General features: G+C 72.3%; 49 protein-coding genes and 1 pseudogene (1 of these 50 cut by a window edge). 17 read left to right on the top strand and 33 right to left on the bottom strand.

All coding sequences use genetic code 11. The features are described 5' to 3' along the window. The 6 genes from proC to ACFRFC_RS36395 all read right to left on the bottom strand — a co-directional run. Positions 1-232 carry the 5' portion of a pyrroline-5-carboxylate reductase gene (proC, locus tag ACFRFC_RS36420; RefSeq protein WP_382692708.1) on the bottom strand. It extends 578 nt beyond the left edge of the window, so the window shows 232 of its 810 coding nt (coding positions 1-232); the start codon lies at positions 230-232; the stop codon falls past the left edge of the window. 93 nt (positions 233-325) lie between these two features. After that, positions 326-1,183 carry an ABC transporter permease gene (locus tag ACFRFC_RS36415; protein WP_382692710.1) on the bottom strand — a complete coding sequence of 286 codons (858 nt, stop codon included), beginning with the start codon at positions 1,181-1,183 and terminating at the stop codon, positions 326-328. Continuing rightward, positions 1,180-2,037: an ABC transporter ATP-binding protein gene (locus ACFRFC_RS36410; protein WP_382692712.1), complete on the bottom strand. Its 858-nt coding sequence runs from the start codon at positions 2,035-2,037 to the stop codon at positions 1,180-1,182. Before ACFRFC_RS36410 ends, ACFRFC_RS36415 begins: the two co-directional genes overlap by 4 nt. Positions 2,038-2,191: 154 nt before the next feature. Beyond that, positions 2,192-2,989 carry a class I SAM-dependent methyltransferase gene (locus ACFRFC_RS36405; protein ID WP_382692714.1) on the bottom strand — a complete coding sequence of 266 codons (798 nt, stop codon included), beginning with the start codon at positions 2,987-2,989 and terminating at the stop codon, positions 2,192-2,194. Between the two features lie 37 nt (positions 2,990-3,026). Continuing rightward, a complete protein-coding gene (locus tag ACFRFC_RS36400; protein WP_382692716.1) occupies positions 3,027-3,557 on the bottom strand; it encodes an EamA/RhaT family transporter in 531 nt (176 codons plus the stop codon). Between the two features lie 244 nt (positions 3,558-3,801). Beyond that, on the bottom strand, positions 3,802-4,191 hold the full coding sequence (locus ACFRFC_RS36395; protein WP_382692718.1) for a peptidase: 390 nt from the start codon (positions 4,189-4,191) through the stop codon (positions 3,802-3,804). Between the two features lie 149 nt (positions 4,192-4,340). Between ACFRFC_RS36395 and ACFRFC_RS36390 the strand changes: the two genes are divergently transcribed. Further along, positions 4,341-6,575: a serine/threonine-protein kinase gene (locus ACFRFC_RS36390; RefSeq protein WP_382692720.1), complete on the top strand. Its 2,235-nt coding sequence runs from the start codon at positions 4,341-4,343 to the stop codon at positions 6,573-6,575. A gap of 289 nt (positions 6,576-6,864) precedes the next feature. Here the strand turns inward: ACFRFC_RS36390 and ilvD are convergent, their stop codons facing one another. The 4 genes from ilvD to ACFRFC_RS36370 all read right to left on the bottom strand — a co-directional run bounded on the left by ilvD (position 6,865) and on the right by ACFRFC_RS36370 (position 11,653). Then, a complete protein-coding gene (ilvD, locus tag ACFRFC_RS36385; protein ID WP_382692722.1) occupies positions 6,865-8,718 on the bottom strand; it encodes a dihydroxy-acid dehydratase in 1,854 nt (617 codons plus the stop codon). Between the two features lie 118 nt (positions 8,719-8,836). Then, positions 8,837-9,571 (bottom strand): TetR family transcriptional regulator, encoded by a 735-nt coding sequence (locus ACFRFC_RS36380; RefSeq protein WP_382692724.1) that lies wholly within the window; start codon positions 9,569-9,571, stop codon positions 8,837-8,839. Next, positions 9,568-10,389: a sugar phosphate isomerase/epimerase family protein gene (locus ACFRFC_RS36375; RefSeq protein ID WP_382692725.1), complete on the bottom strand. Its 822-nt coding sequence runs from the start codon at positions 10,387-10,389 to the stop codon at positions 9,568-9,570. The genes ACFRFC_RS36380 and ACFRFC_RS36375 overlap by 4 nt, the downstream gene beginning before the upstream one ends. Before the next feature lie 307 nt (positions 10,390-10,696). Beyond that, on the bottom strand, positions 10,697-11,653 hold the full coding sequence (locus ACFRFC_RS36370; RefSeq protein ID WP_382692727.1) for a Ppx/GppA family phosphatase: 957 nt from the start codon (positions 11,651-11,653) through the stop codon (positions 10,697-10,699). A gap of 224 nt (positions 11,654-11,877) precedes the next feature. Here ACFRFC_RS36370 and ACFRFC_RS36365 point away from each other — a divergent pair, with 224 nt between their 5' ends. Further along, positions 11,878-12,702, top strand: coding sequence for a hypothetical protein (locus ACFRFC_RS36365; RefSeq protein ID WP_382692795.1), 825 nt, complete (start codon positions 11,878-11,880; stop codon positions 12,700-12,702). Positions 12,703-12,927: 225 nt separating this feature from the next. On the opposite strand, the gene ACFRFC_RS36360 is transcribed toward ACFRFC_RS36365, so the two are convergent. Next, positions 12,928-14,742 (bottom strand): hypothetical protein, encoded by a 1,815-nt coding sequence (locus tag ACFRFC_RS36360; protein ID WP_382692729.1) that lies wholly within the window; start codon positions 14,740-14,742, stop codon positions 12,928-12,930. A 285-nt stretch (positions 14,743-15,027) separates the two neighbouring features. Between ACFRFC_RS36360 and radA the strand changes: the two genes are divergently transcribed. Then, positions 15,028-16,437, top strand: coding sequence for a DNA repair protein RadA (gene radA / locus ACFRFC_RS36355; protein ID WP_382692731.1), 1,410 nt, complete (start codon positions 15,028-15,030; stop codon positions 16,435-16,437). A 127-nt stretch (positions 16,438-16,564) separates the two neighbouring features. Then, on the top strand, positions 16,565-17,689 hold the full coding sequence (gene disA, locus ACFRFC_RS36350) for a DNA integrity scanning diadenylate cyclase DisA (RefSeq protein WP_382692732.1): 1,125 nt from the start codon (positions 16,565-16,567) through the stop codon (positions 17,687-17,689). Between the two features lie 73 nt (positions 17,690-17,762). Here disA and ACFRFC_RS36345 read toward each other — a convergent pair whose 3' ends face one another. Beyond that, positions 17,763-18,596, bottom strand: a complete 834-nt coding sequence (locus ACFRFC_RS36345) for a hypothetical protein (protein ID WP_382692734.1) — start codon at positions 18,594-18,596, stop codon at positions 17,763-17,765. Positions 18,597-18,855: 259 nt separating this feature from the next. Next, a pseudogene (locus ACFRFC_RS36340) lies at positions 18,856-19,065 on the bottom strand (response regulator transcription factor); the annotation flags it as partial. Positions 19,066-20,235: 1,170 nt separating this feature from the next. On the opposite strand from ACFRFC_RS36340, the gene ACFRFC_RS36335 reads away from it, so the two are divergent. The 5 genes from ACFRFC_RS36335 to cseC all read left to right on the top strand — a co-directional run bounded on the left by ACFRFC_RS36335 (position 20,236) and on the right by cseC (position 25,180). Further along, positions 20,236-21,249: an A/G-specific adenine glycosylase gene (locus tag ACFRFC_RS36335; protein WP_382692737.1), complete on the top strand. Its 1,014-nt coding sequence runs from the start codon at positions 20,236-20,238 to the stop codon at positions 21,247-21,249. A gap of 510 nt (positions 21,250-21,759) precedes the next feature. Further along, positions 21,760-22,299 (top strand): SigE family RNA polymerase sigma factor, encoded by a 540-nt coding sequence (locus ACFRFC_RS36330; protein ID WP_382692739.1) that lies wholly within the window; start codon positions 21,760-21,762, stop codon positions 22,297-22,299. After that, entirely contained in the window at positions 22,287-22,946 is a 660-nt protein-coding gene (locus tag ACFRFC_RS36325; RefSeq protein WP_382692741.1) for a hypothetical protein, read from the top strand. Before ACFRFC_RS36330 ends, ACFRFC_RS36325 begins: the two co-directional genes overlap by 13 nt. A gap of 135 nt (positions 22,947-23,081) precedes the next feature. Then, positions 23,082-23,789: a two-component system response regulator CseB gene (gene cseB, locus ACFRFC_RS36320; RefSeq protein ID WP_382692743.1), complete on the top strand. Its 708-nt coding sequence runs from the start codon at positions 23,082-23,084 to the stop codon at positions 23,787-23,789. A 38-nt stretch (positions 23,790-23,827) separates the two neighbouring features. Continuing rightward, positions 23,828-25,180 carry a two-component system sensor histidine kinase CseC gene (gene cseC / locus ACFRFC_RS36315; protein ID WP_382692745.1) on the top strand — a complete coding sequence of 451 codons (1,353 nt, stop codon included), beginning with the start codon at positions 23,828-23,830 and terminating at the stop codon, positions 25,178-25,180. Between the two features lie 15 nt (positions 25,181-25,195). On the opposite strand, the gene ACFRFC_RS36310 is transcribed toward cseC, so the two are convergent. From ACFRFC_RS36310 to ACFRFC_RS36300, 3 genes are all read right to left on the bottom strand, one after another. Continuing rightward, positions 25,196-25,627 (bottom strand): VOC family protein, encoded by a 432-nt coding sequence (locus ACFRFC_RS36310; protein WP_382692799.1) that lies wholly within the window; start codon positions 25,625-25,627, stop codon positions 25,196-25,198. 59 nt (positions 25,628-25,686) lie between these two features. Next, positions 25,687-26,184, bottom strand: coding sequence for a helix-turn-helix transcriptional regulator (locus tag ACFRFC_RS36305; RefSeq protein WP_382692747.1), 498 nt, complete (start codon positions 26,182-26,184; stop codon positions 25,687-25,689). 302 nt (positions 26,185-26,486) lie between these two features. Then, positions 26,487-28,121: an MDR family MFS transporter gene (locus ACFRFC_RS36300; RefSeq protein ID WP_382692749.1), complete on the bottom strand. Its 1,635-nt coding sequence runs from the start codon at positions 28,119-28,121 to the stop codon at positions 26,487-26,489. A 135-nt stretch (positions 28,122-28,256) separates the two neighbouring features. Here ACFRFC_RS36300 and ACFRFC_RS36295 point away from each other — a divergent pair, with 135 nt between their 5' ends. Further along, on the top strand, positions 28,257-28,841 hold the full coding sequence (locus ACFRFC_RS36295; RefSeq protein ID WP_382692751.1) for a TetR/AcrR family transcriptional regulator: 585 nt from the start codon (positions 28,257-28,259) through the stop codon (positions 28,839-28,841). 193 nt (positions 28,842-29,034) lie between these two features. On the opposite strand, the gene ACFRFC_RS36290 is transcribed toward ACFRFC_RS36295, so the two are convergent. Continuing rightward, on the bottom strand, positions 29,035-29,754 hold the full coding sequence (locus ACFRFC_RS36290) for a M23 family metallopeptidase (RefSeq protein WP_382692753.1): 720 nt from the start codon (positions 29,752-29,754) through the stop codon (positions 29,035-29,037). A gap of 458 nt (positions 29,755-30,212) precedes the next feature. Between ACFRFC_RS36290 and ACFRFC_RS36285 the strand changes: the two genes are divergently transcribed. Beyond that, positions 30,213-30,902, top strand: a complete 690-nt coding sequence (locus tag ACFRFC_RS36285; RefSeq protein ID WP_382692755.1) for an HAD family acid phosphatase — start codon at positions 30,213-30,215, stop codon at positions 30,900-30,902. Positions 30,903-31,255: 353 nt separating this feature from the next. On the opposite strand, the gene ACFRFC_RS36280 is transcribed toward ACFRFC_RS36285, so the two are convergent. Then, positions 31,256-33,781 carry an ATP-dependent Clp protease ATP-binding subunit gene (locus tag ACFRFC_RS36280; protein WP_382692757.1) on the bottom strand — a complete coding sequence of 842 codons (2,526 nt, stop codon included), beginning with the start codon at positions 33,779-33,781 and terminating at the stop codon, positions 31,256-31,258. 962 nt (positions 33,782-34,743) lie between these two features. On the opposite strand from ACFRFC_RS36280, the gene ACFRFC_RS36275 reads away from it, so the two are divergent. Next, the gene (locus ACFRFC_RS36275) at positions 34,744-35,412 is read left to right on the top strand and encodes a hypothetical protein (RefSeq protein ID WP_382692801.1); all 669 of its coding nucleotides are present in this window, start codon (positions 34,744-34,746) and stop codon (positions 35,410-35,412) included. Here ACFRFC_RS36275 and ACFRFC_RS36270 read toward each other — a convergent pair. From ACFRFC_RS36270 to ACFRFC_RS36225, 10 genes are all read right to left on the bottom strand, one after another. Continuing rightward, the gene (locus tag ACFRFC_RS36270; RefSeq protein ID WP_382692759.1) at positions 35,391-35,726 is read right to left on the bottom strand and encodes an Lsr2 family protein; all 336 of its coding nucleotides are present in this window, start codon (positions 35,724-35,726) and stop codon (positions 35,391-35,393) included. The two genes, ACFRFC_RS36275 and ACFRFC_RS36270, sit on opposite strands and share 22 nt — an antisense overlap. Positions 35,727-35,949: 223 nt before the next feature. Then, the gene (locus ACFRFC_RS36265; RefSeq protein WP_382692761.1) at positions 35,950-36,492 is read right to left on the bottom strand and encodes an amino-acid N-acetyltransferase; all 543 of its coding nucleotides are present in this window, start codon (positions 36,490-36,492) and stop codon (positions 35,950-35,952) included. 9 nt (positions 36,493-36,501) lie between these two features. After that, entirely contained in the window at positions 36,502-36,963 is a 462-nt protein-coding gene (locus ACFRFC_RS36260; protein WP_382692763.1) for a BlaI/MecI/CopY family transcriptional regulator, read from the bottom strand. 159 nt (positions 36,964-37,122) lie between these two features. After that, positions 37,123-37,308: a hypothetical protein gene (locus tag ACFRFC_RS36255; RefSeq protein WP_382692765.1), complete on the bottom strand. Its 186-nt coding sequence runs from the start codon at positions 37,306-37,308 to the stop codon at positions 37,123-37,125. Positions 37,309-37,355: 47 nt separating this feature from the next. Further along, positions 37,356-38,033: a hypothetical protein gene (locus ACFRFC_RS36250; RefSeq protein WP_382692803.1), complete on the bottom strand. Its 678-nt coding sequence runs from the start codon at positions 38,031-38,033 to the stop codon at positions 37,356-37,358. 816 nt (positions 38,034-38,849) lie between these two features. Further along, positions 38,850-39,647, bottom strand: coding sequence for a type III pantothenate kinase (locus tag ACFRFC_RS36245; RefSeq protein ID WP_382692767.1), 798 nt, complete (start codon positions 39,645-39,647; stop codon positions 38,850-38,852). A gap of 14 nt (positions 39,648-39,661) precedes the next feature. Next, entirely contained in the window at positions 39,662-40,633 is a 972-nt protein-coding gene (gene nadC / locus ACFRFC_RS36240; RefSeq protein ID WP_382692769.1) for a carboxylating nicotinate-nucleotide diphosphorylase, read from the bottom strand. Between the two features lie 5 nt (positions 40,634-40,638). Then, entirely contained in the window at positions 40,639-42,384 is a 1,746-nt protein-coding gene (locus ACFRFC_RS36235) for an L-aspartate oxidase (protein ID WP_382692771.1), read from the bottom strand. Continuing rightward, positions 42,381-43,373, bottom strand: coding sequence for a pantoate--beta-alanine ligase (gene panC / locus ACFRFC_RS36230; protein WP_382692773.1), 993 nt, complete (start codon positions 43,371-43,373; stop codon positions 42,381-42,383). Before panC ends, ACFRFC_RS36235 begins: the two co-directional genes overlap by 4 nt. Further along, the gene (locus ACFRFC_RS36225) at positions 43,370-44,335 is read right to left on the bottom strand and encodes a Rossmann-like and DUF2520 domain-containing protein (protein WP_382692775.1); all 966 of its coding nucleotides are present in this window, start codon (positions 44,333-44,335) and stop codon (positions 43,370-43,372) included. Before ACFRFC_RS36225 ends, panC begins: the two co-directional genes overlap by 4 nt. 171 nt (positions 44,336-44,506) lie before the next feature. On the opposite strand from ACFRFC_RS36225, the gene ACFRFC_RS36220 reads away from it, so the two are divergent. Beyond that, positions 44,507-45,796, top strand: coding sequence for a threonine aldolase family protein (locus ACFRFC_RS36220; protein ID WP_382692777.1), 1,290 nt, complete (start codon positions 44,507-44,509; stop codon positions 45,794-45,796). 46 nt (positions 45,797-45,842) lie between these two features. Here the strand turns inward: ACFRFC_RS36220 and ACFRFC_RS36215 are convergent, their stop codons facing one another. Next, entirely contained in the window at positions 45,843-46,091 is a 249-nt protein-coding gene (locus ACFRFC_RS36215) for a hypothetical protein (RefSeq protein ID WP_382692779.1), read from the bottom strand. Positions 46,092-46,412: 321 nt separating this feature from the next. Here ACFRFC_RS36215 and ACFRFC_RS36210 point away from each other — a divergent pair, with 321 nt between their 5' ends. Further along, entirely contained in the window at positions 46,413-47,516 is a 1,104-nt protein-coding gene (locus tag ACFRFC_RS36210) for a DUF5937 family protein (RefSeq protein WP_382692781.1), read from the top strand. A 156-nt stretch (positions 47,517-47,672) separates the two neighbouring features. Here ACFRFC_RS36210 and ACFRFC_RS36205 read toward each other — a convergent pair whose 3' ends face one another. The 3 genes from ACFRFC_RS36205 to ACFRFC_RS36195 all read right to left on the bottom strand — a co-directional run bounded on the left by ACFRFC_RS36205 (position 47,673) and on the right by ACFRFC_RS36195 (position 50,769). After that, positions 47,673-48,305 carry an AAA family ATPase gene (locus ACFRFC_RS36205; protein WP_382692783.1) on the bottom strand — a complete coding sequence of 211 codons (633 nt, stop codon included), beginning with the start codon at positions 48,303-48,305 and terminating at the stop codon, positions 47,673-47,675. Positions 48,306-48,756: 451 nt separating this feature from the next. Then, a complete protein-coding gene (locus tag ACFRFC_RS36200) occupies positions 48,757-49,428 on the bottom strand; it encodes a response regulator (protein ID WP_382692785.1) in 672 nt (223 codons plus the stop codon). A 138-nt stretch (positions 49,429-49,566) separates the two neighbouring features. After that, positions 49,567-50,769: a sensor histidine kinase gene (locus ACFRFC_RS36195; RefSeq protein ID WP_382692787.1), complete on the bottom strand. Its 1,203-nt coding sequence runs from the start codon at positions 50,767-50,769 to the stop codon at positions 49,567-49,569. A gap of 175 nt (positions 50,770-50,944) precedes the next feature. On the opposite strand from ACFRFC_RS36195, the gene ACFRFC_RS36190 reads away from it, so the two are divergent. After that, a complete protein-coding gene (locus tag ACFRFC_RS36190; protein ID WP_382692789.1) occupies positions 50,945-52,027 on the top strand; it encodes an SAM-dependent methyltransferase in 1,083 nt (360 codons plus the stop codon). Between the two features lie 67 nt (positions 52,028-52,094). On the opposite strand, the gene ACFRFC_RS36185 is transcribed toward ACFRFC_RS36190, so the two are convergent. Beyond that, complete coding sequence (locus ACFRFC_RS36185; protein ID WP_382692791.1) at positions 52,095-53,246, bottom strand: NADH-quinone oxidoreductase subunit D; 1,152 nt, start codon at positions 53,244-53,246, stop codon at positions 52,095-52,097. Between the two features lie 58 nt (positions 53,247-53,304). On the opposite strand from ACFRFC_RS36185, the gene ACFRFC_RS36180 reads away from it, so the two are divergent. Both ACFRFC_RS36180 and ACFRFC_RS36175 read left to right on the top strand, forming a co-directional pair. Then, the gene (locus ACFRFC_RS36180; RefSeq protein ID WP_382692793.1) at positions 53,305-53,808 is read left to right on the top strand and encodes a PH domain-containing protein; all 504 of its coding nucleotides are present in this window, start codon (positions 53,305-53,307) and stop codon (positions 53,806-53,808) included. A 683-nt stretch (positions 53,809-54,491) separates the two neighbouring features. Next, on the top strand, positions 54,492-55,904 hold the full coding sequence (locus tag ACFRFC_RS36175; RefSeq protein ID WP_382692805.1) for a PH domain-containing protein: 1,413 nt from the start codon (positions 54,492-54,494) through the stop codon (positions 55,902-55,904). Positions 55,905-56,011: the final 107 nt, after the last annotated feature.

Raw genomic sequence — 56,011 nt, 5'->3', positions numbered from 1 at the left:
GGAGGGTGCCCATGTCCTGCGGTTTGACCGTGAGGATCAGGGTGTCGGCGGTCTTGGCGGCTTCGGCGTTGGTGACGGGGGTGACTCCGTGGCGGGCGCGGAGTTCCTCGGCGCGCTCGGGGCGGCGGGTGGTGACCAGGAGATCATCGGGCGCCCAGCCTGCGCGGATCATGCCGCTGAGCAGGGCTTCGCCGATTTTGCCGGTGCCTAGGACTGCGACTTTCTGGGTCATGGTGCGGTGCCTTCCAGGGGTTGCGTCGTCCGCTTTCATCCTGGCACTCGGTCGCGTGGGGCGGATGGGGTGTCCGGTGGGCGGACGTCGGGGTCAGGTGGTGCGGCGGCGGAGGGTGGCCGCTCCCAGGCACAGGACGAGGAGGGCGCAGCCCGCGACGATCAGGACATCGCGGACGAAGTCGGCGGTCATGTCGGGGTGCTGGAGGACTTCGTTCATGCCGTCGACGGCGTAGGACATGGGGAGGACATCGGAGATGGCTTCGAGGGCGGGCTGCATCTGGTCTCGGGGGGCGAAGAGGCCGCAGAGGAGGAGCTGGGGGAAGATCACCGCCGGCATGAACTGGACCGCCTGGAATTCGGAGGCCGCGAAGGCCGAGACGAAGAGACCGAGGGCCGTGCCGAGGAGCGCGTCGAGCAGGGCCACCAGGAGGAGCAGCCAGGGGGAGCCCGTGACGTCGAGACCCAGGCCCCAGACGGCGAGGGCGGTGGCCAGGGCGGACTGGATGATCGCGAGGGTGCCGAAGGCGAGGGCGTAGCCGGCGATCAGGTCGCCTTTGCCCAGGGGCATGGCGAGCAGGCGTTCGAGGGTGCCCGAGGTGCGTTCGCGCAGGGTGGCGATGGAGGTGACCAGGAACATCGTGATCAGCGGGAAGATCCCGAGGAGGGAGGCGCCGATGTTGTCGAAGGTGCGTTCGTTGCCGTCGAAGACATAGCGCAGCAGGAAGAGCATCACGCAGGGGATCAGGATCAGCAGTGCGATCGTGCGCGGGTCGTGGTGGAGCTGGCGGAGCACGCGGGCGGCGGTGGCGAGAGTGCGGGAGGGGGTGAGGACGCCGGTCGGGGCGGTCGGGGTGGTGGGGACTACCGGGGTGGCGGGAGCGGCGAGCCCGGCCGAGGTGGCAGGGGTGGGCGTCGGGGGCGGTGGCGGGGTGGGGTCGGCGGTGGTCATACGGTGCGCTCCTTCGTACGGGCTGCTGCGGCGGCCTCGTCGACCAAGTGGAGGAAGGCTTGTTCGACGGTGTCGCTGCCGGTGCGGGTGCGCAGGGCGGCGGGGGTGTCGTCGGCGAGGATCTCGCCCTGGCGCATGAGGAGCAGGCGGTGGCAGCGCTCGGCCTCGTCCATGACGTGGGAGGAGATGAGGAGGGTGGCGCCACGGGTAGCGGCGATGGAGTGGAAGAGGTTCCACAGGTCGCGGCGGAGGACCGGGTCGAGGCCGACGGTGGGTTCGTCCAGGACGAGGAGTTCGGGGGTGCCGAGCAGGGCGACGGCCAGGGAGACGCGGCTGCGCTGGCCGCCGGAGAGATTGCCGGCGAGGGCGTCGGCATGGCTGGTCAGGTCGACGTCGGCGATGGCGCGGGTGACGTCGGCGCGGCGGTGGGCGGCGAAGGCGCGGCCGGGGGTGAGGACGGCGGCGAAGTAGGCGAGGTTCTGGCGGACAGTGAGGTCGTCGTAGACGGAGGGGGCCTGGGTGACGTAGCCGATGCGGCTGCGGAGGGTGGGGTGGCCGACGGGGTGGCCCAGGACGTCGAGGGTGCCGGTGACCTTGGCCTGGGTGCCGACGACGGCCCGCATGAGGGTGGATTTGCCGCAGCCGGAGGGGCCGAGCAGGCCGGTGATCTGGCCGGGCGGGACGGTGAAGCCGAGGTCGCGCAGGACGGTGTGGGGGCCTCGGATGACGGTGAGGTTCTGGGCTCGTACGGCCGGGGCTTTCGGGGTCGTCGGGGTGCTGGCGGGTGGTGGGTCGGGTGTGAGTGGGGGTGGAGGCGGGGGTGGGGGTGGAGGCGGGGGTGTTTTATTCACCATTCGATGAATAATGCTCCGGGGGGTGGGGCTCGTCAAGGGCTGGGTGGGTGGATGGGCGGTGGGGTGGGCGGTGGGGTGGGCGTGGGTCGGCATGGCGAACCCGGCGGCCCTGGGGTGGGGCGCCGGGTGCGGTGAGGGGGGTGGGGCGGGGGCGTCAGGGGTGGGTGGCCAGGAGGAGTTCCACGTCGTAGGTCTCCTCGATCTCGCCGTTCGGGAAATGGGTGAGGAGGTGGGCGCGCTCCTCGGTGAGGAAGGTGGTGCGGGTCTGTTCGTCGGCTACCAGGACGACCGAGTGGCTGCCGAGGTTGGCCAGATGGGTGTCGAGCGGGACCCGGCGGCTCCAGCGGACGCGGCGGCGGGTGAAGTCCGGGGTGGTGGGCGTGTTGGTGGTGTTGCCGATGATGCGGCGCAGTTCGGCGGCGGCGTCCCGGCCGAAGACGCGGTGGACGCGGGTGGACTGCTCGGCGATCCAGTCGATGTCGAGGGCGTCGGTGTTCCACCACAGGGCGAGGGCGCCGCCGGGACACAGCACGCGCAGGGCCTCCGGCAGGGAGCGGGCGGGGTCGGTCCAGTACCAGGACTGGGCGTAGGTGACCAGGTCGACGGAGGTGTCGAGAAGGGGCAGCTGGTCGCCGATGGCCCGGACGAGAGGGACGTCGGGGAGGGCTCGGCGGAACTCGGCGGCCATCCGTTCGCCGGGCTCGACGGCGATCACATCGGCGCCGCGCTCGCGCAGGAGTGCCGTCGCTATGCCGGTGCCGGCCCCGATGTCCGCTGCGCGGGCGCCGGTGAGGGGGCGGCCGGACAGTTCCTCGATGGCGTCGAGGAGGGCGGGCGGGTAGGAGGGGCGGTTGGCGGCGTACTGGGCGGCGGCGGAGTTGAAGGAGTGGGCGAGGGCGTCGGCGGGGGGAGGGGTGGGGGTGGGGGCGGACGCCGGTGAAGGAGTCGTCATACGGCCATGGTGGCCGAGGGTGCTCCGACAGCGGGGGCTATGAGCGGCGGCGCTTCTTCGAGGGGTTGCCGGTGCGGCGGTTCGTGCGCTTCTCGTGGCGGCGGCGGGACTCCTCGTACTCCTGGCGGCGGAGCTTCTCTCCAGGGGCCTCGATCAGGGAGCGGAAGAAATAGGCGACGAGGGAGCCGACGAAGCCGATGGTCAGGAGGCCGCGCAGGGAGGACTGGCGGTCCGGGTCGGGGCGCCGGGTGAAGCTCTCCCAGGTGCCGCGGAAGGCGAGCGCGCTGCACACCGCGAACATCACGACCACCAGGAGCGGGACGAAGCTGCCGGTGTCGGCGAGCTGAAGGCCCTGGTAGGCGAAGCGCAGGACCAGGCAGGCGGCGACGGCGGCGGCCAGGGAACCGGCGGCGGCGCCGAAGCGGCGCAGGACGTAGCGGTCGGTGTGGTCGACCCATGTGGTGCCGAAGAAACGGATCGGCTCGGGGCGGGGGCCCGTGGGGGTCTCCGTGGGGGCTTCCTTGGGGGGTGTCGGCTGGTCCGGGGTGCCGTTCGATTTCTCGCTCACCCGTCGATTATCACCGCCGGGTGGGGTTCCGTTCGGTCCCCGGTCGGTTCGGATGCGGCCGGTACGGTCCGGGCCGGTCGGGTTCGGCTCGATCAGGTCCCGGGCCGGTCGGGTTCGGGCCGGTCGGGTTCGGGCCGGTGCCCGGCGATCACGTGGTCGCCGGGCGCCGGGCACCCCGCCTAACCGATAGCGGGTGTCGAACTGGCCAGTGGCCAGTAGCGGAATCGGCCGTCGCCCCCTGACGTCAGGAGCAGCGTGGTGCCACGTAGCCGTCGCTGCCCGTGTTCACGTAGGCGTCGGAGACGTACTGGGCGTTGGCGATGCAGTCCCAGATGGACGAGGTGCCGTACGGGCCGGTGACGGAGTCGCCGGGGCGCTGGCAGTAGATCGGGACGGTGGCGCCCTCGGGGAGGACGCGGACGATGCTGTAGTAGACGCCGGGGCCGCTGCGGACGTTCAGCCGGACGCCCGGGGCGACCGGGTAGGCCCGCGCCAGTGCCGCGACCGATTCCGCCTCGGCCGGCACCTCAGCCGTGGCCGCGACCGGCGTCTCCGCGCTCTCGGCGGTCTCGGCGGTCTCAGTGTTCGCGATGTTCGCAGTGTTCGCGGTGTTCTCGATGTTCTCGGTGGCCATGTCGATCTCCCCCTGGATGAACGCTCATGAGGAACGCTTCACGCCAAATCATGTGGCGCACCGAGGCTAGCAAGGCCACAGAGGTTTCGTACGGGGCATCGACTAGGCTCAGCGCGTCGTGCGTGCGGAGGAGCATCCGGGGGTGAGCGATGCCGCCATGGCGCAGCACCGGTGCGGATCCGGAAGCGGAATCTCCGCGATACGCCGGACAGTATCTGCTGGAGGCCGAGTTGGGCTCCGGTGGGATGGGGATCGTGCATCTGGCGCGGTCGGCCTCCGGGTTGCGGCTCGCGGTGAAGGTCGTGCACGCGGAGCTGGCCCAGGACCCTGAGTTCAGGGGGCGGTTCCGGCAGGAGGTCGGGGCGGCGCGGAAGGTCAGCGGGGCGTTCACGGCGCCGGTCGTCGACGCCGATCCCGAGGCCGGACGGCCTTGGATGGCCACGCTGTTCATCCCCGGTCCGACCCTCGCCGAGCATGTGAAGCGGAACGGCGCGCTGCCCATCTCCCGGCTGCGCCAGCTGATGGCGGGGCTGGCCGAGGCGCTGCGGGACATCCACCGGGCCGGGGTCGTGCACCGCGATCTCAAACCCAGCAATGTGCTGCTCGCCGAGGATGGGCCGAAAGTCATCGACTTCGGGATCTCCCGGCCCTCGGACAGCGAACTGCGCACCGAGACCGGCAAACTGATCGGGACGCCGCCCTTCATGGCGCCGGAGCAGTTCCGCAGGCCCCGGGATGTGGGACCGGCCGCCGACGTCTTCGCGCTCGGGTCGGTCATCGTGCACGCGGCGACCGGCAGCGGGCCGTTCGATTCGGACAGTCCTTATCTGGTGGCCTATCAAGTCGTCCATGAAGAGCCGGACTTGACAGGGGTTCCGGACGATCTCGCGCCCCTGGTCGCCCGCTGTCTGGCCAAGGAGCCCGAGGACCGGCCGACGCCCGACGAGTTGATGACGAAGCTGCGGTCGGTGTCGGCGTCGTACGACACGCAGGCGTTCATACCGGAGCAGCGGGGGCGGCAGGACGATCCCTCCGAGGCGCCCACCCATCGGCGCGGGGTGCTCGCGGCGGACGGTTCCGTCCCCGGGCGGGGGCTGAGGGGCGTACGGCTGCGGTGGTCGCGGAGCGTACGGCGGCGGGGGCTGAAGGGCGTACGGCTGCGGTGGTGGATGGGGGTCGGGGCGGGGGCCGTCGTCGTCGCGCTCGGGGCCGGGGGGCTCGCGCTGACCGGGGACGAGCCCGCCCCGGCGGCGGCCGGGCCCGGGCAGCCGGGGCAGGACGAGGACTTCCGGCCCTGGGAGGCCGAGCTGAGCGCGGCGGGCGCCGAGGCCGCCGGGATGCCGCAGTGCGTGGACGCGCCCGACGCGCTGTACTGCACCCGGCCCGGACTGCTCGCCACCGCCGTCGATCCCGTCGACGGGTCGGTGCGCTGGTCGCGGGCCGACACACCGGCCGCGTCGGGGACGGACGCCGGGCAGAGCGGGGACGGGGTCGTCGAGCCTCCGGTCCTGTCGGGCGGGCTGCTGCATGTCGTCACCGACGGCGGGCGGCGGCTGGAGGCCCTGGACCCGGCCACCGGCGACACCGACTGGAGCCACGACCTGACCGGTTACGGCGGGCGGATCGCGCACGCGGGCGGGGTCGTGCTGCTCACCGCCGACGACTCCACGGTCACCGCGCTGGACGCGGCCACCGGGGAGCGGATGTGGGAGGGCCCGGTCGACGGGCTCACCCGGCCGGTGTTCCAGTCGTACGGGGACGGGAACGCGTACGCGGTCGGCATGGAAGGGGCGGACGGGGCGGACGGGGCGGACGAGACGCTGGTCACCGCCGTCGATCCGGAGACCGGGGTCACGCGCTGGCAGCAGGAGCTGACGGGCGCGCTCACCCTCGTCGGTGCGCGGGAGGGGGTGCTGTGGTTCACGTCGACGGCTGAGGCGTACTCCGACACCGACGCCGTCGTGCGCTACGATGTGGAGCTGCGGGCGATGCGGCGGATCCCGCTGCGCTATCCGGTCGCGGGCGCGCAGAGCGTCGTGGCGGACGCCGACCGGCTGTATCTGCTCGGTGCGGACGGGGCGCTGGTCGCGGTGGACGCGCGCGAGTCGGCGCAGGTGTGGCGGGTGGAGACGTCGGTGAGTTTTCCGTCGGCGCCGGTGGTGGACGGGACGCGGCTGTACTTCAGCGCCGGGGACGGGCGGGTCGTGGCCTTCGACACCGCGCGGGGCGAGTTGCTGGGGCAGACCGAGGCGCGGCCGGGCGCGGCACGCGAGTCCGTGGTGTCAGAGCTGCCGGAGCCGGTGGTGAGTGACGGCAAGGTGTTCGCGGCGGCCCCGGACGGGGTGCTGTTCGGGGTGGACGGGAGCGAGCCGGAGCGGTGGTGAGGCGGATCCGGGTCCACATGGTGGTGCCGGGCGGTGGTCCGCGTAGTGGTCCCGCGTAGTGGTCCCACGCGGCGGTCCCGGGCGGTCGTCCGCACAGTGGTCCCACGCGGCGGTCAGGGCAGTGGTGCAGGCAGAGGTCACCACAGATCCGGGGGGGTACGGGAGTGGCGAACCGACAGCCGCTGAGAGTGACGTACCGAAGGTCGCCGAACGGATGAGGAAGGGGCCGCACCCGTCACGTGCGGCCCCTTTTCACCGGCCGGCCCCCGGCCGGGCTCGGCTCACCGGCTCAGCCGAGCTTGCTGACGTCCCGGACCGCGCCCCGGTCGGCGCTGGTGGCCATCGCCGCGTAGGCGCGCAGGGCGGCGGAGACCTTGCGGGTGCGGTTCTCGGGGGCGTACACGCCGCCCAGGGCCTGTTCGCGGCGGGTCAGTTCGGTGTCGTCGACCAGCAGCTCGATCGAGCGGTTCGGGATGTCGATGCGGATGCGGTCGCCGTCCTCGACGAGGGCGATGGTGCCGCCGGAGGCCGCCTCCGGTGAGGCGTGGCCGATGGACAGACCGGAGGTGCCGCCGGAGAAGCGGCCGTCGGTGACCAGCGCGCACGCCTTGCCCAGGCCCCGGCCCTTCAGATACGACGTCGGGTACAGCATCTCCTGCATGCCCGGCCCGCCCTTGGGGCCCTCGTACCGGATGACGACGACATCGCCCTCCTTGATCTGCTTGCTCAGGATCTTCTCGACGGCCGCCTCCTGCGACTCGCAGACCACCGCAGGACCCTCGAAGGTCCAGATGGACGCGTCGACGCCCGCTGTCTTCACAACGCAGCCGTCGACCGCCAGGTTCCCCTTGAGCACGGCGAGGCCGCCGTCCTGGGAGTACGCGTGCTCGGCGGAGCGGATGCAGCCGCCCTCGCCGTCCTCGTCGAGCGCCGCCCAGCGCTCGGACTGGGAGAACGCCTCGGCGGAGCGGACGCAGCCCGGGGCCGCGTGCCACAGCTCGACGGCCTCGGGGGACGGGGAGCCGCCGCGCACGTCCCAGGTCTTGAGCCAGTCGGCGAGGGACGGGCTGTGCACGGCGTGCACGTCCTCGTTGAGCAGGCCCGCGCGGTGCAGTTCGCCGAGCAGCGCCGGAATGCCGCCCGCGCGGTGCACGTCCTCCATGTAGTACGTACGGTCCTTGGCGACGTTCGGCGCGACCTTCGCCAGGCACGGCACGCGCCGCGACACGGCGTCGATCTCCGCCAGGCCGAACGGCACCTCGGCCTCCTGGGCGGCGGCCAGCAGATGCAGGATCGTGTTGGTGGAGCCGCCCATGGCGATGTCCAGGGCCATGGCGTTCTCGAAGGCCGCGAAGGTGGCGACGCTGCGGGGCAGGACCGATTCGTCGTCCTGCTCGTAGTAGCGGCGGGTCACGTCCATGACCGTGCGGGCGGCGTCGACGTAGAGCTGCTTGCGGGCCGTGTGGGTGGCGAGGACCGAGCCGTTGCCGGGCAGGGACAGGCCGATGGCCTCGGTCAGGCAGTTCATCGAGTTGGCCGTGAACATGCCGGAGCAGGAGCCGCAGGTCGGACAGGCGTTCTCCTCGATACGGAGGATGTCCTCGTCCGAGATGTTCTCGTTCACGGCGTCGGACATCGCGTCGACCAGGTCGAGCGTGCGGACCGTGCCGTCCACGAGGGTGGCGCGGCCGGACTCCATGGGGCCGCCGGAGACGAAGACCGTCGGGATGTTCAGCCGCAGGGCGGCGTTCAGCATGCCCGGGGTGATCTTGTCGCAGTTGGAGATGCAGACCAGGGCGTCGGCGCAGTGCGCCTCGACCATGTACTCCACGCTGTCCGCGATCAGGTCGCGGGAGGGCAGGGAGTACAGCATGCCGCCGTGGCCCATCGCGATGCCGTCGTCCACGGCGATCGTGTTGAACTCGCGCGGGATGCCGCCGGCCGCGACGATCGCCTCGCTGACGATCCGGCCGACCGGCGCGAGGTGGGTGTGACCGGGCACGAACTCGGTGAAGCTGTTGGCGACCGCGATGATCGGCTTCCGGCCGATGTCCGCACCGGGTACACCGGAGGCGCGCATAAGGGCGCGGGCGCCCGCCATGTTGCGGCCGTGGGTGACTGTGCGGGACCTCAGCTCGGGCATCGTCGCTCGCTCCTTCGGAGAGTTCCGGCGGTGTCGAACCGCCGGATTTCTGGCTCCTATGAGCGTACGCCCGTGCTCCAAGGGATGGACTCCATGTCCGGAATGCGGGATGTATGTCTCACCACGGGTTGGTGAGGTGCCCCTGTACGACCGGGGCCACCCGTTCAATGATCCGTTCGACGTCCACCGAGGCCAGCGGCTCCACCTTGATCACGTACCGGATCATCGCGATGCCCACCAGTTGCGAGGCGGCCAGCTCGGCTCGGAGTTCCGGCTCGGGCAGGGCGACCTCGTCGGCGATCCGGCGCAGCACCTGACCGGCGATGAGCCTGCTGAAGACGGTCCGGGCGGCCTCGTTGTTGACGGCGGAGCGGACGACGGCCAGCAGCGGCTTGCGGGTGGCCGGGTTCTCCCAGACGCCGAAGAAGAAGCGGGTCAGACGCTCGCCGGCGCCGTCCAGCGGGCCCTGGAGGACCACGTCCGGGGCGCTGAGCGCCGGGGCGGCGACGATCTCGACGGCCGCCTCGAAAACCTGTTCCTTGGTGCCGAAGTAGTGGTGGACGAGGGCCGGGTCCACCCCGGCCGCCTTGGCGATCCCGCGCACCGATGTCTTGTCGTACCCGCGTTCGGAGAACTCCTCACGGGCCGCCGCCAGGATGCGGTCACGGGTGGCGGGGCCGTCGGCGGTGTCGGTACGGGAGGGGCGGCCCCGGCGACGGGAGGGCGGGGCGGGGGTGGCAGGAGTGGCAGGGGGGTCGGGGCGGGCGGGGGCGGGTCCGGATCGGGGGGCAGGTCCGGGGTCGTCGCGGCCGGCGTCGGGGCCGGGGACAGGGCTGGGGCCGGGGCCGGTCATCGGCGTGGCACCCGTAGCGACGAGGCCAGATGGAGGCGGGTGAAGGCCAGGGCCTCCGCCAGGTCGGCCTCGCGTTCGGCGCTGGACATGGCCCGGCGGGTGTTGACCTCGATCACCACATGGCCGTCGAAGCCGGTCAGGGCGAGGCGCTCCAGCAGTTCGGCGCAGGGCTGGGTGCCGCGGCCGGGGACCAGGTGCTCGTCCTTGGCGGAGCCACGGCCGTCGGCGAGGTGGACATGGCCGAGCCGGTCGCCCATGCGGTCGATCATGTCGAGGGCGTCCGCGCGGGCGGTCGCCGTGTGGCTGAGGTCGATCGTGTAGTGCCGATAGTCGTCCTTGGTGACGTCCCATTCGGGGGCGTACGCCAGCATCTCGCGGTCGCGGTAGCGCCAGGGGTACATGTTCTCGACGGCGAAGCGTACGTCGGTCTCGTCCGCCATCCGCCAGATCCCGGTGACGAAGTCACGCGCGTACTGGCGCTGCCAGCGGAACGGGGGGTGGACCACGACCGTGCTCGCGCCGAGCTTCTCCGCCGCCGCGCGGGCGCGCTGGAGCTTGGTCCAGGGGTCGGTGGACCAGACCCGCTGGGTGATGAGCAGGCAGGGGGCGTGCACGGCGAGGATCGGGACCTGGTGGTAGTCGCTGAGTCTGCGCAACGCCTCGATGTCCTGGCTGACCGGGTCGTTCCAGACCATGACCTCGACGCCGTCGTAGCCCAGGCGCGCGGCGATCTCGAAGGCCGTCGCCGTCGACTCCGGGTAGACGGAGGCCGTCGAGAGGGCGACCTTCGCGTCCGGAATGCCGACGGGGTGTGCCACGAGGGAAAGGGTACGTGGGATTGGGGGTGGGGCTGGGCCGGGGCGGGGTTGGGGGTGGGGTTGGGGGTGGGGTGGGGCGGGGTTGGGACGTGGGGTGGGGCTTGGGTGGTGGCGCCTTCTGGGGGTTTGGGCTGGTCGCCGTGGGCGGGTGCGGTTGGTGGTGGGTTGCTCGCGCAGTTCCCCGCGCCCCTGTGGGGCGATGCCCGGGCGGCTCCCTATAGGCGGGCCTCAGGCGTGCGCCGCATAGGGGCGATGCTCGGGCGGCTGCCTATAGGCGGGGCTCGGTTCGGCCGGCCATGGGGCGGGCTCAGTCCGTGGGGGCCGTTGAGGCCATCGCCGTGCCCATGTGGTCCAGTTTGCGGAGGATGATGCCCTCGCGCAGGGCCCAGGGGCAGACCTCCACCCGCTCGACGGCGAAGAGGTCCATCGCACCCTCGGCGACCAGCGCGCCCGCGAGGAGCTGGCCCGCGCGGCCCTCGGAGACGCCGGGGAGTTCGCCGCGCTCGGCGGTGGTCATCCCGGCCAGACGCGGGACCCATGCCTCCAGGGACTCGCGCTTGAGGTCGCGCTGGACGTAGACGCCCTCGGCGCTGCGGGCGGCGCCGCCGATCCGGGCGAGCTGCTTGAACGTCTTCGACGTGGCGACCACATGGTCGGGGGCGCCGAAACGGCTGAACTCCCCCACCGTACGGGCGATCTGGGCCCGCACATGGCGGCGCAGGGCCCTTATCGCCGCCGGGTCGGGCGGGTCGCCGGGGAGCCAGGCGGCGGTGAGACGGCCGGCGCCGAGCGGGAGGGAGACGGCGGTGTCGGGTTCCTCGTCGATGCCGTACGCGATCTCCAGGGAGCCGCCGCCGATGTCCAGGACCAGCAGCTTTCCCGCCGACCAGCCGAACCAGCGGCGTACCGCGAGGAAGGTCAGCCGGGCCTCCTCCTCGCCGGTCAGCACACGCAGCTCGACGCCGGTCTCGTCACGCACGCGCGCGAGGACGTCATCGGCGTTGGTCGCCTCGCGCACGGCGGAGGTCGCGAACGGCAGGATCTCCTCGACGCCCTTGTCCTCGGCGGCCTGGAGGCACTCGTGGACGACCGTGATCAGCTGGTCGACGCCGTCGGCGCCGATGGACCCGTCCTCTTCGAGCAGTTGGGCGAGGCGCAGATCCGCCTTGTGCGAATGCGCGGGCAGCGGGCGTGCGCCCGGGTGCGCATCCACCACCAGCAGATGCACCGTATTGCTTCCCACATCGAGGACACCGAGTCTCATGGGCGGAACGCTACTGCCAGCGGTTCGGTGCACCGCGCCCGAGGCGGTTCCGAGGCCGTTCCGTGCCCGTCCTGAGGCGGTGGGGACAGTGGTGGGGAGAGGGGTTTCCAGGGTGGTCGCGCAGCGGGGTCCATGGACGGGCTCCGGCGACTTACCCTGGACCCGTGCCAAAGACGAAAAAGGCGAAGAGCGGCAAGACCGGCAAGGCTGTCAAAGCCGACAAGGTGGGCAAAGTCGGCAAGAAGGGTGTGGTGGCCGAGCGGGCGGACGCGGCCTCGGACGAGAAGGGGCTCGACTTCGCGCGCGCGTGGGTGGAGTTCCCGGATCCGGCGGACGACGAGCAGGTCTTCCGGTGCGATCTGACCTGGCTGACCTCCCGCTGGAACTGCGTCTTCGGAAGCGGCTGCCAGGGCATCCAGGCAGGCCGCGCGGACGACGGGTGCTGCACGCTGGGCGCGCACTTCTCCGACGAGGACGACGAGAAGCGGGTCGCCGGGCACGTGGCCCGGCTCACGCCGGACATCTGGCAGCACCACGGCGAGGGCACCCGGGACGGCTGGGTCTCCGAGGACGAGGACGGCGAGCGGCAGACCCGCCCCTTCCAGGGCTCGTGCATCTTCCAGAACCGGCCCGGCTTCGCCGGGGGCGCGGGCTGCTCGCTGCACATCCTCGCCGTACGGGAGGGCCGGGAGCCGCTGGAGACCAAGCCGGACGTGTGCTGGCAGCTGCCGATCCGACGCACCTTCGACTGGATCGACCGGCCCGACGACACCCGGGTGCTCCAGGTGTCGATCGGTGAGTACGACCGCCGAGGCTGGGGTCCTGGCGGCCATGACCTGCACTGGTGGTGCACCTCGGCGACCTCGGCGCACGGCGGGGGCGATCCCGTCTATGTCTCCTACCGCCCGGAACTGACCGAGCTGATGGGCAAGGCGGGCTACGACCGGCTGGTCGAGCTGTGCGAGGAGCGGCTGGGGGCGGGGCTGCCGCTGCTCGCGCCGCATCCGGCGGATCCGGTGGGGCCGCCGCCGGGGCCCGTGGGCCGGTAGGGCGTCCACGGCCGGTACGGAGGTACCGGCCGTACGTCGGACCGGTCCCCTTTGGTCCCCCTAGCCCCCCCGGTCTCACCGGTCTCACCGACCTCACCGACCTCACCGACCTCACCGAACCGCAGCGGACCCAACGCACGGGCTGAGCGACCCGGCCCCCGCTGTCGGGCCGCGCCAACCCACTGTCCGGCACCACGCGCGCGTGGCGCGAATGCGGGATCGGCGCTAGCTCGGGCTCGGATCCCCGCCCTCGGTCGGCGACGGGGTCGAGCCCGGGTCCGTCGGGGACGGGTCGGTGGGGGTCGGCTCGGGGTCCGTCGGGGTCGGGGGCGGGCTGCTGACCGGGTCGGTCGGGGCGGAGGTCGTCGGGGTGGGCTCGGGGGCGGAGGGTTCCGGGTCGGTCGGGGGCGGGGTGCCCGGCGGGGTGGGGCGCGGCTCGGACGGGGTGGGCGCGGTGCCGTAGCCCTCGATGGAGACGATGGCCCCGGCGGGCGAGATCGCCACCCGCGCGCTCCAGTGCCCGGAAGGCTCGCGCAGATGGTCCACGTACACCTTGATCGTCAACGTCTCGCCGGGCTGGAGGGTTCCCGAGGAGCGGCTGAGGTAGAGCCAGGCGGCCGCGGTGGAGGCGGACCAGCTCACGGGGGCGGTGCCGGTCGCGGTGAGGGTGATGAGGGTCGTGTCGCCACTGCTCGCGGCGGCCACCCCCAGCTGCGCGGCGCCCTTTTGTCCGGCGCCGGCGACGCTGATCACCTCGACGGCGACATCGGGGCGCTCACCGGTGCCGAAGCGGTCGGGGCGGGTGCCGGCGTTGCCCGCGTTCTGGTAGCCGCCGCCCGTGCCCCCGCCGCCCGTGCCCTCGCCGTCCTCCTGGGTGGCGCTCGCGCCGGGGCCGCCCTGTCCGTCGGCGATCGAGGGGTCACCGCGATAGGCCGACCAGAGGGCGATCACGGGCGCGGCGACGACCGTGGCGACGACGGTCGTGGTGACGGCACGCGCGCGTAGGCGGTCCCGGCGGGCGGCGCGGTCCTTGGGGTCCATCGGGAAGCCACGCCGGTCGTAGCGCGGTACGGCGGCGCCCCGCGCGCGTGGGTGGTGGGTCAGCGCCATGTGGAGCGCCGCGCGGGGGGCCGCCAGGACGGGCAGCTCGGCGGGGGTGACGGTGGCGCCGGGCCAGCGGCCGGGTACCGCGCGCTCGGCGGTACGGCGGCAGCGCGGGCAGTCGTCGACATGGCGCACCAGCTCGCGGCGCAGGGCGGTGCTGAGGACCAGCTGGTGGTCGCCGGTGAGCCGGGCGACGCCGGGGCAGCCACCGGCCTCCACGACGGCGAGCGCCGCGCGGGTGCGCTCCACCTCGCAGGCGGCGGAGGCGAGCAGTTCGCGGGCGGCGGCGAGGTCCATGCCGAGCACCGCGGCGACCTCGTGGGCGGCCAGGTGGTGACGTACGGCCAGTTCGAGCGCCTCGCGCTGCTCCGGGGTGGTCCCGGCGGCCTCTGGCCAGGCCAGCAGGGACAGTTCACGCCGCCGCAGCTCCTGCACCTCCTCGGCGACGGGCGGCTGCGGGGCGGAATGGGCGCTGGGGTGCGCGCCGGGGTGCGCCGGGGCCAGTGCGCCCGGGTATGCGCCACCTGGGTGGGTTCCGCTGTGGGCTCCGGTGTGGGTTCCCGTGTGGGGGCTCACGTGCTTGCCGGGGTGGCGGCCCGCCGCGTGGGTGCTCTGACGTTTCTGCTTGGCCTCGGCCAGCTTGCGCAGACAGGTCCAGCGGGCCAGCGCGTACAGCCAGGCGCGGCGGTCCCCGGGGGCCTCCGGGGCGCGTGTGCCCCGGCGCTCGGCCAGGGCGAGCGCGTCGCCGAGCGCGGTGGTCGCGGAGTCGTGGTCGCACAGGACGGACAGACAGTAGGTGAACAGGCCGTCCAGATAGGGCTCGTAGCGCGCGGGCGGACGCTGCGCCAGCGTGCGCGCCCCAGCGCGGTCACGCGCCTCCCTGCGCGCCCGGTGTGCGCCGGTGGTGCGGGTCGGTGTCTGCTGGCTGCTGGTCATCACTCGTGGACCGTAGGGCGCGCGCGACGGCCCCTTCTCCCACCTTGAGCACATTTAATCCGTACGGGTGAAACGATCCCTCAATGGGGGACAGGAACGATTCATTCCGTGGCCGATTCTTGACGGGATGGCTGAGTTTGAGGGTGGTGCGAACGGGACGGCCGGGGGGAGAACACGGGACGGCCGGGGAGAACACGGGACGGCCGGGGGGAGAACGGGACGGCCGGCGGCGGGGGGCGTCGCGGGCCCGACCGCGTTGTCAGTGCCAGCGGTTACGGTTTCCGCATGGCTGCCCGTACCAAGACCACGAAGGACCGACCGTCCTACCGCTGCACGGAGTGCGGCTGGCAGACGGCGAAGTGGCTCGGCCGCTGCCCCGAGTGCCAGGCGTGGGGCACGGTCGAGGAGTACGGCGCGCCCGCTGTGCGTACGACGGCACCCGGCCGGGTCACCACCTCAGCGGTGCCCATCGGCCAGGTCGACGGCAGCCAGGCCACCGCCCGCTCGACCGGCGTGCCCGAGTTGGACCGGGTGCTCGGCGGCGGACTGGTGCCCGGCGCGGTCGTGCTGCTCGCGGGCGAACCCGGCGTGGGCAAGTCGACCCTGCTGCTCGACGTGGCGGCCAAGTCGGCCAGCGACGAGCACCGCACGCTGTATGTCACCGGCGAGGAGTCCGCGAGCCAGGTGCGCCTGCGCGCGGACCGCATCAAGGCCCTGGACGACCATCTGTATCTCGCCGCCGAGACGGATCTGTCGGCCGTGCTCGGGCATTTGGACGCGGTCAAGCCGTCGTTGCTGATCCTGGACTCGGTGCAGACGGTGGCCTCGCCGGAGATCGACGGCGCGCCCGGCGGCATGGCGCAGGTGCGCGAGGTGGCCGGCGCGCTGATCCGCGCCTCCAAGGAGCGCGGCATGTCGACGCTCCTGGTGGGCCATGTCACCAAGGACGGCGCGATCGCGGGCCCCCGCCTGCTGGAGCACCTGGTGGATGTGGTCCTGCACTTCGAGGGCGACCGCCACGCGCGCCTGCGGCTGGTCCGCGGCGTCAAGAACCGCTACGGCACGACGGACGAGGTCGGCTGCTTCGAGCTGCACGACGAGGGCATCACGGGCCTGACCGACCCCAGCGGACTGTTCCTGACCCGCCGCGCGGAGCCGGTCCCCGGCACCTGCCTGACCGTCACCCTGGAGGGCCGCCGCCCCCTGGTGGTCGAGGTCCAGGCGCTGACCGTGGACTCGCAGATCCCCTCCCCGCGCCGGACCACCTCCGGTCTGGAGACCTCGCGCGTGTCGATGATGCTGGCGGTGCTGGAGCAGCGGGGCCGGATCAGCGCGCTGGGCAAGCGGGACATCTACTCCGCGACGGTCGGCGGGGTGCGGCTCCAGGAGCCCGCGGCGGACCTCGCCGTGGCCCTCGCGCTGGCGAGCGCGGCCAGCGACACTCCGCTGCCGAAGAACCTTGTGGCGATCGGCGAGGTCGGGCTCGCGGGCGAGGTCAGACGGGTCACGGGCGTGGGGCGCAGACTCTCCGAGGCACACCGCCTGGGCTTCACCCACGCGCTCGTACCGGGCGATCCGGGCAAGATCCCGCCCGGTATGAAGGTCCTGGAAGTGGCGGACATGGGGGACGCGCTGAGGGTGCTGCCGCGTTCCCGTCGCAGAGAGGCCCCCCAGGACACGGAGGACCGCCGGTAGACTTTGCCCTGGTCTCGCCCGTCCGTACGAACCGAGTACGCGAAACGGGGCGCCGTACGGGTCCTGTACGGGCCCCGTACGGGGGCGCCGCACGGGACGCCTGAGAACCTGCGACCGGAGGAGTGCAGTGGCAGCCAACGACCGGGCATCAGCTCCCGGAAAGTCCGGTGGGAGTGCCGGTTCCGAGGGCATGATGCGCGCTTCGCTGAGCGCCGTGGCTCCGGGTACGGCGCTGCGTGACGGCCTGGAGCGGGTGCTCCGGGGCAACACCGGCGGCCTCATCGTGCTGGGTTCCGACAAGACCGTCGAGGCGATGTGCACGGGCGGTTTCGTGCTGGACGTCGAGTTCACGGCGACGCGCCTGCGCGAGCTGTGCAAGCTCGACGGCGGCATCGTCATCTCCTCCGACCTGTCGAAGATCCTGCGGGCCGGTGTCCAGCTGGTGCCGGACCCGACGATCCCCACCGAGGAGACGGGCACCCGGCACCGTACGGCGGACCGGGTCTCCAAGCAGGTCGGTTTCCCCGTGGTCTCCGTCTCCCAGTCGATGCGGCTGATCGCGCTCTACGTCGACGGCCAGCGCCGGGTCCTGGAGGACTCGGCGGCGATCCTGTCCCGCGCGAACCAGGCCCTGGCCACCCTGGAGCGCTACAAACTCCGCCTGGACGAGGTCGCGGGCACGCTCTCGGCGCTGGAGATCGAGGACCTGGTGACGGTCCGCGATGTGTCGGCGGTCGCGCAGCGCCTGGAGATGGTCCGGCGCATCGCCACCGAGATCGCGGAGTACGTGGTCGAGCTGGGCACCGACGGGCGTCTTCTGACGCTTCAGCTGGAGGAGTTGATCGCCGGGGTCGAGCCGGACCGCGAGCTGGTCGTGCGGGACTACGTCCCCGAGCCCACGGCGAAGCGTTCCCGCACGGTCGAGGAGGCGCTCTTCGAGCTGGACGCGCTGAGCCACGCGGAGCTGCTGGAACTGACCACGGTGGCACGGGCGCTGGGCTACGCCGGGTCCCCCGAGACGCTCGACACGGCCGTCTCGCCGCGCGGTTTCCGGCTGCTCTCCAAGGTTCCGCGGCTGCCCGGCGCCATCATCGACCGCCTGGTCGAGCACTTCGGCAGCCTCCAGAAGCTGCTCGCCGCCAGCGTGGACGACCTCCAGACGGTGGACGGCGTGGGCGAGACCCGCGCGCGGAGCGTGCGCGAGGGGTTGTCGCGGCTGGCCGAGTCGTCGATCTTGGAGCGGTACGTCTGAAGGTTCCGGGCGCGTCCCACCGTAGGAGGGCGGTTCCCGCGCCCTTCAGGGCGATACGGTCGGGCGGCGGCGGTCAGTCCGCCGTGAGGACGAACGACGTCTGCACCTTGGTGAGCCCCTTGGCCTCGGCCTCCACCAGGTACGTCCCGGCGCCGGCCCGGCCGCCCGTCGGCGTCCCGCACTCCGGGGCGCTGCGCTCGCGGTCCCATTCCACCGTGTACGTGATGCTGCTCCCGGCGGGCACCCGGTAGAGCAGGCTTGCCGCGCCCTGCGGACAGTCCGCGGACGACCAGAGTTCGTCGTCCTCGGCGGCCTGCGTGATCGTCACCACCGCGTTGCGGGGACCGAGGTCCACCTTGCAGTCGCTCGCGGACGAGTTCCGCGCGATCAGCTGGAACTCGGGCCGCTGATCGGGCGAGTAGGAGTTGCGCACACTGCGCACGGTCAAGGTCACGGCCCCGGGAGCGCAGTTGGGCAGCGGCGAACCGGCCGGCAGCGCGTCCCCCGTACCGACACTCGTGGCGCCCTCGGAGTCCCCGCCCGAACCGCCCCCGGTCTCCGTGCCGGAATCGGTACCGGTCCCTGAGGTCTCCGAGCCGTCCCCGGTGCCGGTCCCGGTGCTCTCGCCGCCGCCCGGGTCGCCGTCCCCGGATCCGTCGTCCGACTCGTCGCGCCCGCCCGGCGCTTGGCTGATCGCGGGACCGGACCCGGACGGTCCGGGAGTGATGGAGGGGACGGGATTCTTGCTGTTGGACCCCTCGGCGTCGTTGTTTCCGTCTCCGCCCCGGGACAACACGATCCAGGCGGTCAGCAGTGCCAACACGGCCACCACGGACACCAGGACGACCCTCCGTCGCCAGTAGATGGAGGAGGGAAGCGGCCCGACCGGATTGCGCAGAGATCCCACGGCTCAAACTGTACGAGAGATCCGCGGCGCCGCTCGCGCCACCCGCCGCCTGAAGCGCAACTTTTCCGGATCATCATCCCGGAAGCGCCCCTCGACGCCCACGGACTGCCGTACGAGTCACTGTTCGACCACTCCACGTGACCACACCGGCATCACGCGCCCGCCCCGCCCCTCCGATCCCCCACCGTTCGACGGCAGTTGACGCAGAGTCACACCGCGCGGGCCACGCCGCGATCCCCCACCGCCCGTCTCCGTCGCCGACCAACCCCGCCTCGTACGCCACGATCGCCGCCTGCACCCGGTTCCGTACCCCCAACCGCTCCAGCACCGCGCTGACGTACGCCCTCACCGTGCCCTCGACCAGGTGCAGGCGCGTGGCGATCTCCGGGTTGGACAGCCCCTGGCCGACCAGTCCGAGCACCTCGCGCTCGCGCGGGGACAGTTGCGCGGCGCGGGCCCGCCGTCCGGCGAGCCAGGGAGAGTCACAGCAGAAGAGGAGGGTGCACATCAGGACCAGCCATTCCGGCGCCGGGTCGACCCCGAAGAGCCCGATCCGTACGGTGCCGGCGCAGCCGACGGCGGCGAAGCAGAGGGCGGCCGGGCGGATCCGGTCGGCCCGCAGTCCGAGCAGCAGTGCGAGCACGGCTAGCGCCGGGGCGTACGAGAGGGTGAACAGGGCGGGCGCGGCGGTCAGGCTCAACCCGGCCGACAGCGCGAACGCCGTGAGCGGGGCGCGGCGGGACACGGCGACCGCCACGCCGAGCACGACGGCTCCCGCGAGCCGCTGCCACAGGGGGCGCGGCTCGTTCAGCCCGAGCAGCTCGGTGCCGGCCGCGGGTGCGGCGAGGGCGGCCCACAGCAGCGCGTCAGGGAGGCGGGGCCGGGGCTGCGGGTCGGGGGCTGCGGGTCGGGGGGTTGCGGGTCGGGGGGTTGCGCTGTCTGCGGGTTCGTCCAGCGTTCCGTCCGTCGGCTGGTCCGTGGGCTCTTGCGTCGGCCCTTCCGTCGGCGTGGCCGCCGTCCGGGCCAGCGTCCCGGCGGTCCGCTCATACGCTGCCCGGTCCGGCGTCCTGGACGTCGGCGGACCTGTCGGCTGATCCGTCGGCTCCGCCAGCCCGACCGCCGTCCCGGCCAGCGTCCCGGCGGGCCACTCGCACACCGCCCGGTCCGGCATCCTGGCCGTCGGCGGACCTGTCGGCTGATCCGTCGGCTCCGCCAGCCCGACCGCCGTCCCGGCCAGCGTCCCGGCGGGCCACTCGCACACCGCCCGGTCCGGCATCCTGGCCGTCGGCTCGTCGGCCGTCACGTTTGCCGACCTGCCGACCGACACGTCCGGCGTCCCGGCCGTTCGCTAGCCCGCTGTCCCATTCGCCGACCTGGCCGCCACCCCGTCCACCGTCTCGGCCGTCCGCTCGCACGTCCTCACCTTCGCCGACCTGCCCGCCACCCCCTCCGCTGGCCCGGCCATCCGCCCGCCCGACCTCACGTCCGCCACCCCCTCCGCCATCTCGCCCGCCATCCATCCGTCCGACGCTGCAAGCCGCTCGGGCCGCCTCGCCCCTGCCGATCGTCAGGTGCTGTCGTCCCCGGGGGTGGCGGTTCGCCCGAGTCATGGTGTTGGCATGGCAGGATCGGAATCGCCATGACTGCGCCCACGAAGCTCCCCCACAGCCCACTCGCCGACGCGTCCGCCGATTCCTCGGTGCCCGGCGGCTCCCCCTCGCCTCAGGACCGGTCCCCTCTGGAAGAACAGGTGTCCGGGAAAGGGCCCGCTTCCTCCCGGGGACGGGACCTGCACCCCCTGGTCATCGACTGGTTCGACGGGCACGCGCGTGACCTGCCCTGGCGGCGTGCGGAGGCCGGGCCATGGGGGGTGATGGTCAGTGAGTTCATGCTTCAGCAGACGCCGGTGAACCGGGTCCTGCCTGTCTACGAGCACTGGCTGGCACGCTGGCCGCGCCCCGCCGACCTCGCCGCGGAGGCCCCCGGGGAGGCGGTGCGCGCCTGGGGCCGGCTCGGATATCCGCGCCGGGCGCTGCGGCTGCACGGCGCCGCGGTCGCCATAACGGAACGGCACGGCGGGGACGTACCGACGGAGCACAGCCAGTTGCTGGCGCTGCCCGGGATCGGGGAGTACACGGCGGCGGCGGTGGCGTCCTTCGCGTACGGGCAGCGGCACGCGGTGCTGGACACCAATGTGCGCCGGGTGTTCGCGCGGGCGGTGACGGGGGTGCAGTACCCGCCGAACGCGACGACCGCCGCCGAGCGGAAGCTCGCCCGTGCGCTGCTGCCCGACGAGCAGAGCACGGCCGCTCGCTGGGCCGCCGCGTCCATGGAGCTGGGCGCGCTGGTGTGCACGGCCAAGAACGAGGAGTGCCACCGCTGCCCGATCGCCGCGCAGTGTGCCTGGCGGCTCGCGGGCAAGCCGGAGCACAGCGGGCCGCCGCGGCGCGGGCAGACGTACGCCGGTACGGATCGTCAGGTGCGCGGCAAGCTGCTCGCGGTGCTGCGCGAGGCGCACGGTCCGGTGCCGCAGGCCGTGCTGGACCGGGTGTGGCACGAGCCGGTGCAGCGGGCGCGGGCGCTGGACGGGTTGGTGTCGGACGGGTTGGTGGAGCCGTTGCAGGGAGGGTCGTACCGGTTGCCGATGGGGTGAGGCCACTGATGCCGGGGAGTCCGGTGGTGCCGGTGGTGCCGGTGGTGCCGGTGGTGCCGGTGGTGCCAGGGGTACCGGTGATGCCGGGGAGGGGGGCCACCCCTCCCCGGTGGTGTCTTCAGGTCGCGCATCGCGCCTCACCTGCCTCACCTTCCGCTCGGCCCTCCCCCGGCCCGCTTCCCTCAACCACCGGGCCGGTCCCCCTCGCGATCGGCCGCATCCTCCGTAACGGTCGCCGACGGCCGCCCCGGCCGGAAATCCGGCAAATCATCCCCTAGCCACACCTTCCGACCTGGCATTTTGTCCCTTTCCTTCCGTCGTTACACAACCGACGGAAGGCCGCGCGCTGTCCGCTGGCTGCCTCGCACAGTGCCGTGACAACGCCTCCGTAGCTTTCTTTCCATGCCCGGCAGGACGGGGCGACTACGGATCACAGGCATTGCGATCACAGGCGAAGGACACACCGGCCGACAGCCGGGCCGGTGAACGGGGACCAGGAGGCGGTTGATCATGGCGCAGGGTGAGGTGCTGGAGTTCGAGGAGTACGTCCGCACCCGGCAGGACGCGTTGCTGCGCAGCGCCCGCCGGCTGGTTCCGGACCCGGTCGACGCCCAGGATCTGCTCCAGACGGCGCTGGCGCGGACGTACGGGCGCTGGGAGGGGATCGCGGACAAGCGGCTCGCGGACGCGTATCTGCGCCGGGTGATGATCAACACCCGTACCGAGTGGTGGCGGGCGCGCAAGCTGGAGGAGGTGCCGACCGAGCAGCTCCCGGAGGCCTGCGTGGACGACTCCACCGAGCAGCACGCGGACCGCGCCCTGCTGATGGACATCATGAAGGTGCTCGCCCCGAAACAGCGGAGCGTGGTCGTGCTGCGACACTGGGAGCAGATGACCACGGAGGAGACCGCCGCCGCGCTCGGCATGTCGGCCGGTACGGTCAAGAGCACGCTGCACCGGGCGCTCGCCCGGCTCCGCGAGGAGCTGGAGGCGCGCGATCTGGGCGCACGCGCGCTGGAGCGTGAGGAGCGGGAGCGTTGCGCGGCCTGACCGGCCCGGGGTCCACACGGACCCGGATCACTTCTTTGCGGACGGGAACCGCGGCGACGGCCGCGCTCACCGCCCTCACCCTGCTGCTCGCGGCCTGCGGTACGGGTGGCACCGGTGCCCGGGACGAGGGCCCGGCCAACGCCGACGTGGTGGCGGGTGCCACGGCGACGCCCACCGCCCCGGAGTCCGCGACACCGAGCCCGGCGGACGCCGTGGAGCTGGTCAAGGCGGACCCGAAGGTCTCCCCCGCGGTCAAGCGCGGCCTCCAGCCGTGTGTCGCCGACGAGTACCCGGTCGACGTGTCGTACGGCGATCTGACCGGCGGGACCGCCGACGATGTCGTGGTCAACGTGCTGACCTGCGGAGACGCGGTGGGTGTGGGGGCGTACGTGTATCGCGACGAGGGCGGGGACTTCGAGAACGTGTTCCTGACCGAGGAGCCGCCCGTCTACGCCGAGATCGACCGCGGTGATCTGGTCGTCACCAAACAGGTGTACGAGCGCGGCGACCCGGTGTCGCATCCGTCCGGCGAGAATGTGATCACGTACCGGTGGACCGAGGGCAGGTTCGCCGAGAAGTACCGCACGCACAACGACTACGGCAACACCACCGGGAGCGAGCCCGTCCCGGCCCCCGAGATCAACTGACCGGCCGCCCGACCGGCGTACCCTCGCGGACACGTACCCTCGCGGGCGGCCGGCGGAGCGGCGCGCCGAGTGACCGGCCGACGGCGTCGGTGGACGAGCAGCAGCGGAAGACGCAGCGGAAGACAGAGAGCGGCGATGGCAGAGCAGACCCACGTCCTGTTCGTGGAGGACGACGACGTCATCCGCGAGGCCACGCAGCTCGCGCTGGAGCGGGACGGCTTCGCGGTCACGGCGATGCCCGACGGGCTGTCGGGTCTGGAGGCGTTCCGCGGCGACCGGCCGGACATCGCGCTGCTGGATGTGATGCTGCCGGGGCTGGACGGAGTGAGCCTGTGCCGGCGGATCCGGGACGAGTCCACGGTCCCGGTGATCATGCTGTCGGCCCGCGCCGATTCCATCGACGTGGTGCTCGGCCTGGAGGCGGGGGCGGACGACTACGTCACCAAGCCGTTCGACGGGGCCGTGCTGGTGGCCCGGATCCGGGCGGTGCTGCGGCGGTTCGGCCATGCGAGCGGGGCGTCGGGGCACGCGGAGGAGACCGCGTCGGCGAGCACCGGAGGGGTGCTGACCTTCGGGGACCTGGAGATCGACACCGAGGGCATGGAGGTGCGCCGCGGCGGTGCGCCGGTCGCGCTCACGCCGACCGAGATGCGGCTGCTGCTGGAGTTCTCGGCGGCGCCGGGCACCGTGCTGTCCCGCGACAAGCTGCTGGAACGGGTGTGGGACTACGGCTGGGGCGGGGACACCCGGGTCGTCGACGTCCATGTGCAGCGGCTGCGGACGAAGATCGGGCAGGACCGGATCGAGACGGTCCGCGGCTTCGGCTACAAGCTGCGGGCCTAGGGCGGGCGGGGCAGCTGATGCGGGGGACGCTCCGCCGTATGGTGCCGCTGCGGCTGGATCGCAGCGGGGTTCGTACGGGACTTCGTACCGGGCTCAGATGGAAGCTCAGCGCGGCGATCGCGCTGGTCGGCGCGCTGGTGGCGATCGCGCTCAGCCTCGTGGTGCACAACGCGGCCCGGGTGTCGATGCTGGACAACGCGCGCGATCTGGCCGACGAGCGGGTCCAGATCGCACAGCGCAACTACGAGCTGTCCGGGCGGCCCAACTTCCCCGGCATCAAGATCGACGACTCCCGGCTGCCGGACGAGCTGCGGCACAAGGTCGAGCGCGGGCGCCGGGCGACGTTCGTGGCCGAGGGGCCGCGCGGGGCGCCGGACATCTGGGCGGCCGTACCGCTGAAGGACGGCCGGGTGATGTCCCTGCACACCGGGTTCACCGACCGCAGCACGGACATCCTCAACGATCTCGACCAGGCGCTGATCATCGGCTCGATCGCGGTGGTGCTCGGCGGCAGCGCCATCGGGGTGCTGATCGGGGCGCAGTTGTCACGGCGGCTGCGCAAGGCGGCGTACGCGGCGAACCGGGTGGCCAAGGGTGAGATGGACGTGCAGGTCCGGGAGGCCATCGGCGGGGTGGTGCGGGACGAGACCGACGATCTGGCGCGGGCCGTGGACGCGATGGCGGACGCGCTGCGCCAGCGGCTGGAGGCCGAGCGCCGGGTCACCGCCGATATCGCGCACGAGCTGCGCACCCCGGTGACCGGGCTGCTCACCGCGGCCGAACTGCTGCCGCCGGGCCGCCCCACCGAGCTGGTCCTGGACCGGGCCAAGGCGATGCGGACGCTGGTGGAGGACGTGCTGGAGGTGGCCCGGCTCGACGGGGCCTCCGAGCGGGCCGAGTTGCAGGACATCATGCTCGGCGAGTTCATCGCCCGCCGGGTCGCGGCGAAGGATCCGGCGGTCCGGGTGTCCGTGGTGCACGAGTCCGAGGTCACCACCGATCCCCGGCGCCTGGAGCGGGTGCTGTTCAACCTCCTCGCCAACGCCGCCCGGCACGGCCGCCCGCCCATAGAGGTCATCGTGGAGGGCCGGGTGATACGGGTCCGCGACCACGGGCCCGGTTTCCCCAACGACCTGCTGGCCGAGGGCCCGAGCCGGTTCCGCACCGGCAGCCAGGACCGCGCGGGCGTCGGCCACGGCCTGGGCCTGACCATCGCTGCGGGCCAGGCCCGGGTCCTCGGCGCGCGCCTCACCTTCCGCAATGTCCGCCCGCCCGGCGCCCCCGACCAGGTCCCCTCCGAGGGCGCGGTCGCCGTCCTGTGGCTGCCGGAACACGCCCCGACGAACACGGGCAGCCATCCGATGCTGCCGGGGCCCGTCGAACGGGCGTAGGGGGCGGGGCGCGGCTCAGAACTCCTTGGTGAAGTCCAGTTCCTCGCTCCGCTCGGTCAGTGAGTACCAGTTGCCGTTCTCGTCGCGGAAGATCGCCTCGATGCCGTACGGGCGCTCCTGGGGGGACTGAAGGAACTCGACCCCGCGGGCCTTGAAGGTCTCGTAGTCACCACGGCAGTCGTTGGTACGGAACGCGCCCGCGCCTATGACGCCCTTGCTGACCAGCTTCTTCAGGGCCTGCGACGACTCGGCGTCCAGGCCGGGGCCGTCCAGGCTCATCAGGGCCAGCTCCACCTCCGGCTGGTCCTTGGTGCCGACGGTGATCCACTGCATGTCGCCCATGGAGAGGTCGTGCCGCACCTCGAAGCCGAGCTGTTCGGTGAAGAAGGTCTTGGTGCGCTGCTGGTCGAAGGTCCATACGGTGGAGATGCCGAGGCCGGTGATCATGGTTCTGCGCTCCTGTCGCTGGGGCGGGGTCACGTACGTCACCGTAGGCAGCGGCGAGGTCAGGGCGCTTCTCCAGAATTGCGGTCCCCGCTGCCCTGTATCGCGAACCCCGGTATCGCGGATCCCCGTATCGCGGACCCCGGCCCCCCGGTCCCCGATTCCGCGCGGCGGGGGAAGCCGCCGGCCCAGAGCATCGCGTAGCAGCCGGGTATCAGGGAGGCTCCGCGCCCGACGTGGGCGGCGCGGTACTCGCTCGGGGTCAGGCCGGTGCGGGCCTTGAAGCGGGTCGAGAAGGTGCCGAGGCTGCTGAAGCCGACCAGGAGGCAGATCTCGGTGACGCTGAGATCGGCGCCGCGCAGCAGCTCCTCGGCGCGCTCGATACGGCGGTGGGTGAGGTACTGGCCCGGGGTCTCGCCGTACGACTCCTTGAAGGCGCGGACGAAGTGGTAGCGCGAGTACCCCGCGTGTGCCGCCACCGTGTCCAGGTCCAGCCCCGGGTCCGTCCAGTCGCGGTCCATGGCGTCCTTCGCCCGCCGCAACTGCCGCGTCTTGTCCATGAACCGATGGTGACATGGGGCACTGACAACGGGGTCGGGTCATGATCCGCCCGCCTCCCCGCCTCCCCGCCTCCCCGCCGCCCGCTGTCTCTGCCCCGGCCTCCCGCGACCGGCCGTTGTCTCCGGCCCCGCCCTCCCTTGACCAGCCGGTGTCTCCACCCCGGCCCTCTCGCGACCATCCGTTGTCTCCAACCCGGCCCTACCGCGACCACCCGCTGTCTCCGGCCCCGCCCATACGCCGGCCCCGGCAGCCGGTCGTGCCGACCTGGCCGCCGGGGCCGTCCGGCGTGTGGGCGCGGGTGTCAGACCGCTTCGGTCACCGGTGCCGGTGCCGCTGTCCCCGTAGCGCCCTTTCCCTCCGTACCGGCTTCGTCACCCGCCGACTCCTGGGGGCCGGCGCCCCGCAGCGGGACCTCCTTCACGAAGAACGCCGCGATCAGCGCCACCACGGCCACCACCGAGCCCAGCAGGAAGGCGGAGTGGGTGCCCGCGGACACCGCGTACTGGTACGCCTCGCGGGCCGCCTCCGGCAACTTCGCCAGGCTCGCGGCATCGAGCTGGGCGGACTGCTCGGTCACCTGGGAGCCGAGGGCACCCGCGCGGGCGCTCATCTCGTCCTGGACCCGCTGGTTGAACAGCGCGCCCATGATCGCGACACCGAAGGAGGAACCGAGGGTGCGGAAGAGGGTGGCGGAGGAGGACGCGACGCCCATGTCCTTCATCTCCACGCTGTTCTGCGCGACCAGCATGGTGATCTGCATCAGACAGCCCATGCCCAGACCGAGCACGGCCATGTAGATCCCGGAGGTCAGCCGCGAGGTCCCGGAGTCCATCTGCGCCAGCAGGAAGAGACCGGCGACCAGCAGCACCCCGCCGACCAGGGGGAACACCTTGTACCGGCCGGTCTTGGTGGTGACCCGCCCGGCCACCATCGAGGTCACCAGCATGGCGCCCAGCATCGGCAGGAGCAGCAGCCCGGAGTTGGTCGCGGACGCGCCCTGCACGGACTGCTGGTACAGCGGCAGGAAGAGCGTCGCGCCGAACATCACGAAGCCCGTGATGAAGCCGATGACCGCCATCAGGGTGAAGTTGCGGCTGCGGAAGATGTGCAGCGGCAGAATCGGTTCCGGGGCCCTGGTCTGCCACAGGACGAAGCCGGCCAGCGCGGCGACCCCGATCCCGGTCAGCTCCATGATCCGCGCGGAGGTCCAGGCGTACTCGGTGCCGCCCCATGTGGTGACCAGCACGATCGCGGTGATGCCGACGGTCAGCAGGATCGCGCCCGGGTAGTCGATCCGCGCCTGCCGCCGCTTGTTGGGCAGATGCAGGACGACCGTGATCAGGGCGAGGGCGACCACGCCGAGCGGCAGGTTGATGTAGAAGGCCCAGCGCCAGCCCCAGTTATCGGTGATGGTGCCGCCGACCAGCGGTCCGCCGATCATCGCGAGCGCCATGACGGCGGCCATCATGCCCTGGTACTTGCCACGCTCGCGGGGCGGAATCAGATCGCCGATGATCGCCATGACGCCGACCATCAGACCGCCGGCCCCCAGGCCCTGCACCGCGCGGAACCCGATCAGCTGGCCCATGTCCTGCGCCATGCCGCTGAGCGCGGAGCCGATCAGGAAGATCACGATGGCGGCGAGGAAGGTGCCCTTGCGTCCGTAGAGATCGCCGAGCTTGCCCCAGATCGGGGTGGAGGCGGCGGTCGCCAGGGTGTACGCGGTGACCACCCAGGACAGATGTTCGAGGCCGCCCAGCTCGCCGACGATGGTCGGCATCGCGGTGCCGATGATCATGTTGTCCAGCATCGCGAGCATCATCGCGATCATCAGGGCGAGCAGCACGACCCGGACGCTCCGGGGCCGCTTGCCCCCCGCGCCCGGCGTCTCCGGCACCGGGGCCGGCCCTCCCGCCGTTGTCGTTGTCTCCGCCATCCGTTCCGACGCCCCCACTCCGCGTTCCGGCGGACTTACTTGCCGCCCGGCTAGTTTCCATGGTGAAGCTACTGGCGCAACTAGCCGGTCGTCAAGTAAGTTTTGTGGAAAGTCACGAAGGAGGAGGATGGCGGCATGGCCGGCACGGAGGGCACCAAGCAGCGGCGCCGCGGGGACACCCGCCAGCGCATCCAGGACATCGCGCTGGAGCTCTTCGCCGAACAGGGGTACGAGAAGACCTCCCTGCGCGAGATCGCCGAACGCCTCGATGTGACGAAGGCCGCGCTGTACTACCACTTCAAGACGAAGGAAGAGATCATCGTCAGCCTCTTCGAGGATCTGACGAAGCCGATCGAGGATCTGATCGACTGGGGCGGCCGGCAGCCGCACACCCTGGAGACCAAGCGCGAGATCCTGCGCCGCTACGGCGACGCCCTCTCGGACGCCGAGCCGCTGATCCGCTTCATGCAGGAGAACCAGGCGACCGTACGGGAACTCAGCATCGGCGAGGTGTTCAAGAACCGGATGCTGGGCATGCGCCGGATCATCATCGACCCGGACGCCGCGCTGGTCGACCAGGTCCGCTGCGTGAGCGCCCTGTTCACCCTGCACGCCGGGATGTTCGCCCTGCGGGACATCGAGGGCGACCCCGAGGACAAGCGCAGGGCCATCCTCGACGTCGCCGTCGATCTGGTGACTCAGGCGCATGGTGGGGCTTGAGTCACCCGGGGGGTGGGGGTGGTCACCCCGAGCGGTTGGGGTGACCTAGGGCGTCCGGAGGGATGGGGACCCCTCCGGTTGCCAGGGCCTCGGGTTGCCCGGACCTCAGGTTGCCCGGATCGCAGGCGGTCGGGACCGCTGACGGACAGGGCAGCTGACGGCCAGGGACCTCAGGCGGTCATGGTCAAGGACCTCAGATGGTCAGGCCCTTGGCGCGCAGGAACGACACCGGGTCGATGGCCGAGCCGTAGTTCGCCGACTGGCGGATCTCGAAGTGCAGGTGCGGTCCGCTGGAGTTGCCGGTGTTGCCGGACAGGGCGATCTTCTGGCCGGTCTTGACTATCTGACCGACCTTGACGTTGACCTGGGACAGGTGCGCGTACTGCGAGTACGTGCCGCTGCCGTGCTTGATCACGATGGCGTTGCCGTACGCGGGACCGTCACCGGCGCCGTTGCCGCCGGCCTTGACGACGGTGCCGCCGTGGGCGGCGTAGACCTGGGTGCCGGTCGGCACGGCGAAGTCCTGGCCGCTGTGGGTGGCGGCCCAGCGGGCGCCGTTCTGGGCGAAGCTCGCGGTCTTCGTGTACTGCTTCACCGGCTTGACCCAGGAGGGCACCGCGGCGGACTTGGCCTTGGGGGCCGAAGCGGCGGCTGCCTTCGGGGCGGCCTGAGCCTTCTCGGGGGCCTTCGCCGGAGCCTTCGCCGGGGCCTCGGCCTTCGCGGCGGGCGCCTTGGCGGCGGGGGCGGCGGCAGGGGCAGCGGTGGGCGCCTTGGCGGGAGCGGAGGACAGCTCGGCGGCGACCGCGACCCCGGCCCCCAGTACGGCCGTCGTTCCCAGGCCCGCGGCCAGAACGGCGGCGCGGGTGCGGAGCAGGGACGTACGGGAAGAGCGGGACGTGACGCGCTGGAACATTTCAACCTCATGGGGACGGGGACAGGAAATCCACCCGGCGCACAGGCATCGGCCAGGTGGGCCGTCCCTTGGTACCCCCGCCCCCCAGAAGCCCCCAAATGTGTGACCTACGACGGAAACTAGTACGCACGCGGCAAATCAACAGGGCCTTGACAGAGCCCGCATCTGGGGTGATTCCGGCCAGGGCGCCGCATGCCTGTAGGGGGTTCAGGGGCATACGTCCCTTTTGCCCGTTTAAAGATCTCCACTATTCCCTCTAGTAAGGGACAAATCGCCTGTGCGCCATGTCACCGCACTCCGGGGTCGGGCGACTCCGTGATGTGACCGGCGCTACTTCGTTGCCTACCGTCCAGTAACCCAACGGTTCCCTTGCCGCCATCCTGCTGGCCAAGCATGCACACGACACATCGCAGCCTGCGGTTCCGTACCGCAGGCCCGAGGCGAGGGGACCCCCCACCATGACCAGCCGACCCGCCTGGACCCGTCGTACGGCCGCCGGCGCCGTCACCACCGTTGTCACCGGTGCTGTCGCAGCGGCCCTCGTGGCGCTGGCCGGCCCGGCCGCGGCCGGGTCCGCCGGCCCCGTGACCGCCGGTACGGCGACCACCCGCCCCGTGACCGGCGCAAGCGTCAGCCCGGCCGCCGCGGCGGTGGCCGTCGACTACGCCACCTGGCAGGAGGACTGCCGGGCCGTGATGGACCAGGCTCTGCCGTACCTCAAGGAGCGGATCGCGCAGGCCGGGCCCGGCGAGAAGCAGGCGCTGGTCCTGGACATCGACAACACCAGCCTGGAGACCGACTTCGGCTTCAGCTACCCGCAGCCCGCCAACGCGCCCGTGCTGGAGGTCGCGCGGTACGCCCAGGAGCACGGCGTCGACCTGTTCTTCGTGACCGCCCGTCCGGGGATCGTCTCGCTGCCCACCGAGTACAACCTCGACCACGTGGGGTACGAGGTCTCCGGCCTGTATGTGCGCGGCTTCTTCGACCTGTTCAAGGACGTCGCCGCGTACAAGACCGCCCAGCGCGCCGAGATCGAGTCGAACGGCTACACGATCATCGCCAACATCGGCAACAGCGCGACCGACCTGTCCGGCGGGCACGCGGAGAGGACGTACAAGCTGCCGGACTACGACGGCCAGCTGTCCTGAATGGTCCCGGTGATCATGCGTTTCGAAGGACGACTCCGCCAGGAATGGGCCTGCCGTCAGATTCTCGAATGTGTCGCCCGGCGCCCCGGCTTTGCGGTGAACACCCTTGCCGAACAGTCCCGCCCACAAGTCAGAGTCATCGCACAATTCGACGTGGTGCGGACCCGGATCCCGGATCCCAGATCCCGGATCCCGGATCCTGGCACCCACGACCGAGGACGTCACATTCGAACGGAACTACCTTTCCTACGTGGGGAATAGGCACCGCAAACGAAAGCGGGGGCCGGCCCCCGCACACAAGAAAGGGCCGGTGCCAACCCGCGGCACCGGCCCTTCCCCTCACGGCGTGATCGTCACGCCTCCTTGCTCAGATTCGGCCCCGCTCCGCCGGCCGCCTGCTCGATGGGCGGGACGTCGGGGAGGGCGGACTTCTCCTCGCCGCGGAAGGTGAAGGTCTTGCTCTCGCCCTCGCCCTCCGTGTCCACGACCACGATGTGGCCGGGGCGCAGCTCGCCGAAGAGGATCTTCTCCGACAGGGAGTCCTCGATCTCGCGCTGGATGGTCCGGCGCAGCGGCCGGGCGCCCATCACGGGGTCGTAGCCCTTCTGGGACAGCAGTTCCTTGGCGGACTGGGACAGCTCGATGCCCATGTCCCGGTCCTTCAGGCGCTCGTCCACCTTGCCGATCATCAGGTCGACGATCTGGAGGATGTCGGACTTGGTCAGCTGCGGGAAGACCACCACGTCGTCGACGCGGTTGAGGAACTCGGGCCGGAAGTGCTGCTTCAGCTCGTCCTGGACCTTGTTCTTCATGCGCTCGTAGTTGGTCTTCGTGTCACCCGCGGCGGCGAAGCCGAGGTTGAAGCCCTTGGAGATGTCCCGGGTGCCGAGGTTGGTCGTCATGATGATGACCGTGTTCTTGAAGTCCACGACCCGGCCCTGGGAGTCGGTCAGCCGACCGTCCTCCAGGATCTGGAGCAGCGAGTTGAAGATGTCCGGGTGGGCCTTCTCGACCTCGTCGAACAGCACGACGGAGAACGGCTTGCGGCGGACCTTCTCGGTGAGCTGGCCGCCCTCTTCGTAGCCCACGTAGCCGGGGGGCGAGCCGAAGAGCCGGGAGACCGTGTGCTTCTCGCTGAACTCCGACATGTCGAGGGAGATCAGCGCGTCCTCGTCACCGAAGAGGAACTCGGCGAGCGCCTTGGACAGCTCGGTCTTACCGACACCGGACGGACCGGCGAAGATGAACGATCCACCGGGGCGCTTGGGGTCCTTCAGACCCGCGCGCGTACGCCGGATCGCCTTCGACAGCGCCTTGACGGCGTCGACCTGGCCGATGACCCGCTTGTGCAGCTCCTCCTCCATGCGGAGCAGGCGGCTGGACTCCTCCTCGGTCAGCTCGAAGACCGGGATGCCGGTGGCCGTGGAGAGGACCTCGGCGATCAGCTCGCCGTCGACCTCGGCCACGACGTCCATGTCGCCGGCCTTCCACTCCTTCTCGCGCTTGGCCTTGGCGGCCAGGAGCTGCTTCTCCTTGTCGCGCAGGGAGGCGGCCTTCTCGAAGTCCTGCGAGTCGATCGCGGACTCCTTGTCGCGGCGGACGCCGGCGATCTTCTCGTCGAACTCGCGCAGGTCCGGCGGCGCGGTCATCCGGCGGATACGCATCCGGGATCCGGCCTCGTCGATCAGGTCGATCGCCTTGTCCGGCAGGAAACGGTCCGAGATGTACCGGTCGGCCAGGGTGGCGGCCTGGACCAGCGCCTCGTCCGTGATGGAGACCCGGTGGTGCGCCTCGTAGCGGTCGCGCAGGCCCTTGAGGATCTCGATGGTGTGCGACAGGGACGGCTCGGCGACCTGGATGGGCTGGAAGCGGCGCTCCAGGGCCGCGTCCTTCTCCAGGTGCTTGCGGTACTCGTCCAGGGTGGTCGCACCGATGGTCTGGAGTTCACCGCGGGCCAGCATCGGCTTCAGGATGCTCGCCGCGTCGATGGCGCCCTCGGCGGCACCCGCACCGACCAGCGTGTGCAGCTCGTCGATGAAGAGGATGATGTCGCCGCGCGTGCGGATCTCCTTGAGCACCTTCTTCAGGCGCTCCTCGAAGTCACCGCGGTAGCGGGAGCCGGCGACCAGGGCGCCGAGGTCCAGGGTGTAGAGGTGCTTGTCCTTGAGCGTCTCGGGCACCTCGCCCTTGACGATGGCCTGAGCGAGGCCCTCGACGACGGCGGTCTTGCCGACGCCGGGCTCACCGATCAGGACCGGGTTGTTCTTCGTACGGCGGGACAGCACCTGCATGACCCGCTCGATCTCCTTCTCGCGCCCGATGACCGGGTCGAGCTTGGATTCGCGGGCCGCCTGGGTGAGGTTGCGGCCGAACTGGTCGAGGACCAGGGACGTCGAGGGGGTGCCCTCCGCAGGGCCGCCGGCGGTGGCGGTCTCCTTGCCCTGGTAGCCGGAGAGCAGCTGGATCACCTGCTGCCGCACCCGGTTGAGGTCTGCGCCCAGCTTGACCAGGACCTGGGCGGCGACGCCCTCGCCCTCACGGATCAGGCCGAGCAGGATGTGCTCCGTGCCGATGTAGTTGTGGCCCAGCTGAAGGGCCTCGCGGAGCGACAGCTCCAGGACCTTCTTGGCACGGGGGGTGAAGGGGATGTGCCCGGACGGGGCCTGCTGGCCCTGACCGATGATCTCCTCCACCTGCTGACGGACCGCCTCAAGCGAAATGCCGAGGCTCTCCAGGGCCTTTGCGGCGACACCCTCACCCTCATGGATCAGGCCCAGGAGGATGTGCTCGGTGCCGATGTAGTTGTGGTTGAGCATCCGGGCTTCTTCCTGAGCCAGGACGACAACCCGCCGCGCGCGGTCGGTGAACCTCTCGAACATCGTTAATCGCTCCTCAGAGCGGTCAGGCAGTAAGGGGACGCTCCCCTCTCTGTCCTTCCGCAGCTTAGTCCCGCAAGCGGGGACCGCTCATTCCAACTGCCGACACCGTCCGGATCACCTCCGCCCGGATCACCTCCGCTCTCGCGGAGACGAATTTGCTGCCTCCTGACCCCGAACGCCGACAACTGCTCCAACCCGATGGTGCGAGACGATGTTCCCGCAGGCCAGACAGTTACCCGCGTCATGAGTACGCCGATGGCGAACGCGCGACAGCCTTTCCCGCGTGTCGCGCCCTCCCACTAGGCATGTCTTACCCGTCGGCACTGACACTCCATGCCGCGCGCCTTGGTTCCCTCCGCTACGGGCGAACAACCTTGCGCCACTCCGCACCCCCACACGCCCCCATTTCCAGCACCCTGTGCAATCAAACGCACACCCAACGTAACCCCATCCGTTCCCGGCCGGTTGCGCTGGGCATGGCTGGCGCCCCTTCCCCGTACGGCACGGTCCCCGGCCCTCGCGGGCCGCTCGCCGCGGGTGGCCGGGACATCCCGGACATTCAGCGGTACTACGAGAACGAACTGGGCTGGCCGACAGTGCCCGGCGATCCGCTCCGGCTGCGCGTCGGTGTCCGCTTCGACGTCCTGGACGTCCCGGCCGAGGCGGGCCACGCCGCCCTGCGTCACCTGGCGCCGGGCTCCCCGGTGGCCCTGGGGGGCGCGACGCGCGCGGGAGGCGAAAAGGGCGGGGGGTGCGGCGCCGACGCGGGCCGGGAGGGCTGCGGAGGCGCGGGCCGGGAGGGCTGCGGAGGCCGGGTGAGCGGGCGGGGGGAGCGCGGGGAGCGGATGCGGCTGCTGGTGGCCGCGGGGTCCGCAGAGGAGCTTCCGGGGCTGCTGGAGTGGCTTGAGTGGGGGGCGCTGGCCTCGGGCCTGGACCTGGTGGCGATCGGGGGCGGCGAGCTGATGACGGCGCCGTTGCGGCCGGGTCGCCCGGAGGCGGTGAGGGGGGCCGGGGCGGCCGGCGGGGGGCCTTTCCGCGCGGGGCCGCGGTCGGGGGCGGGTGTCGCGGCGGAGCCGCGGTCGGGGGCGGCCCTGCCGGAATCGGACCCGGAACCGGACGCGGGGCTGGGGCTGTGCGTTGTGCGGGAGCCGTGGGCTGCGCCGAGGGCGGGGGTCGTGCCGGGGCCGGGGGCGGGAGTCGTGCCGCAGCCGGGGGCGGGAGCCGTGCCGCAGCCGGGGGCGGGAGCCGTGCCGGGGGCACTCAGAGGGGGCGTGCCGGGGCCGCGGCCGGAAGCGGTGCCGGGCAGCGGCGGACGGCTCCTGCGGGGCCCGGCGGTCACGGCCGGGGATCCTGGGCCGCTCCGCGCGGGGTGTGCGACGCATAGCGCGTGCGCGCGATGCACGGGGTGTACAAGGCCTGCGGGATGTGCGGGGTGCTCCTTGCAGGGGGCCGCCGTGTGGTTGCGGCCCCCCGAGCCGGGGTGCGAGGTCGAAGCCTCGCTGCCGACGCTGTCGGCCGTGGGGGGCGTTGGGGGCGCCCCCGATCTCGTACGACTCGTGGACACGGTGGCCACTCACTGCCACCGCATCCGATTGCGGCGCTCGTGCGCTCAGGCGTTGGCCTTCTCGTAATCCTCGCGAATGGTCGCGGGAACGCGGCCACGGTCGTTGACCTCGTAGCCGTTCTCCTTCGCCCAGGCGCGGATCGCCGCGGTGTCCTGGCTGCCGCCGGTGGCGGCGCGCGCCTTTCCACGTCCGCCCGAAGCACGGCCACCAGTACGCCGACCGCCCTTCACATACGGATCAAGAAGGCCACGCAGCTTGTCCGCATTGGTGGTCGTGAGATCGATCTCGTAGGTCTTGCCGTCCAGAGCGAACGTCACCGTCTCGTCCGCCTCGCCGCCGTCGAGGTCGTCGACAAGAAGGACCTGAACCTTCTGTGCCACCGGATTTCCTTTCATCGATAACGTGAGAGCCGGGGTGTGCGGCGTCCGCCGTTTCACCGCTCCCTGTTATATGCACTACGCAGTACGTCGGAAAGCAAACCGCTTTTGCTGGAAAAACACAAACCCCCGGGAGAGACTCACAGGGCTGAGACCACCAGGAAACGTACGCGTTTCGGACATAGGGAACCTGGGCAAGGGGGTCGGGCGGAATATGCCGTGCCGATCACAGATGCAGCAGCATCCGGCTGTTGCCCAAGGTGTTCGGTTTCACTCGTTCGAGACCGAGGAACTCGGCGACGCCCTCGTCGTAAGAACGCAACAGCTCCGCGTAGACATCGGTGTCGACCGGTGTCTCACCGATCTCCACGAAGCCGTGTCTGCCGAAGAAGTCGACTTCGAAGGTGAGACAGAAAACCCGGCGAACGCCCAGCCAGCGCGCGGTGTGCAGCAACTTCTCCAGCACTTGATGGCCGACACCGCTGCCCTTGAGGCCCGGCTTCACGGCGAGAGTGCGGACTTCCGCGAGGTCTTCCCACATCACGTGCAGAGCGCCGCAGCCGACCACCTCGGCGTTGTCGTCGCGTTCCGCGACCCAGAACTCCTGGATGTCCTCGTAAAGCGTGACCGTCGCTTTGTCGAGCAGGATGCGCTCGCGGGCGTACGCGTCAAGGAGTGCGCGCACCGCGGGTACATCGCTGGTCCGGGCCCGTCGGACGGTGATGGCTTTAGCGGTGACTTCGGAGCTCTCTGCGCTCTGTGCGGACATGAACGGACGCTATCGCCCGCCGCCCGGAGGTGCCGCGCCGGGGTTCTCCGCCGGGTTCTCGGCCAGGTTCTCGCCGTGCTTCTCGTCGGGGTTCTCGCCCGGGTTCTCGGCTGCGGCTCGGCCGGGTTCCGGTTCTTGGGGTGTTTCCGGCCCCTGGACCATGCGTACGGCGTCCGCGAGTGCTCTGCGCTGTTCCTCGCTCATCATGCCGAAGAACGCGACGAGAGCCGCCGCCGGGTTGTCGCTCTGCGCCCATGCGTCGTTCATCAGGGCGGCGGCGTAGGCGGCCCTGGTGGAGACCGCCTCATATCGATAGGCCCGGCCTTCCGCCTCACGGCGGACCCAGCCCTTCTGATGGAGATTGTCCAAAACGGTCATCACCGTGGTGTAGGCGATGGACCGTTCCTGCTGAAGGTCTTCCAGGACTTCTCGAACGGTGACCGGGCGGTTCCACTTCCACACCCGCGTCATGACCGCGTCTTCGAGTTCTCCCAATGGGCGAGGCACAACTCAGCACAATAGTGGGAGATCTTGGCAATGACGTGTTGGACGTGCACCTTTACTGAAAATAGGGGCAAAAGGGGCACGCGATGGCTGCCGTACGCCGCGCGGGCAGCGCTCGGGCAGCTGTCAGGCGTCGGTCCTGGCGGCGGCGGAGGGCTGCTGGACGCCCTCCGCGCGCGCGAGGGCGGCGTCGACGGCCGCGTCCTCCTTGGTCTTCTGGGTTCCGCCCTGGGTCTTCACGATCACGCGGATCACACCGATGAAGAAGACGGCCATCACGACCGGGGGCAGAAGCGCGGAGACATAGTCCATGGCGCAAGGGTAGACGCGGGCCGCCGGACGCCCGGGACGGGGTGCCGTCAGCCGGCCGCGAGCTGCTGGGGCGGGCCGGAGGGCGGCTGCGGGGGCTTGCGGCGCGGGAAGACCTCACCGGGGGTGGGGATGGGCCGCCGCGCGGGCTGCGGCGCGGCGGGCCGCTCGGGGCGTTTCCCGGGCTTTTGCTCGGGCTGTCTGTCCGGCTTCTCGGCGGGCCGCTTGTCCCCGGGCTTCCCGCCGGGTTCGGCGAGCCACCCGCCCTGGTCCGCCAGGCCGCCGGGAAGGGCCGTCAGGCGGATCCGGGAGACCGGGACGGCCGGGAGGTCGGGCCGGCCCGTCCGCAGCGCCGTACGCCGCGCGAGACGGGCGCGCACGTCCCGCTCCGCGAGCAGCCGGCAGCGGTCGAGGAGGGCGGCGGCGGCCGGGTTGCCGCGCAGGGCGCGCAGGGCGGCGAGGTCGTCGGCGACGGGGCGGTACCCGGCGGCCAGGACCTCCTCCAGGAGCGTCAGGTAGCCGGCGGCGGTGCCGGGCAGCGCGGCCCGGTAGCGCGCGAGGTCCGCCACCAGGAAGGCCCGCAGCCGCGCGGCCTCACGCGTCGCCTCGTCGAGCGACTCGGCCAGCCGGAGACAGTCCTGAACGTCCTCGTCCGAGGTGCGGCCGGGTTCCAGGGCGAGGGCGAGAGCGCGCCGAATCACACGCAACTCCTCCCCACCGAACGCCATGCCGCCACGGGATCCGTAAGGCGTGGGCATATCCCAAAGATACGCACTAATCAGACAAATTTGGCATAGGGGGTGGGTGTGGCGTGGGGAGATACACGGGTGGGGGAGGGGCGCGATTTCCGGGGTGCGGGCTCTGCGGGGCGGCTTTTCGGGGGCTTCGGTGCTCTTCGGGGGCGTCCGGGGAATCTGCGGCGGGCGTTCCGCCAATGGGGTGCCCGCGCGCGTGGGGGCGGAGAAGGCACGCGGGGAGGGTGCCGGTTTGCGCGGGGCGAGCGCCATGGGGCCGTCCAGGGAGGGTGGTGGGGTTTGTGGGCGGGCGAGTGGGTGGGTCGCCCCGGTGATCCGTCGGGGCGACCCTCCACGACCGCTCCGCCGGCTTCGTTCCGAGCCGATCCGCTGGATGTCGCACCGAGTCGCACCGAGTCGATCCGGCGAGGTCGGCCCGCCGAAGTCCGCGCCGCCACCCCATCCGTCGGCTGTGCCCCAGCGGCTGCACCATCCCGCCCCGCGTCCGGCGGGCCTGGTGGGCAGCGCGCGCCGGGCCGTCCCGCCCGTCGTGCCCCTGCCACAGCCGCCGCCCCTGCCCCCGCCGTGGGTGGTCGTGCAGCGGGGTGGCACGGGTTGGGCGCGGGGGCGGTGTCCCGTCGACGGCGGGTCGTGCCAACCGCGTCAGGGTGGCTCGCGCACCGAAGTCCCAGGCCCAGCGCGCACGCCGGAGGCTCAGGGCGCGAGCACACCGGAGGCTCAGGGTCGCGCACACGCCGAAGGGAAAAACGGCCGCATAGGGGCGCGCGCCCCGGATGGCTCAAAGGCGTGTCACATACGGGACACATTCCGTTCGTAGACCAGCCGCAGTCCGATGAGCGTCAGCCATGGCTCGTGTTCGTCGATCACCGAGGACTCGCCCAGGACCATCGGGGCCAGTCCGCCCGTCGCGATCACGGTGACGTCCTCGGGGTCGTCGGCGAGTTCGCGGGCCATGCGGGTGACCACGCCGTCGACCTGGCCCGCGAAGCCGAAGACGATGCCGGACTGCATGGCCTCGACCGTGTTCTTGCCGATCACGCTGCGCGGCCGGGCCACCTCGATCTTGCGGAGCTGGGCGCCGCGGACGCCGAGCGCCTCGACGGAGATCTCGATGCCGGGCGCGATGACCCCGCCGACATACTCCCCGCGCGCGCTGACCGCGTCGAACGTCGTCGCCGTACCGAAGTCCACGACGATCGCCGGCCCGCCGTACAGCTCGACCGCGGCGACCGAGTTGATGATCCGGTCCGCGCCGACCTCCTTGGGGTTGTCGGTGAGGATCGGCACGCCCGTCTTGACGCCGGGTTCGACGAGGACGGCCGGGACGTCGCCGTAGTACCGGCGGGTCACCTCGCGCAGTTCGTGCAGCACCGACGGCACGGTCGCGCAGATGGCGATGCCGTCGATGCCGTCGCCCAGCTCGTCGCCGAGCAGCGGGTGCATGCCCATGAGGCCCTGGAGCAGCACCGCCAGCTCGTCCGCGGTGCGGCGGGCGTCCGTGGAGATGCGCCAGTGCTCGACGATGTCCTCGCCGTCGAACAGGCCGAGCACCGTGTGCGTGTTGCCTACGTCGATCGTCAGCAGCATGGCCGTCCCGCTCCCTACTCCGCCGCGCGCAGGTCGAGGCCGATGTCCAGGATCGGCGAGGAGTGCGTCAGCGCCCCCACGGCCAGGTAGTCGACGCCCGTGTCGGCGTACGCCTTGGCGTTGCCCAGGGTGAGCCGGCCGGACGCCTCCAGCGCCGCGCGGCCGTCGACGATGGCGACGGCCTCCTCGCACTCGCCGGGCGTGAAGTTGTCCAGCAGGATCAGGTCAGCGCCCGAGTCCACCACCTCGCGCAGCTGGTGCAGCGTGTCGACCTCGACCTCGATCGGCACGTCGGGGAACGCCTCGCGCACGGCCTTGAACGCCTGCGCCACGCCGCCCGCGGCGACCACGTGGTTGTCCTTGACGAGTGCCGCGTCGGACAGCGACATGCGGTGGTTGACGCCCCCGCCGCAGCGCACCGCGAACTTCTCCAGGGCGCGCAGCCCCGGTGTGGTCTTGCGCGTGTCGCGGACCTTCGTGCCGGTGGTCCCCAGGATGTCCGCCCACGCGCGCGTGGCGGTCGCGATGCCGGACATGCGGCACAGCAGGTTGAGCGCGCTGCGCTCGGCGGTCAGCAGGTCGCGGGTGCGGGTGGTGACCGACAGCAGTTTCTGCCCGGCCTCGATGCGGTCGCCGTCCTCGACGTGACGTTCGACCTCGAACTCGTCCGTGCAGACCACCGAGATCACCGCCTCGGCGACCCGCAGGCCCGCCACGACGCCCGCCTCGCGCGCGACGAAGTCGGCGGTGGCGACGGCGTCCTCGGGGACGGTCGCGACGGTCGTGACGTCCACGCCGCCCGCCAGGTCCTCCTGGACGGCCACATTGGCGATGTCCTCGACCTCCAGGGGATCGAGTCCGGCGGCGGCCAGCATCTCGGCGAGCGCGGGATCCAGGCCGCACTCGGGGTATTCCTCGTCGGCGCCGCAGGCGCAGCCGTCGCCGCAGCCGCCTCCTTGGGCGAGGGGAAGGTCGGGGGTGCTCACTGCGCTCACTGCTCCTGGGATGGCCGTTGCTGCCGGGTCGGGGGGAAGTCTGCGGTATCGGTGGTGCACACCGCGAGCGTGCGGTCCGGATTCAGCCGTACGACGATGTGGCGGCGCCACGCCGTGTCGTCGCGCCCGGCGTGGTCCTCACGCCAGTGGCAGCCGCGGGTCTCCTCGCGCAGGCGCGCGGCGGCGACCAGGACGCGGGCCACGCACAGGAGGTTGGTGGCCTCCCAGGTGTCGACGCCGGGCTCGGCGGTCTTGCCGTTCTCGGCGAGCGCATCGCGCGCGTCCCGGTGCAGTCGCTGGAGCTGGTCGGCGGCGCGCTCCAGGGAGGCGGCGGAGCGCAGCACGCCCGCGCCTTCGGTCATGATCCGCTGGATGGCGAAGCGGTCCTCGGGCGCGAGCAGGGGGTGCTCGGGGACCTCGGGGTGCGGCAGCGGCTGCGGCACGCGCGCGTGCAGGCCGTTCGTCGCGCGGCGGACCGCGATGTCGGCGGCGATGCGCTCGGCGTAGACGAGGCCCTCCAGGAGCGAGTTCGACGCGAGCCGGTTCGCGCCGTGCACGCCGGTGCAGGCGACCTCGCCGCACGCGTACAGCCCGGGGACGGTCGTGCGGCCCCGCGCGTCGGTGCGCACGCCGCCGGAGGCGTAGTGGGCGGCCGGGGCGATCGGGATGGGCTGGTGGACCGGGTCGATGCCGTGCGAGCGGCAGGCGGCCAGGATCGTCGGGAAGCGGTGCTCCCACATGGCGGCACCGAAGTGCCGGGCGTCCAGGAACATGTGCTCGGCGTCCTGCTCCTGCATGCGCCGCATGATGGCCTTGGCGACGATGTCCCGGGGCGCCAGCTCGGCCAGCTCGTGCTGCCCGGCCATGAAGCGCACGCCGTCGGCGTCGACCAGGTGCGCGCCCTCGCCCCGTACCGCCTCGGAGACCAGCGGCTGCTGGCCCTCCGCGTCCGGGCCGAGGAACAGCACGGTCGGGTGGAACTGGACGAACTCCAGATCGCTGACCTCGGCACCCGCGCGCAGCGCGAGGGCGACGCCGTCGCCGGTGGACACGGACGGGTTGGTGGTCGCTGAGAAGACCTGGCCCATGCCGCCGGTGGCGAGGACCACGGCGGGGGCGAGGACGGCGCCCACGCCGTCGTGCTGGCCCTCGCCCATGACGTGCAGGGTCACGCCCGCCGTGCGGCCGTCGGCGTCCGTCAGCAGGTCCAGGACGAGCGCGTTCTCGATGGTGCGCACGCCCCGCGCGTGTGCCGCCTCCACGAGCGCGCGGGAGATCTCCGCGCCGGTCGCGTCCCCGCCCGCGTGGGCGATGCGGCGGCGGTGGTGGCCGCCCTCGCGGGTGAGTTCCAGGCGGCCCTCGGGCGACTCGTCGAAGTGGGCGCCGGTCGCGATCAGGCGTCGTACGGCGTCGGGGCCCTCGGTGACCAGGATCCGTACGGCGTCCTCGTCGCACAGGCCCGCGCCGGCCACCAGCGTGTCGGCCAGGTGCTGCTCGGGCGTGTCGCCGTCGCCGAGGGCCGCGGCGATGCCGCCCTGCGCCCAGCGCGTGGAGCCGTCGTCCAGGCGTGCCTTGGTGACGACGACGGTCCGCAGGCCCTCGGCCTCGCAGCGCAGCGCGGCGGTCAGGCCGGCCACGCCGGAGCCGACGACCACGACGTCCGCGTCGATGGACCAGCCGGGGGCGGGGGCGTGCAGCCGTATGCCGGTGCTGGTGTCCGTGCTGGTGCCTGTGCTGGTCACGAGGCGGCTCCGAAGGTCAGGGGCAGATTGTCGATGAGCCGGGTCGCGCCGACCCGCGCGGCGACGGCGAGCACCGCCTCGCCCGTGAAGTCGTTCCCGATCTCGGTGAAGCCGGCCGGGTCGAGCAGCGCCAGGTAGTCGAGTTCGAGGGGTGGTTTGAGTCGGGCGGCCTCGTCCAGGACCAGCCGGGCCGCCGCGCGGACGGCGTCCGGGCCGCCGGGGACCGCCTGGGCGACGGCGTGGGTGTCGGCCGCCGCGCGGGACTCGCCGAGCGCGCTGAGCGCCTCGGCGCGCGCCTGGGTGGCGGGCACTTCCCGCGCCCGTGCGCGCAGCGCCTCCTGCGCCGCGTGCCGGTCGCCGCCCGCGAACAGCGCGCGGGACAGCGCCAGCGCCGTACGGCGCTCCCTGGGCGACAGATAGCGGTTGCGGCTGGACCGGGCGAGCCCGTCCTCCTCCCGGACGGTCGGCACGGCGAGAATCTCGACGCCGAAGTCCAGGTCCCGCACCATGCGGCGGATCAGGGCGAGCTGCTGGGCGTCCTTCTGGCCGAACAGCGCCGCGTCGGGGCGGGTCAGGTGGAGCAGCTTGGCGACGACGGTGAGCATGCCGTCGAAGTGCCCGGGCCGCGCGGCACCCTCCAGCCGCTCCCCCATGGGGCCCGCGCTGATCCGCACCTGGGGCGCGCCGCCCGGGTAGACCTCGTCCGCGGAGGGCGCGAGGACGACATCGGCGCCCGCCTGCTCGGCGACCTTGAGGTCGGCCTCCAGGGTGCGCGGATAGCGGTCGAGATCCTCGCCCGCGCCGAACTGGAGCGGATTGACGAAGACGGTCACGACCACCTCGCCGTCCGGCCCCGCGGTCTTCCGCGCGGAGCGGATCAGGGTGGCGTGGCCCTCGTGCAGGGCGCCCATGGTCATCACGACGGCCCGGCGCCGGGCCCGCGCGCGTGCGTGCAGTTCGGCGGCGGTGCGCAGGAGGGTGGTGGTCATCGGGTGTCTCCTTCGGCGCCGGGGGTCCCCTCGGTGCCGGGGGTCCCTTCGGTGCCGGGGGTCCCTTCGGCGAGCACCCCGAGGAGGTCCTCGGCGAGTTCCGGCTTGAGCAGCCCCTGGGCGAGCGCCCGGTCGGCGGTGGCGCGGGCCATCGCCAGATAGCCGGCGACCATCGCCGGGGAGTGCCGGCGCAGTTCGTCGATGTGCGCGGCGACGGTGCCCGCGTCCCCGCGCGCGACCGGGCCGGTCAGGGCCGCGTCGCCGGAGCGCAGGGCGTTGTCGAGGGCGGCGCCGAGCAGCGGGCCGAGCATCCGGTCGGGCGCGGCGACCCCGGCCCCGCGCAGCAGCTCCATGGACTGCGCGACCAGCGTGACGAGGTGGTTGGCGCCGAGCGCGAGGGCCGCGTGGTAGAGCGGGCGGTCGTCCTCGGTGATCCACTCCGGTTCGCCGCCCATCTCGATGACGAGGGCTTCGGCGGCCATCCGCAGCGCGTCGGGCGCGGTGACGCCGAAGGAGCAGCCGGCCAGGCGCTGCACGTCCACCTCGGTGCCCGTGAACGTCATCGCCGGGTGCAGGGCCAGCGGCAGCGCGCCCGCGCGCAGGGCGGGGTCCAGGACCCGGGCGCCGTACCGGCCGGAGGTGTGCACGAGCAGCTGCCCGGGGCGTACGGCGCCGGTCTCGGCGAGGCCGGACACCAGGCCGGGCAGGGCGTCGTCCGGGACGGTCAGCAGCACCAGGTCGGCGTGGCGGAGCACCTCGGCGGGCGGCACCAGGGGCACGTCGGGCAGCAATTGCGCGGCGCGGCGCCGGGAGGCGTCGGAGACTCCGGAGACGGCGACCGGGCGGTGCCCGGCGAGTTGCAGGGACCGGGCGAGCGCGGGGCCCACCCGACCGGCGCCGACGACGCCCACGGTGAGCCGCGCGGGGCGGTCCCTGGGATCTGGCTGGTGAACTGTACTCACGCGACCGCGGCCTTCCCGTTCCAGTCCGCTCTGGGTACCGGACGATTTCTCGTCATGTTAACGCGATCGGTTCCAGGGGCGTCCGGCTGTCCACAGCCTGTGGGTACCCGGCCCGGGGGGCACCGCAAAAGCGGATGCCCGTACGAAGGGGGCCGGGGGATGATCCCGGGCATGACCGATGGGGCTGAGCAGCAGGTGGACGTACGCGGGCCGGACATGGCGCGGGACACCGTGGATCACGGCGCATCCGCACAGGGCGCGGCGGCACCCGGCGGACCGCAGGCGGAGGCGGGGTCGGCCGAGGAACAGCGCCTGCGCCGCTTCGAGCGGCGCAGGAAGGCGTACCGGGGGGCGCGGCGGATACTCGGCCGCTCCACCCTGTTCAGCTCGGTCAGGGACCGTCTGGCGGTCCTGGACGACGCCGAGGAGCTGTACGACCTGGACCAGCCCGTCGACATGTACGGCAACGGGATCGTCGCCGCCCTGGAGGAGAAGGTCGCCGGGCTGCTGGGCATGGAGGCCGCCGCGTTCTTCCCGACCGGCACGATGGCCCAGCAGGTCGCCCTGCGCTGCTGGGCGGGGCGCACCGGTGACCCGACGGTCGCCCTGCACGCGCTGGCCCATCCCGAGGTGCATGAGCGCAATGCGTTCAGCGAGGTCAGCGGGTTGCGTCCGGTCCGGCTGACGCGCGAGTCCCGGTTGCCGACGGCCGCCGAGGTACGGGACTTCGAGGAGCCCTTCGGGGCGCTGATGCTGGAGCTGCCCCTGAGGGACGCCGGTTTCGTGCTGCCCACCTTCGAGGAGCTGACGGAGATCGTCGCGGCGGCGCGGGAGCGCGAGGCGGTGGTGCACTTCGACGGCGCACGCCTGTGGGAGACGACCGAGCACTTCGGCCGCTCCCTGCCGGAGATCGCGGGCCTCGCGGACAGCGTCTACGTGTCGTTCTACAAGTCCCTCAACGGCTTCGGCGGCGCCGCGCTGGCCGGACCCGCGACCCTGGTGGAACAGGCGAAGACCTGGCGGCACCGGTACGGCGGCCTGGCCTTCCACCAGTTCCCGACCGTGCTGTCGGCCCTGGCCGGTCTGGAGCGGGAGCTGCCCCGGCTGCCGGAGTATGTGCGGCACGCGCGCGTGGTCGCCGCCGCCCTGCGCGAGGGCCTCGCCGCGGCCGGGCTGCCCTGGGTCCGCGTCCACCCCGAGGTGCCGCACACCAACGAGTTCCAGCTCTGGCTGCCGTACGACGTCAGCATCGCCGCCGAGGCCGCCGTCCGACACGCCGAGGAGAGCCGCACCCTGCTGTTCGCCCGCGCCTGGGACACGGCCGGCCCCGGCCTCGCCGTCACGGAGATCGACGTCTGCGCGGAGGGGCTGGAGTGGACACCGGCGGACGTGCGCACAGCGGTCGCCGGGTTCGTGGCGGTGCTCAGGGAGGAGGCCGAGAGGGGCGGCCCGGGCGACTAGACCGGTCCGGGCTGTGGCGACTTGGCCGATCGCTCCCGTCCTGAGGTCAGCACGTGGAGCGCGCCTGGGTGTGGCGGCGCCGGGTGGCCCCCGTGATGGCGGCGGCGGCCCGGCGCAGGCGGCCGTGGGCGGGGCGGCCTGCCAGGGCGGCGCGGAAACGGCGGTAGGTGCGCAGTTCGCGCAGGACATGCGTGTCGTGCGTGCCGGGGGCCGGGGGCCGGGGGCCCGGGGGCCCGGGGTCGCCCAGCCGGGCGGCGCGGTAGGTGTCGAGGAGGTACTGGTGCGTGCTGCTCATGGCGTGCGCCTCTGGTGGTGTGCGTCCGGTGCGGGTGCGGGCGGCGGGGGTCGGTGATCAGGGGTCGGTGACCGGGGGTCGGGGGTCGGGGGGGGATCGGGGGTCGGGCCGTCTCCGTCGTCGGGCGGGTCCCTCGGGGCTCGGCCGGTGCCGCAAGGACCTGGGTCTGCCACGACCTTGGGGCTCCCAGGGCCCCGCAGGTGCCGAAGGGCCTTCCAGGCTGCTCCCGGGCTCACCCGGATGTCGCCCCGATTGACGAGCGTCGTCAATCGGGAAGTGCTGGCCAGCCGCGTTGTCAGTGGGCCGGTGCACCATGGGGGCATGAGCGTGCACATCGACATCGCGGGGCTGCGGCCGGAGGGGGTCGCCGTCGTTCCCTCCCCCTTGGCCGAGCTGTGCATGGCGCTGCACGCGCTCGGGGAGCCGGAGCATCACCCGGGGCTGCGCGGCTGGACCGAGGGTGTGACGGCGGGGCTGGACCCGTTCGTGGCCGACCGCATGTGCGAGGCCGACTTCCTGTGGCGCTCGACGTACTCCGATGTGTTCATGCCGTTCGCCGCTCTCCCGGGCGATGTCCTGCCGGGTGCCACGCTCGCGGAGGATCTCGATCTTCTGGACAAGCTGCCGGACGACCAGTTCGTGGACGCGGCCCTGGAGTTCACCCGCACCTACAAGTACGACCTCCGGCCGCCGGACTATCTGCACAGCCGCACGGGACACGCGCGTGCCCTGGAGGTGGCCGCCTCGCGCGGGCAGCGGCAGCTGCGGTTCACCCAGCGGCTGCTCTACGACCCGCCCAGCGTCCGGGCCTGGCTGCGGCGGTTCCTGGAGGACTGCGAGGAGGCGTTCTTCGCCGACACCTGGGCCAAGCTGCGTCCGCAGCTCGCGTCCGACGCCCAGCACAAGACGGAGCTGCTGCGCCGCAAGGGGCTCGCCGAGGCGCTGGCGGCGGTCTCCCCGGCCGTGCGGCTCGACGAGGAGGGCGGCCGGATCGTCGTGGACAAGCTGATCGAGGGCCGTGGTGTCGCCTCCACCGGCCGGTTGCTCCTGGTGCCGACCAGCCTGGGCCGCCCTCATCTGAACGTGCTGCACCGCCACGGCTGGCAGCCCCTGCTGCACTACCCCGTCAGCGCCCCGGCGCCGGTCCGGCCTCCCTCGGTCGAGCAGCTGAGCCTGCGGATGACTGCGCTGTCCCACCCCGTCCGCATGCGCATCTGCCGCCATCTGGCCCGCAGCGCGTACACGACGACCGAGCTGGCCCAGGCCCACGGCATGACGGCCCCGGAGATATCCCGCCATCTGGGCGTGCTGAAGAAGGCCGGCCTGGTCACGACCCGCCGACGCGGACGCTATGTGCTGCACCAGCTGGACGTGACGGTGGTGGCCCGCCTGGGGAGCGACTTTCTGGAGGGGGTGCTCAGATAGCCCGGCGCGAAGCCCGCCGCGCGGGAGCACGCCACCCCCGCGTGCGCGTATGCCCACCGGACACGGCACCGGGCCCGTGGACGCGGGCTCCGTACGGCACGGGGACGTACACAGCACCGGTCGCCGACCCCGTACCGCTTGCGTCCTCCCCGCTGCTCAGTCCAGCCTGATGTGCTTCACGCCGACGCCGACCTGCCGGAGCCTGGTCCGCAGGGCGCCTTCGTTGTTGGGGCGCAGCTTCAGGCCCGCCAGGACGGCGATGCGGTCCGCGGTCTTCGGGACGGTCGTGTCGTCCGTCCACAGGTGCTCGGCGAACTCGGGTTCGGCCAGCCGTTCCAGACAGCGGTCGACCTGCTGCATCGCCCAGCTCTCGCGGCCCTGCGCGGTCTTCTTCCCGGCGACGAGCTGGAGCAGGTGCCCGACGCCGCGCTCACGCAGCCGCTTCACCACGGTCTCGCGCCGGGCCAGCAGCGTGAAGTGCCGGACGTCGTGGCCGAGGTCGCGCAGGCGTCCGACGGTCTCGGTGAAGTAGCCGGAGTCGGTGATCGTCATGGGCGCGATCACCACGCCGTCGTGCTTGGCGAGGGTGAGGTCGAGCACCTCGACGACGCCCTGCCGCCAGGCGGCGAGGTCCTGGAAATCGCCGCGCAGATCGGGCGGGAGCATGCGGCGCAGGCCGAAGCCGGGGAGTTCGGGGTCGCAGATCACGCTGCCGGGCAGCCGGCGCCGTATCTCGTGTGCGGTCTGTGTCTTGCCGCCCCCGAAGGGGCCGTTGATCCACAGGAGCATGCGCAGACCCTACCGGCGTCCGGGAGCGGCGGTCAGCCGGTCAGCCGGTCCTCTCTGTCCCCGGCCCGCGTCGGCCGAGGCGGGCACGGGCGGGGTCGGGCAGCCGGGTCCACGGGCGGGGCGGTCCCGTGGGCAGGGGCGGGGTCGGTCCCGTGGCAGAGGCGGGGGCCGTCCCGTGGCAGGGGCGGGGTCGGTTCGGTGCGCATGGCCGTGGTCGGTCCCGTGGCGGGCGGCCCTGGTCCAGGCCCTGGTCACGGTCATGCCTGCGGGCCACCCCGGGGTCGGCGCCAGCCCACCCGGGGTCAGCGCCGAAGGACATCCGTAGGCGGCGCCGCGGACACACCCGTAAGCAGCGTCGGACCACACCCGCAGACGGCGGCCCGCCCACACCCGTAGCCGGCGCGCGTCCACACCCGTGGTCAGCCAGTAGGCCCCGCGGCCGAACCCGAGGTCACCCCTGCCCCCCGGCCCGTACCAGCCCCGTCTCGTACGCCAGGACCACGACCTGTACCCGGTCGCGCAGCCCCAGCTTGGTGAGGATGCGGCCCACGTGGGTCTTCACGGTCGCCTCGGACAGCACCAGACGGGCGGCGATCTCCCCGTTGGACAGGCCCTGCGCGACCAGCACCATCACCTCGCGCTCGCGGTCGGTGAGCCGGTCCAGTTCCTTGTGCTCGGGCTGCTTGCCGGTGCTGGGCAGCATCGGCGCGAACCGGTCGAGGAGCCGGCGGGTGGTGGACGGGGCCACCACGGCGTCCCCGCTGTGCACGGAGCGGATCGCGGTCAGCAGCTCGCCGGGCGGCACGTCCTTGAGCATGAAGCCGGAGGCGCCCGCCTTCAGCCCGGAGAAGGCGTACTCGTCGAGGTCGAAGGTGGTCAGGATGAGCACCTTGGGCGGATTGGGGTCGGAGCAGATCCGGCGGGTCGTCTCCACGCCGTCCAGCTTCGGCATCCGGACGTCCATCAGCACCACGTCCACGGTGGTGGCGCTCAGCACCTGGAGCGCCTCGACCCCGTCGCCCGCCTCCGCGACGACCTCCATGTCGGGCTGCGCGGCGAGCACCATCCGGAATCCGGTGCGCAGCAGCACCTGGTCGTCGACGAGCATCACACGGATCGACATCGGGCTCTTCCGTTTCCTTCGGCCGGTGAGGGCGGGGCAGGGGGTGTGTTCTTTCGGGGTGGCGGGTTTTCTTACGGGTGGCGGGTTCTTGCGGGGTGGCGGGTTCTTACAGGTGTCAACAGGGGGCGTGCGTCGGCGTCAATGCGCGGGTTTGAGCGGGAGCAGGGCGCTGATGCGGAATCCTCCGCCGGGGCGGGGACCCGCGTCCAGGGTGCCGCCGACCATGCCGACGCGCTCGCGCATGCCGATCAGGCCGTGGCCCTGGCCGTCGGCGCCGCCCTCCTCATACAGCTCGTGCGGGGCGCCCTTGCCGTCGTCCTCGACGAGCAGGCCGAGGCCGTCGTCGAAGTAGACCAGGCGGACGCTCGCGCCCGTGTTGGGCCCGCCGTGCTTGCGGGTGTTGGTGAGCGCCTCCTGGACGATCCGGTACGCGGTCAGCTCGACGCCGCTGGGCAGCGGGCGGGGCGTCCCCTCGATCTTGAAGTCGATGGGCAGTCCCGCCGTGCGGCACTGCTCGACCAGGTCCTCGATCTGCTGGACGTCCGGCTGCGGCACATACTCACCGCCCTCCTGGTGCTCGCCGGTGCGCAGCACGCCGAGCAGCCGGCGCATCTCGGCGAGGGCCTGACGGCCGGTGGAGGAGATCGTCTCCAGGGCCTTCTTGGCCTGGTCGGGCGCCGCGTCGAGGACGTACGCGGCGCCGTCGGCCTGCACGACCATCACCGACACGTTGTGCGCGACCACGTCGTGCAGCTCACGGGCGATGCGGGCGCGCTCGGCGGCGACCGCGACCTTGGCCTGGGCCTCGCGCTCCTTCTCCAGCCGCGCGGCGCGCTCCTCCAGCTGGGCGAAGTAGGCGCGGCGGGTGCGCAGCGAGTCGCCGAGCACCCAGGCCAGCGCGAACGGCACCGTCTGGAGCACGGCCACCGCCACATTGCCCGCCGCGCTCGTCTCGGCCATCGGCCAGCGCACCTGCGCGACAGGCGCCGCGCACAGGCCGCCGACCAGCGCGAAGCGGGACGCCCAGCGCGCGCCGTTCGCCGCCACCGTGTAGACGATCACCAGCAGGGCGAAGTCGGCGGTCGACGTCGACACGTCCAGCGTGAGCTGGGCCACGCCGATGGCCGCGCCGAGGATCAGCATCTGCTCCGGCAGCCGCCGGCGCAGCAGGACGACCAGGCTGAGCAGCAGGGCGACGGGGATGATCAGCCAGGGCGCGTCGGTCCCCTCGTTGGTCTGCCCGGCGACCGAGCTCACCACAGTGATCCCGAACAGGACGATGGCCCAGAAGCCGTCGACCCAGGTCGGGTGTCTGCGGATGAAGTCATAGAGGCGCTGCACGTAACCCAGCGTAGGGAAGCGTGATGTGTGCCCGGGTCAACCGGAGGGTCGATCCGCACGCCCTCCGCCTACTCCCCAAGGTGGAGGCCACACCTTCCGCAGCGCCTAGCCTGGCGAGGTGACGGACGACACTGCGGGGCCGAATACGGCGGACGGGGCCGATGCGGCGGACGGAATGAACAGGCCGTATGGGATGAACGGGGCGCATGGGGCGTCCATGGCGGACGGGGGGCGCGGATGGCGGGCGGCGGCGCACGACGCCCTGTACGGCCCGCGCGGCTTCTACCGCCGTCCCGAGGGTCCCGCCGGGCATTTCCGTACGTCGGTGCACGCCTCGCCGCTCTTCGCGGGGGCCGTGGCCCGGCTGCTGTGCCGGGTGGACGCGGCCCTGGGCCGTCCGGAGGTGCTGGACTTCGTCGACATGGGCGCGGGCCGGGGCGAGCTGGCGGCGGGGGTCCTGGACGCGCTACCCGGGGAGGTGGCCGCCCGCACGCGCGCGTACGGCGTGGAGATCGCCGCGCGCCCGGCGGGCCTGGATCCCCGGATCGAATGGCGCGCGGAGCCTCCGTCCGGGGTGACGGGGCTGCTGTTCGCGAACGAGTGGCTGGACAACGTGCCCGTGGACGTCGCCGAGGTCGACCGCGCGGGCGTCGCCCGGCTGGTGCTCGTACGGGAGGACGGCACCGAGCGGCTCGGGGAGCCGGTCGGCGGGGCGGAAGCGGAATGGCTGGCGCGCTGGTGGCCACCGGCAGAGGAGGAGGGCTCGCGGGCCGAGATCGGGCTGCCCCGGGACGCGGCCTGGGCGGACGCCGTGGCCCGCGTCGAGCGGGGGCTCGCGGTGGCGGTCGACTACGCGCACACCGCCGACGCGCGCCCCCCGTTCGGCACGCTCACCGGTTTTCGCGCGGGCCGCGAGACGGCGCCGGTGCCCGACGGCTCGTGCGATGTGACGGCGCACGTCGCACTGGACGCGTGCGCCGCGAACGCCGGGCGCACGGGGCGCGTGCTCCGGCAGCGCGATGCCCTGCACACCCTCAACATCACCGGCGCACGCCCCCCGCTCGCGCTGGCGACCACGGATCCCGCCGGCTACGTACGCGCCCTGGCGAGCGCTGGGGAGGCGGCCGAGCTGACCGCCGAGGGCGGCCTCGGCGACTTCGGCTGGCTGATCCACCCGGTGGGGGTCCCGGACCCGCTCACGGAGGCCACGGAAACCACGGAGGCCGGGAGCGACGATCCCGGGGCGCGCGACGGCTGAGGCGCCGGCCCGGGCGCGCCGACAGGTCACCCACGGCTCCGCCGCAGTGTTAGGCGACGCTCGGCGCCTACTTGTCGATGTCCCCCACCACGAAGAACAACGACCCCAGGATCGCCACCATGTCCGCCACCAGCGTGCCCGGCAGCAGTTCGGTGAGCGCCTGGATGTTGTTGTACGACGCGGAGCGCAGCTTGAGCCGGTACGGGGTCTTCTCGCCCTTGCTGACGAGGTAATAGCCGTTGATGCCGAGCGGGTTCTCGGTCCAGGCGTAGGTGTGGCCCTCGGGCGCCTTGAGCACCTTCGGCAGGCGCTGGTTGATGGGGCCCGGCGGGAGGTCCGCGAGGCGGTCCAGGCAGGCGTCGGCGAGGTCGAGGGCGTTGTGCGTCTGGTCGAGCAGGCATTCGAAGCGGGCGAGGCAGTCGCCCTCCGCGCGGGTCACCACTTTCAGTACGTCCTGAAGCTCGCCGTACGCGAGATAGGGCTCGTCGCGCCGCAGGTCGAGGTCGACACCCGACGCGCGCGCGATGGGCCCGCTGACGCCGTACGCGTGCACGGCCTGCTGCGTGAGCGTCCCCACCCCGCGTGTGCGCCCCCGGAAGATCTCGTTGCCGAGCACCAGGTCGTCGAAGCGGTCCATGCGGGAGCGCACCGCGGAAACGGCCTCCCGCGCGCGGGAGGCCCATCCGGCGGGAAGGTCCTCCTTGAGGCCGCCCACGCGGTTGAACATGTAGTGCATCCGGCCGCCGGAGACCTCCTCCATGACGTTCTGGAGCACCTCGCGCTCCCGGAACGCGTAGAAGACCGGCGTGATGCCGCCCAGCTCCAGGGGGTAGGAGCCGAGGAACATCAGATGGTTCAGGACCCGGTTCAGCTCGGCGAGCAGGGTGCGGGTCCACACCGCGCGGACGGGCACCTCCATGCCGAGCATGCGCTCCACGGCGAGGACCACACCGAGTTCGTTGGAGAACGCCGACAGCCAGTCGTGGCGGTTGGCCAGCATGATGATCTGGCGGTAGTCGCGCGCCTCGAAGAGCTTCTCCGCGCCGCGGTGCATATAGCCGATCACGGGCTCCGCGCGGAGGATGCGCTCGCCGTCGAGGACCAGCTTCAGCCGCAGCACGCCATGGGTGGACGGGTGCTGCGGTCCGATGTTGAGCACCATGTCGGTGCTCTCCGCGGCGCCGCCGATCCCGACCATGGTCTCCGTCGTCGGAGTCATGGCAGTCCTGGGCGTCATGGCAGTCATGTCCTCAGTCTGGCCTACGTAGGCTGACGGCATGGAGACGGGGAGCCCGCCGAGCGCGGGAGCGGCACGGACCGAGCCGGTGTGGATCGGGCTGCCGTCCGGGCTGCTGCGGATGCGGCGACTGCTGCTGGTGGTGTGGCTGGGCCTGCTGGCGCTGGCCGCCGGGCTGCTGCCTGGGCTGCTGGCGGGCCCCGTGTGGGCCGCCTTCGCGGCGCTGCCGCTGGCCGTGATCGGGTGGGGCTGGGTGATGCTGGAGCGCAACTGGCGCTCCTGGCGCTACGCCGAGCGCGCGGACGACCTGCTGATCAGCCGGGGCGTGCTGTGGCGCGAGACGACGGTGGTGCCGTACGGGCGGATGCAGCTGGTGGAGGTCACCTCGGGGCCAGTGGAACGGCACTTCGGGCTGGCCAGTGTCCAGCTGCACACCGCTGCCGCGGCGACCGACGCGACCATTCCCGGCCTCGACCCGGCCGAGGCGGAACGCCTGCGCGACCGGCTCACCGAACTGGGCCAGGCCCGATCGGCGGGGCTGTGACGACGCCGGGGACGGACGGCGGGCCGCGCGGGGCAAAGAGGGCCCCGCGTGGAGCGGAGGGGGCCTCACATGGAGCGGAGACAGCCCCGGGCGGCCCGACAGGCGAGGACGACCCGGCCCCGGAGAGCGCAAGACGCGAGGCCACGACAGCCTCCGGTGGCGGCGGGGGCAAGGCCGAGACGCCTCCAGGCGGCCCAAAGCGCGAGGCCGACCCGGCCCCAGGCAGCGCGACACGCGAGGCCGCGGCAGCCTCGGGCGGCGGAGGCGAGGCCGAGACGCCTCCAGGCGGCCCAATGCTCAAGGACGACCCGGCCCCGGGAAGCGCAAGACGTGAGGCCGCGACAGCCCCGGGCGGCTCCATACGCGAGGCCGAGGCACCCCCGGGCCCAAGGCGCAAGGCCGACCCGACCCCAGGCAGCGCAAGACACGAGGCCGCGACAGCCTCAGGCAGCACCACAGGCCAGGCCGAGGCACCCCCGGGCGACCCAACACGCAAGGACGACACCCCAGGCAGCGCGAAACGCCAGGCCGCGACACCCCCAGACGGCACCTACGAGGCCGTACGCGCCGTCGAAGGTGCCACGGACCGCGCGGATCAGGCGGGGCGGACCACCGCCCCCGCCAGGCCGACCGGGGACCACGCGGAGCCCTCCGCAGCACACCCGGAGTCCGCCGGCACCGCCCTGGACCCCGCCGCAGCTGCCGCAGCCACCGCGGAGCCCGCCCCAGCCGATGCCGTCCCCAAGGCCGACGGCGAAGGCGTCGCCAAGGCCGACGGCGAAGGCGTCACACCCCCCGCGAGAACCCTCGTCGAGCGTCGGCTCCACCCCGTGACGCCCCTCCGGCGCGCGTGGGCGCCGATCGCCGTGGTCATCGGGTGGGCGCTGCACGACCCCGATCAGGCGCAGCGCCACCTGACCCGGCTGACCACGACGACCCTGCTGATCGTGGTGGCCGTGGCGATACCCGCCGCCGCCCTCTACGGCTTCTGCACCTGGTGGTTCACACACTTCGCGGTGACGGACACCGAACTGCGCATCCGTACCGGCCTGCTGTTCCGGCGCACCGCGCACATCCGGCTGGAACGCATCCAGGCGATCGACATCACTCAGCCGCTCCTCGCGCGCGTGGCGGGCGTTTCCAAACTGCGGCTCGATGTCATAGGCGCCGACAAGAAGGACGAACTCGCCTTCCTGGGCGAGGGCGAGGCCCGCGCGCTGCGCGCGGAACTGCTCGCCCGGGCGGCGGGTTTCGCACCGGAGACGGCCCACGAGGTCGGTGAGGCGCCCGCGCGCGAACTGCTGCGCGTACCGGCGCGCGACCTCGCGATCTCGCTCGTGCTGACCGGCGCGACCTGGGGCACACTGGCCGCCGCGGCCGTCGTACCGACGATGCTGTGGATCTTCACCAACAGCCTGTGGACGGTGATCGTGACCGGCGTGCCGCTGATCGGCGCGGCGGGCACGAGCAGCATCCGGCGGTTCGTGAGCGAGTACGACTGGACGCTCGCCGAATCCCCGGACGGGCTGCGCATGGACCACGGGCTGCTGGACCGGGCGCACGAGACCGTGCCGCCGGGACGCGTGCAGACCGTGCGGATCGTCGAGCCGTGGCTGTGGCGGCGGCGCGGCTGGGTCAGGGTCGAGCTGGCCGTGGCCGGTTCGACCAACTCGCTGCTGCTGCCGGTCGCCCCGCGCGAGATCGCCGAGTCCGTCATCGCGCGCGTGCTGCCCGGCGTGATGGTGCCCCCCGCGTCCGCGCTCAGCCGGCCGCCGCGCCACGCCCGCTGGTGCGTGCCGGTGTGGTGGCGCGGCTACGGGCTCACGGTCACCGACTCGGTGTTCGTGACCCGCCAGGGGCTGGTGAGCCGCAAGCTGGCGCTGATCCCGCACGCGAAGGTGCAGAGCGTACGGCTCACGCAAGGGCCCTGGGAGCGCCTGTGGGGCGTCGCGGACGTCCATGTGGACACGGGGGCCAACCAGACCGAGACAGCGCGTCTGAGGGCCGCCGAGGAGGCCGTGGAGCTGCTGCGCGCACAGGCGGAGCGCTCCCGCACGGGCCGCCGGGACGCCCGGCCCGACCGCTGGATGGCGTAAACCCCTTCCCCGGCGCCGAAACCCGCCGAGACGCCGAGAGCCCGGCACGCGTCGGGATGCTGTTGGTTAATTCGGGCCTGGTTGCTTCGCCCCGTCGCTATGCGGCG

This window comes from Streptomyces sp. NPDC056734 (assembly GCF_042790455.1).
Lineage (GTDB): Bacteria > Actinomycetota > Actinomycetes > Streptomycetales > Streptomycetaceae > Streptomyces.
The sequence above is the reverse complement of the archived record's forward strand: the minus strand, read 5'-3'. Positions and strand labels throughout refer to the sequence as shown.

Excerpts from the sequence above, each read along its gene's own strand:
- ACFRFC_RS36265 (WP_382692761.1), bottom strand. The coding sequence starts at position 36,492 with ATGTCCGCACAGAGCGCAGAGAGCTCCGAAGTCACCGCTAAAGCCATC.
- ACFRFC_RS36295 (WP_382692751.1), top strand. The coding sequence starts at position 28,257 with ATGGCCGGCACGGAGGGCACCAAGCAGCGGCGCCGCGGGGACACCCGC.
- cseC (WP_382692745.1), top strand. The coding sequence starts at position 23,828 with ATGGTGCCGCTGCGGCTGGATCGCAGCGGGGTTCGTACGGGACTTCGT.
- ACFRFC_RS36200 (WP_382692785.1), bottom strand. The coding sequence starts at position 49,428 with ATGTCGATCCGTGTGATGCTCGTCGACGACCAGGTGCTGCTGCGCACC.
- ACFRFC_RS36415 (WP_382692710.1), bottom strand. The coding sequence starts at position 1,183 with ATGACCACCGCCGACCCCACCCCGCCACCGCCCCCGACGCCCACCCCT.
- ACFRFC_RS36405 (WP_382692714.1), bottom strand. The coding sequence starts at position 2,989 with ATGACGACTCCTTCACCGGCGTCCGCCCCCACCCCCACCCCTCCCCCC.
- ACFRFC_RS36290 (WP_382692753.1), bottom strand. The coding sequence starts at position 29,754 with ATGTTCCAGCGCGTCACGTCCCGCTCTTCCCGTACGTCCCTGCTCCGC.
- ACFRFC_RS36215 (WP_382692779.1), bottom strand. The coding sequence starts at position 46,091 with ATGAGCAGCACGCACCAGTACCTCCTCGACACCTACCGCGCCGCCCGG.
- ACFRFC_RS36360 (WP_382692729.1), bottom strand. The coding sequence starts at position 14,742 with ATGACCAGCAGCCAGCAGACACCGACCCGCACCACCGGCGCACACCGG.
- ACFRFC_RS36180 (WP_382692793.1), top strand. The coding sequence starts at position 53,305 with ATGGAGACGGGGAGCCCGCCGAGCGCGGGAGCGGCACGGACCGAGCCG.
- ACFRFC_RS36285 (WP_382692755.1), top strand. The coding sequence starts at position 30,213 with ATGACCAGCCGACCCGCCTGGACCCGTCGTACGGCCGCCGGCGCCGTC.
- ACFRFC_RS36300 (WP_382692749.1), bottom strand. The coding sequence starts at position 28,121 with ATGGCGGAGACAACGACAACGGCGGGAGGGCCGGCCCCGGTGCCGGAG.
- panC (WP_382692773.1), bottom strand. The coding sequence starts at position 43,373 with ATGACCACCACCCTCCTGCGCACCGCCGCCGAACTGCACGCACGCGCG.
- ilvD (WP_382692722.1), bottom strand. The coding sequence starts at position 8,718 with ATGCCCGAGCTGAGGTCCCGCACAGTCACCCACGGCCGCAACATGGCG.
- ACFRFC_RS36335 (WP_382692737.1), top strand. The coding sequence starts at position 20,236 with ATGACTGCGCCCACGAAGCTCCCCCACAGCCCACTCGCCGACGCGTCC.
- ACFRFC_RS36395 (WP_382692718.1), bottom strand. The coding sequence starts at position 4,191 with ATGGCCACCGAGAACATCGAGAACACCGCGAACACTGCGAACATCGCG.
- radA (WP_382692731.1), top strand. The coding sequence starts at position 15,028 with ATGGCTGCCCGTACCAAGACCACGAAGGACCGACCGTCCTACCGCTGC.
- ACFRFC_RS36310 (WP_382692799.1), bottom strand. The coding sequence starts at position 25,627 with ATGATCACCGGCCTCGGCATCTCCACCGTATGGACCTTCGACCAGCAG.
- ACFRFC_RS36210 (WP_382692781.1), top strand. The coding sequence starts at position 46,413 with ATGAGCGTGCACATCGACATCGCGGGGCTGCGGCCGGAGGGGGTCGCC.
- ACFRFC_RS36330 (WP_382692739.1), top strand. The coding sequence starts at position 21,760 with ATGGCGCAGGGTGAGGTGCTGGAGTTCGAGGAGTACGTCCGCACCCGG.
- ACFRFC_RS36250 (WP_382692803.1), bottom strand. The coding sequence starts at position 38,033 with ATGGCGTTCGGTGGGGAGGAGTTGCGTGTGATTCGGCGCGCTCTCGCC.
- ACFRFC_RS36275 (WP_382692801.1), top strand. The coding sequence starts at position 34,744 with ATGACGGCGCCGTTGCGGCCGGGTCGCCCGGAGGCGGTGAGGGGGGCC.
- ACFRFC_RS36305 (WP_382692747.1), bottom strand. The coding sequence starts at position 26,184 with ATGGACAAGACGCGGCAGTTGCGGCGGGCGAAGGACGCCATGGACCGC.
- ACFRFC_RS36260 (WP_382692763.1), bottom strand. The coding sequence starts at position 36,963 with ATGACGCGGGTGTGGAAGTGGAACCGCCCGGTCACCGTTCGAGAAGTC.
- ACFRFC_RS36185 (WP_382692791.1), bottom strand. The coding sequence starts at position 53,246 with ATGACTCCGACGACGGAGACCATGGTCGGGATCGGCGGCGCCGCGGAG.
- ACFRFC_RS36280 (WP_382692757.1), bottom strand. The coding sequence starts at position 33,781 with ATGTTCGAGAGGTTCACCGACCGCGCGCGGCGGGTTGTCGTCCTGGCT.
- ACFRFC_RS36190 (WP_382692789.1), top strand. The coding sequence starts at position 50,945 with ATGAACAGGCCGTATGGGATGAACGGGGCGCATGGGGCGTCCATGGCG.
- ACFRFC_RS36255 (WP_382692765.1), bottom strand. The coding sequence starts at position 37,308 with ATGGACTATGTCTCCGCGCTTCTGCCCCCGGTCGTGATGGCCGTCTTC.
- ACFRFC_RS36370 (WP_382692727.1), bottom strand. The coding sequence starts at position 11,653 with ATGAGACTCGGTGTCCTCGATGTGGGAAGCAATACGGTGCATCTGCTG.
- ACFRFC_RS36390 (WP_382692720.1), top strand. The coding sequence starts at position 4,341 with ATGCCGCCATGGCGCAGCACCGGTGCGGATCCGGAAGCGGAATCTCCG.
- ACFRFC_RS36205 (WP_382692783.1), bottom strand. The coding sequence starts at position 48,305 with ATGCTCCTGTGGATCAACGGCCCCTTCGGGGGCGGCAAGACACAGACC.
- ACFRFC_RS36245 (WP_382692767.1), bottom strand. The coding sequence starts at position 39,647 with ATGCTGCTGACGATCGACGTAGGCAACACGCACACGGTGCTCGGCCTG.
- ACFRFC_RS36410 (WP_382692712.1), bottom strand. The coding sequence starts at position 2,037 with ATGGTGAATAAAACACCCCCGCCTCCACCCCCACCCCCGCCTCCACCC.
- cseB (WP_382692743.1), top strand. The coding sequence starts at position 23,082 with ATGGCAGAGCAGACCCACGTCCTGTTCGTGGAGGACGACGACGTCATC.
- ACFRFC_RS36220 (WP_382692777.1), top strand. The coding sequence starts at position 44,507 with ATGACCGATGGGGCTGAGCAGCAGGTGGACGTACGCGGGCCGGACATG.
- ACFRFC_RS36380 (WP_382692724.1), bottom strand. The coding sequence starts at position 9,571 with ATGACCGGCCCCGGCCCCAGCCCTGTCCCCGGCCCCGACGCCGGCCGC.